Origin of the sequence: Vibrio fluminensis (assembly GCF_015278125.1) — a bacterium.
GTDB classification, from domain to species: domain Bacteria; phylum Pseudomonadota; class Gammaproteobacteria; order Enterobacterales; family Vibrionaceae; genus Vibrio; species Vibrio fluminensis.
The window spans coordinates 1-57,671 of record NZ_JADILO010000023.1 but is presented as its reverse complement, the minus strand read 5'-3'; the positions used below and the strand labels follow the sequence as shown (position 1 = coordinate 57,671).

Sequence of the window (57,671 nt, the reverse complement as noted above, 5' to 3'; positions counted from 1 at the left end):
TACGGCAGATATGGTGATGCAATTGCAACAGTGAACGATTTCCGCCAATGTTGAACCGCTATTTTATCTCTAGCGGTTCAAGCTCCAACCCTTACACTATTGATTCTTCCAGTGTTTTTTTAGGTACTGAATACACCAAGACTTCGCTTCGCCAATTTGATTTCTTTTCCATGCCAAGATTACATCAATAGTCGCAATCTCTGTTCCGGCTATTTGTTTAAGCTTACCTTGTTCGATCAATGGTTTAGCGATTGAGGTTGGCAATGTACCTATGCCTAACTCCGCGATAAGTGCATCAACCTTGGCAGCTAGGTTCGTCACGGTTAGCCTTGGTTGTCTTTGCAGTACATTCACCGACAATGCTGGTTGCTCCCTCGCAGTATCGGCAATCGCAATCACTCGGTACTTTTCTCGAGCTTCATCATTAAACTCTCCGGCTCGACGATGGACGTAGTGGTTGGTTGCAGCGACCCACATCATCGACATAGAGCCAATGGTTTCAGACTTAACATCCAACGGCAAGGTATCAAGTTTAGGGCAAACCAATAGATCGGCTCTACCCGACTCTAACGCTTCCCAGCAGCCGGCTAAAATTTCTTCTTGAAGCCGCACTCGGGTACTGCTGACGTTACCCAACGCTTCTACCATAGGGAAAAAGTTTTTCAGCTGCACAATGCCGTCAAAGGCGATGGTTATATCCAGTTCCCAACCGTTAGCTAACACGCTAGCGTCGTTAACCAATTTTTCGGTGGCAGTTAACAGTACTCGCCCCCGCTCAAGGATGAGTTTACCTGCTTCAGTGAAAACGGCTTTGTGACCAGAGCGGTCAAAGATTGTAATGTCGAGGTCTTGTTCAAGTTTTTGAATCTGATAACTCAACGATGAAGGCGCGCGGTCAAGCTCGTTAGCAGCAGCTGCAAAACTACCGCGTCGATCAATTGCATCAAGTATATGTAGAGCTTCTAGCGTGATGGGACTGTGCACAGCGACTTCCTGTATCTTATTAATATAATGCCGATGTTACATTAGCACCATCTTAGTAATGATCAAGCTACTATCCTAAGTTTCGCCGTCCCTAAAACGACAAAAGCCAGCTTAATGCCGGCTCTTCTGTCATATCATTCAGAAAAGTATTTTAAAATGGGTGAATGATTGATTATTTAGACTCTGCCATCTCTTTCTTAACCATGATTGCTGCTGCTGCGATGAAAGCGATGATTAGACCTAGTTCCATGATTTACCCCTATTGGACAAAATTTGCGGTTCAAAATTAGTAAAATTCCCGAACAGTTTATCAGCTTTTTCCGAAGAATAAATCCTTAAACTCAGTCATTATGCATTTTGTGAGTTATGCAACATTAATACAGAAATGGCAGGTTAATTTACATATTTGCAAATTAACCTGCCATTGATAATGCAAGCCTTAACGCTATTTACAGATGACTTTACCGCCAATCATTTTAAATGCAGGCGTCCCACGTACGAGCGTATCTCGGGCAAACTCTCTTTCACAATTGGGACAAAAACATGGTTTAGTGGTGAAATCTTCAACGATTCTCTCTTTGAAACATTTCACTAATGAGCCTTTTCCACCTTTACGATACTTAAACAGTTTAAATTTACAATTTACACAATAAATATCGACGGTCTTCGTCGGTTGCTTTCTATTAGGTTTCGCCATTGATCTACTTCTCGGCTACCGGCTTAATCCACACTTGGCTAAAGTCGAACCATCCTAAAGCGTTGCATTTGGCGTTTTGCAATGACCCACACTGGTCTTTACTTACTCCTAACCAACAGTGGAACATCGGCACAAGTTGTTGCTTATGAGCGAGAGCCTTTCCTATCTCATGAGCTGGAAAAATCGCCGATTCTTGACTCTGCCATCGAGTGATCCCTTCACTCCAAATTTCAAAGTCTTCACTCCGACTCATTTTTTCGATATCACTGTAATCCAATAACCAGCCAGCGATCGCGTCTTCACGGTGATTCGCAATACTCATTGGCTTAATCCAAATATCAATTTCTTCGATACTTGGCATGTCCATATCATAGGTATGAAGTTGAACGTCTAACCCGTCTTGCTTGAGGAGAAACTCCAAGGCTTTCGCAAGAGAAGGAAACATTGGGTGTTTCGCATGGTAGGCAATGTTAACAGTACGATAGCTAGGTGGGAGCGTACGGTTCGTTTGCCGCGTGTGATGATACCAACCAGGCTTTAGACCATGTGCTGGTAGTGCGCCGAGCTCAATAATTTTATCTTGAGGTAATTGATGAAATACATTGAGTGAAGATAAGCGCTGGCTGAAATAAGACGCCCAATCATCTGATTTAGCGAGGCCATCGCGACGGTTTAATAGTAGATATGTACAACCAGGATCGAGTTCTACTTCGTCGTTGACTACAGCACTTTGAGGTGCGATTGGTTTGGTTAAACTTGGAAAAACCATCGATGAATGCACATCATCAATCACCCACACTTCTACACTATCAATAAGGGGTCTAAATCCAAAATAGCCGTCAAAAGCCTGCAAAATTAGACGCTTTTCATCATTTTGTGCGACTTTATATGGGCCAGTTCCAATTGGAAATTGGTCGTATTCTTCGCCACGGCTCGTCACAGGCAATAAAATTTTGGCGCATGATTCAGCTAGCAAAATTGGTAAATGGAAATCGTCTCGCGAAAGATGTATATCTATGACGTTCTTTTGCGCTGAAGTGACTTTATCTAAGTGAGCAAATAGCTTGCGTGATCTTAGACCATTTAAACTCTCGATAATGGCATCGGTCGTTAACAGATCTCCGTTATGAAAGCGTACCGCAGGACGAATATAGAAGCGCCAATGCTGAGCTGAAATCATTTCCCATGTATGTGCTAAATCTGGCTTAAGCTCCTCATTCTCATCAAGTTTAGTTAATCCACTAAACACTTGACGTACGATGTGGCGCTCTGACCGACGAATGTTCTTTAAGGGGTTCAATGCCAACAGCGGTCGATAATATGGCAATCGAACCACCTGCCTTCCTTCTTGTTGCTGCACCCCCAAGTAGCTTTCCACCACTTGAGCCAATTTAGCAGTATCTTGGTCGAGCACTTTTAATGCATGGCCAATTTTGCCTTCTTCTAAATAACGTCTGGCAAGGTTTTCGCTCACATCAGAGCGACTGCGACGAAAATTGAGCTGGGAAAGCTTGCCTCGTCCAGGTGAAGGATGCCATTCAATCCAGCCTTCTTCTTCCATTTTGTTCAGCACAATACGCGCGTTGCGTCTTGTGCAGCAAAGAATATCGGTGATCTCTTCTAGTTGAACGCCACAATCTGAGCCATCGTAATGCTCAAATAGGGTTTCAAACTGAACTCTAAGGCGGGGGCTACTCATAAAGAGGAAAACTCACATATTTATATTGCTGTTTATTTTCCTCATTTATCGAAAAACGATCAAGTAGTTACTGTATTGCGATGCCAATTTGCTCCGCAAGTTGAACAAGTTGTTGTTCGTTATCAAGTTTCATTGACCATTTCGCTTCGCTACAGTTAACAGCGACTACATTAGCACCTCGACCAATCAGTTGTATTGCATCGGTTTGTGCTTGTAAGGTAATCATTTGATCACCAACGATCTTTACGACAATTTCGTGCGGTGTGGCAATTATCTTGCCTGCTGAAAATTCAATTACCATAAAATCTATCTATTTATTGTTCATTTTGACTGGCTGTCATTGGGTTACTTCTCGACGCTCTGTGCTTTTTAACCGCAATTGTTAATCGGCTAGTACACACTAAACGTTCACGCTCATCTGTCATGTTTATTTGCCAAACCTGCGTTGAAACCCCTAAGTGAATAGGTGTCGCCTTTCCCGTCACCACGCCTGATCGCATCGCGCGTACATGATTTGCATTAATGTCTAGTCCAACGCAATAAGAATCCTCATCAACACAAAAATTGGCCGCGATCGAGCCCAGCGTCTCGGCTAATACCACTGAAGCGCCGCCATGAAGCATCCCTAATGGCTGATGGGTGAAATGACACACTGGCATAGTGCCGCAAATGTAGTCTTCACCAAGCTCACTATACTTAATTTGTAGGTGTTCCATCATTGTGTTGCGTGAAGTTTGATTGAGAAGTTCTAAATTGATGTCTCGTTTCCAAATACTCATAAACATATCCGCTTGCGTAGGTTACTGATATTGTAACCTAATGTTATGATTAGCCAACATAATGAATTTACATGGAGAGTGTTATGTCGTGGTTTAAATTAAGCGCACTCGCAATCGCCGCTAGTTTGACGGCTTGCAGCTCATCACCGACTGGACGTAATCAGTTGTTGTTGTTTTCCGATAATGACATGAGCAATCTTGGTGCGCAGTCGTTCGATCAGATGAAGCAACAACAAAAAATCAGTAAGGATGCGAAACTCAACAGTTATGTTCAATGTGTCGCAGATGCGGTGACTGCACAGGTGCCGAAACAACCCGAGTTTAACGAGTGGGAAGTTGTCGTTTTTGACAGTGAGCAAGTTAATGCGTTTGCCCTACCTGGCGGAAAGATCGGTGTCTACACAGGATTACTTAACGTTGCTAAAAACCAAGACCAATTGGCAACCGTCATTGGTCATGAAATTGCGCACGTGTTAGCGGACCACAGTAATGAACGCCTTTCACAATCTCAACTCGCTAATACCGGCTTGCAGATCACCAGTATTGCACTTGGTGCGTCGGAATACGCTCAGTATCGTGAAGCAACTATGGCAGCGTTAGGACTTGGTGTTCAAGTAGGAGTGTTACTGCCCTACGGCAGAACTCAGGAATCTGAAGCAGATATTGTCGGCTTAGAGTTAATGGCTCGCGCTGGCTTTGATCCGCGCCAGAGCATTGCACTATGGCAAAATATGGCCAAAGCATCTAAAGGACAACAGCCACCGGAGCTACTGTCTACTCACCCATCACACGGTACCCGAATCGAAGATTTAACGGCAACCATGCGCAAATTACCAAGCTACGGCGCGGTAAAGCCCAATTGCAAAGTTTGATCGAAAAGGAGCTCAATGAGCTCCCTTATTTTTAACTGATGGCTAATCACAATTTTAAGTGCCAAGTATCTGCATTGGCAATTGCAGTAACGCGTCCCCTGACTGGGCAAAATACCAAAGAATAGCAACCAGCCCGCTAACTAATGCTACATACCACACACCGGCAACAATTTGTCCGTATCGATCGAGCGGTAATAAATGGCTGGTATGGCGGTAACGCCACTCCATTAGTATCTCTAGCATTCCCATAATCAACAAAAAGCCGAGCAAACTCAAACCAAAAGTATAGCTCAAAGCAATCCCGCCGAGTGCTGCTAGCGTACACAAAACCAATCCCATTATGCTGTTCATTGAAAAGCTGATGCTTTTAAGGATGTGCCCACCGTCTAATGGCAAAATCGGTAGTAGGTTAAACAAGTTTAACAAGGCGTTGAACGCCGCGAGTCCGGCAAAAAAGATTTCACCTGTCGCCCAATATACAACCAGTAATATCAAGGAAAGGATGAAGCCAAACATAGGGCCCATTATCGAGATAACGACATCTTGCCAACGTGTGTTGATTTTTTCGTCCGACAGCGCCAATCCGCCAAGAAATGGGACGAGGTAAATGCCCTTGGTTTTCATACCAAAATACTTCATAGCCTTTACATGACCGTACTCGTGGACCACAAGACAGGCAATGAGCGCTAAAGCAAATTGGAATGAGAACAGCCATGAATAAGCCGCAAGGCTCGCGGAGGCTAACACGACTTTAATAAGCTTGGCACTTTTGAGCATTTTCATACCCAAAGAGAACAAGCCAATCAAACTGAAACGACGCTCCGGTTTAGGAGGGTTTACCGGTGTTTGCTGTTCAATATCTTTGGTTGAGCGTTCGCCTTGAGCTAATACTTCACCATTTAACTTAGCAATGTAATTGAAAGTAAATGGTTGCCAAACTAATGCGACATCTAGCTCACAATGAAGAACTTCTTCCCCTTTTTGTAACTGGAAGCTATGAGATGTATTGTCACCACGGTCTGAATCAGCGACAACTTGTGATACTACTTGATTATCCCAATACAACTCTTGCCAGCCCGCCATACTACCTTCCAGTCTCAAAGGCCGGCCAAGAAAATCAATCGAAAGAAGCTCCACTTTTAACCTATTAATTTGCTATATAAACTAAACCGATTATGCCCTGAGGCACTAAAGAGGTAAAGAAAATGCGCCACAATGTTACATTGTCACCACTCATAAGTAATTGAGATGAAAATAAGTGTTGTTTATTTAACCTAAAATCAAGCTGCAAAATCAGTTTACACCAGTTAATCCTTTGCTTTACCGAATACCCCTTTTAATTAGTCGGATAAAGTGCATAATAGCCCCCGTTATTAATCCCGACTATATGTGAGTCCATTATGTCTATTGAAGCTACAATGCTACAACGTTGCGAATCTAAGTGTGAATTATGTGCTGCTGAAGCACCTCTTACTGCTTACGCGGTACCACCGCACAGCCACGTAACGGTGGATTACGGCATCATGGTATGTGACAAATGTCTGGGCGAAATCGAAGAACCAAAAGACATTAACCACTGGCGTTGTCTAAATGACAGCATGTGGAGTCAAGTAGTACCAGTTCAAGTGACTGCATGGCGCCAACTTACTCGCCTTAACAGCGAGAACTGGGCTCAAGATGCACTTGATATGATGTACATGGAAGAAGAAACTAAAAACTGGGCAATGATTGGTATGTCTGCTGACGACAAACCACTTGATTGCAACGGCGTTGAACTTAAAAAAGGTGACGACGTAACAGTAATCAAGGACCTTCCAATCAAAGGCTCAACTCAAGTAATCAAGCAAGGTACTGTTATCCGTGGTATCGGCCTTACAGATGATCCAACACACATCTCTGGTAAGGTTAACGGCGGTCAATCAATGTACGTTATCGCTGAATACTGCCGTAAGAAGTAATTCTTAGAGTACACAAAAGAAAAGCACCTCTGGGTGCTTTTCTTTTATCTATTATTCGACCTGCTTAACGTCGTTTGAACACACCGCACTTTCTTAACTTGCTATCTTCTCAACAATGGTTTTCAAGTCATTGGTGCTCTCTTGAACTTGCACATTCATTTGATTAGTTTGAGTCATCAAGTCATAAGAATCACTGTACTTAATATTGATGGATTGAATATTCTCATTAATCTCATCCGAAACATGCACTTGCTCTTCAATGGCGACAGCAATTTGTTGGTTGCGGTCAACTACGTCTTGCACCAACTCTTCAAGCAATTGAATACTGTCTTGAGCCTGTGTAATTGACTCCACAGTACTACTCGATTTCTCATTACCTTTTTTCAAAGCGTCTACCGCTGAATTACTGCCGAGCTGGATACTTTCTATTGCTGACTGAATTTCAGTTGTCGACTCTTGAGTTCGCTGCGCCAGTGTTCGTACTTCATCAGCCACAACGGCAAATCCTCTCCCTTGTTCGCCTGCCCTTGCCGCTTCAATGGCTGCATTAAGCGCAAGTAAATTGGTTTGCTCAGCAATGTCATTGATCACCTCAACCACAGAACCAATCTGGTTAGTTTGTTGGTTGAGATCAGTTACTGTGTGTGAGATTTCTTTTAACTCATTGACCAGTTCAATTACCGAATGGTTTACGTTGTCGATCACGCTTCGACTTTCGCTCATTGTGTTTTGCGCTTTAACCGTGGCGTCAGCGGTCGCTTGTGCATTTTGTGATATCTCGGCTGATGCAGCTTGCATCTCATTGACTGAAGTCGCTACAACGTCGATTTCAATCTTTTGTTCACTTAGATTCTGCGTGACCCGTTCACTATTGCTCGCAGCTTGATCTGCATTTTGCTGGGTTTCATCACATGAATCCATCACAGAGATCCCGACTCGACCAATGAGTGCATTGGCGTACTGCTTGCGCATTTTCATCCCAAGTTCAATTTCAGAAAGATCGTTAACTCGTCCGCAGTAGATGTGTTCCATCAATGGATTATTAAAATCTTGTCGAGCTTGTTGTGCGAGACGTTCTAATGGTCGAGTTAATGCATAGATGGACAAAATGGATAGGCCCGCCATAGCTAACGTCGCGACCAGTGGGCTTTGCCCATATATCATCAACCCGTTGGCTATACCTGCAGAGATACCAATACAGGCAGCACTTCGCATCCAAAGTCGTGTTCTTGGTAGGATGACCGAGAGTGGTTTCTTATTATTTCGGAGTTTGGCGTAAGCCTTTTCTGCGCGCTCTACATAAATTCTTTCTGGTTTAAACCGAACGGATTGGAACTCGACGATTTTGCCATTATGTGAGATAGGTGATGCAAACGCATCTACCCAATAATAGCCGCCGCCCTTACGCTGGTTTTTTACCATCCCCATCCAATGTTTACCAGACTGAAGGTGACTCCATAAATCTTTGAACGCCGCTTTGGGCATATCGCGATGGCGTACAACATTGTGCGGCTGACCTTCTAGTTCACCGTCACTGTATCCGGCCACTTCACTAAAATGACTACTAGCGTATTTGATGTAACTAGAGGGATCAGTAATTGAGATGAGATTGTAACTGGAGGGATAATCGTATTCCATTTCGCTCATATTCGGTTCCTTACCGTGCCAGCCTGACTATGTGCAATTAAGCACTTATTGCTTTAGTAGTAAGCGTAGAGCATAAAAAGGATACTATGTGCTATAAATCATACAAACATTTTATGGTTATTTATAAGCTGCCAGAATATAACGAATAATTGCCCAAAAAAACGTCAGCACTCGCCGACGTTTCTTTAAAACTTGCCATCACTTTAGTAGAGACCAATATCTTTTTGCATGTGACCTGACAACTCGTTCGCATAGTGCGTGCGTGGTTCAGCTCTGTCCGTAAACAAGATATCAAAGAAATGTGCAATTAATCCTTTAATGTTAACCGAGTAGGTTTTTCTTTCCTTAGAGATAGGTGTTAAAACAGTGTTTGCGTCCAGAACTTGTGCCATACGCGCCTCTCTTAAAAATTCGGATAACCTTCAACAGTTAAATTTTAACCACTTTTTTATCGCCCAAATAATGACAAATCTTCGAATTAAAGATTAGTTTTTCTTATGAAACAACATTGCTACATATCGCTTTTGAAATTATTCTTTATACGGGTGTCATTCCGTCTAATTTTGCATCTAATTTGCATAAATAGATAACATAAAAAAACGCCCCGAAATTTGATAACATCGTATTTACATACAGACGTTATAATCTCGAGGCGTCTATCACACTTTAATTAGCTGAGACTAAAGTGTTTATTGAGTAACTTGAGCTTGACGACGTTGTTTCATCACAGAAGCAATTACTGCAACTGTCATTGTTATCAATAGAACAAGTAGAGATACCGGTGTTGGAATAGCCCAGTCTGTACCAACCAATAACATTTTGACACCGATGAACATCATAATGAATGCCAATGCTGGTTTTAGATAGATAAACTTATCCATCATGCCTTGTAGTACAAAGTACAATGAACGCAGACCCAATAATGCAAACACGTTCGCTGCTAGTACTAAGAAAGGCTCACGAGTTACTGCAAAAATTGCCGGAATTGAATCTAGCGCAAACATTACATCCATAAAGGCAATAACACCGATTACGATCATCATCGGCGTTACACAACGCTTACCGTTTTCGATTACGGTTAATGCATTTTCGCGGTAACCATCAGTCACTGTTGCGAACTTACGAATAATCTTTTCAGGAAGTGGGTTAACTTCTTCCTCTTCGCCTTTATCACGCGCAAGCTGAATACCAGTCCAAATTAAGAACGCTGCAAAGATATACAAAATCCAGTGGTATTGTGCGAGAAGTTGCGCGCCTACACCGATCATAATCGCACGTAGAACTAACGCACCAATAACGCCCCAAAGTAGTGCGCGTGGTCGCAAATGTTCAGGTACTGAATACTGAGTAAATATGATCGCAAAAACAAATAGGTTATCGACGCTTAGCGATTTCTCAAGTAAGTAACCGGTGATGAATGATACCGTTGCTTTTTCCGCACTATAGCTGCTGCCAGGAGCATAGATATCCCAGAAGAAGTAGATAGATGCAGCGAAAACAAAAGCTAAGACAAACCAGAAAACACTCCAGACTGCCGCTTTACGGATGGTGATTTTACCGCCGCGAGTTTGCCAGATATCGAGTGCAACAAGCGTCAGTGTAAGAATGGCAAAGCCAATATAAGTAGACGGGGTCATGCGTCCTCCCAAAAATCGGAGGGATCTGGAATATAAGATAACGATCCCTACCGCAAACAAAAAGCCTCCTTCCCTAAGGAAAGAGAATTTGATTACGTTGGTCTCGTCGAAGCGCTAAGCGCTTATACTTACCGGAAAGGCTTGAAACCTAACGAGATGACGATAAGTAAACCAGAGGCGACTACTCCCCAAACGAGGCGGATTGTAAGGCGCAAACCGTAACTTTGCAACATGTAAAATTGCAGATATTGATTTAATTAATGATTGTATGTGGTATGAATAATATGAGTAAATTTATGAAAGTTAACCGTTAAATGTTATTGAAAAAGAGACCGAAATTGGTCTCTTTACATACAGAAATTTTCCATCAACTTAAAGTCGTTAAAACTGGTAAGCTGCTGATATTTTATAGTTACGTCCTGGCTCGTAGTCATCCATTACAATACCACCTCGTGGAGCTATACCAGAGCGGGAAGCATGTGACGCGTAGTATTCATCAAAGATATTATCAATACCTATTGTAATCGAAAGCCCATCAATGCTTTGAGGAACCCATTGAGCGTATACGTTGTGGACATTGTAACTTTGCTTGGCCGGTTGCCCATCAAGGACATTATCTTCTTCTTTCACCCAAATTGAATTCCATCCAAAGATACTATCTAGCGCATCAGACTGGTAGTTAAGTGTCAGTGCAATGTTATCGCCCATGTCAATACTTCTACCATTACCACCTACGACAGGACCACCTGTCTCTTTGTTTGTTGTGTCTGACTTTGAATATGAGATTTTACTGGCGAATGCGTCAAAGCCATAACTAATACTGGTTTCAAAACCTTCTATCTCCACATCAGCTAGGTTGTAGATGTCATAACGGCCAGTGGTACGGTTATAGGCTTCGGCGATGTAGTTGTCGATATCGGTTTGAAATAAAGTAAAGTTCATACCAAATGTATGACGATCAAATCGTTGTTCGTAGCGGACGCCACCTTGTGTGTTTCGTCCTGTTTCGGCTTTAAGGCCGTCTTGCAACATCGCAACATCTTGATATGCAATGAACGTCTCTAACAACTCAGGGCCTTTGAATAATGTTCTAGTACTGGCAAAAAAGACTAACCCATCAACCGGATTGAGTTCCGCCGCAAGTGACCATGTCACATCGTCATATTTGTTCGTCCCTACCTCAGCTTTGCGCTTGTAATCTTCAAAACGCAGGCCCGCAGATAGATTGAATAAATCAGAAACGATAAACTTGTTTTCAGCGAACAATGCTGTCGAGATCGCAGACTCTTCCATAAACTGAGTCGCCCCGTAGTAGCTACTGGATGTTTTATCCATGTAATCAGCGCCATAGACAATTTGATTTGCTATTCCAAATAATGACATTGCTGATTCAAATTTGATATTTAGGCCAACGTTCTGATTTTTAGCGCTATTCTCAGATACGCGATTACCTGGCCACGCCCCCGCCATTACAGTTTCATCACGCACGATTTCTGTCTCAGTATTGTATAGCGTCACATCACCTTTATGATTATCTGCTCTTAACTGATAGCTCAATGTTACTGTATCCCTCGAATAATCCGTCGGAATGAGTCGGTCTTGTGATAAACCATTATTAGCCGTTCCTGACATATCAGGACGAGGATTATAATCGCCGCTATCGCGATACAGATCGTAGCTAAACTCGAAACGGTGTATTTCACCCAATTCATAGCCTATTTTACTCAGAATATTGTAAACATCCCCTTTCGTTCCAAACGCCTTGTTGCCATTGCCATCTTCAAAGTCGTCTCGGGTGACATAGTGGCCATAAAGCATGGCATCAATATTTTCACTAAGTAAACCATACAGTGTTAGCGAACCTTGCTGGCTATCATTAGACGCATAACCGCCGTATATGCGTGCACCAAAACTCTCATCGTAGCGGAGTAAGTCTCGTGCATCTTTTGTTTCAAAATATACCGAGCCACCAAGACCATTTTGCGTTACTGAGTTGTTACCAACTTGAATGTCGGCAGATTTCAAAATATCAGGGTTAAGCGTTAAGTTTCCAATATGGTGGAACATATTGGCATGTTGCGAAGCGCCATCGAGACGTATATCTAAATCGGTCTCTCCGAGGCCGCGAATAGAAATACGTTGGTTTACTGAGTGCGTTCCACCAACATCTACACCAGGGACTTCCCTTAATAAGTCAGATATGTGGTCCGCTTGTTTCACCGACATATCTTCAGCAAAGATGGACTCCGTATTACTTGAAACTTTTGTCCCCCATACAACGACTTCTTCCACCTTCGGCACATCTTCTTGAGCGATCGCAGTATGACTAAGTGCGACACAAACAGCTAAAGCAATATTTGAGGGTGTAAAGATGTATCTCATTGGGCTTTCCATAACAACATTCCTTAATGGTAATGATAACGTTTCGCAACAATGTTAAGGTTGGTTGTTATAAATATGAATACAAACCCGTTATGGGAAATCGTTGATATATTGTGAGGAATCGGCAAGTGGTAACAAAATCAACAGAAAGAAGTAAATTTGTCAAAGTCGCACTAACTAAAAAACTAGAACAGTGTGAAAAACAAATTATTGTCGCTCCCGGACATGGAACGCAATCGACGCTTGCTGAGGGGCATTTCTTATCGCATAAATACCATGAACAAATCTTTATTCACGGTGGAAATTGCATTGAGTTAGTCGATAGAAGTATTGTGTCCACTGCTCACCCTTCGCTTTTGATTACATTATTGCTAAAAGGCGAACTCAACTTTTCCTATGATGACTTAGCGTTTAATCTTCACGCCGATAATCTTGCACAAGGTGTTGTTGTTAACTTAACACGCCCCGCTAATTTCTACCGATTAATGAAAAAGGACAATGATGTTAGTAAGATTAATATTCTTATAAAGCCAACATGGCTTCAGGAGCGAACCAGCGAGCAGCATTCAGTTGAAGACTTTCTAGCAACAAACAAAAGTCACTTTTCACTTACATTCAATTCTCACCTTACGCATCTTTTGCAAGAAGTTCTGCGCAAACATAATCCAATATCGCTACTCGAGAAAATTGAAGTAGAGAGTTTGATTCATCAAATTATTGTTGAGTGCTTGAAGCAAGTTCCTGAAACTAATATCCATGCAGGCGATTTATCAACCATAAATTGTGACCTAAAAGCTGAAGACATTGTGAGCTATATTGAGACTAACCTTAATAATGATCTGACTCTAATCAATCTATCTGAACACTTTAATATGAGTGTTTCTAAGATTCAGAGATTATTTAAACAAGCATACAACTTAACCATCAATGGCTATATTCGCTCCAGACGTTTAGACAATGCTCGTCAGCAGCTTGAAAGAGGCTTGGTAACAATCACACAAGCAGCTTACGAAGCTGGCTACCAACACCCCGCCAATTTTACCCACGCTTTTAAAAAGGAATTCGGCAGAAGCCCTAATCAGTGGGTTAATCATTCAAGTTAAGTTGAAAGAAATCTAATTAAAAAGGAGCAAACTCTATTGCTCCTTCTTACATTACATTACGCCATTGGGAATGACGTAAACCATACCTGCCCACACTAAAATCCAAGTTACGACGACCGCTACATCGACCCAATCTTTACTCCACATGATGGCTCCCTGCTTCTGGTTAGGATCTAATGACTCCATAAATCATTTAGCAAAGAGCATACCAACTGAGTAAAATTTAACCTTTACTGTCAGTTACTTGTGATTTTCGTTCAAGAACTTTCGGGTTATCAGTAAAATACGCAATCAAACAGTCTGCCATCGACTCGTTAGAGACTATGCCCTCTCCTTGCATATTGAGAATCGCTTCGTAACCCTCTTTGCCTTTCATCGTGTAAGCAGATGAGGTACCAGTGTAGTATTCGTCGTTCAACACTGGCTGCCATACGCCTTTAAGCAAAATATCGAGGTCTGAAACTCTGTTACCCATCGGCGCAGCGGCATCATATTCATAACGCAGGTTGGCAACATACGGGTACGAGCCAGATCCCGTCCCTTCGACTCCGTTGTTTGTCGCATTGTTAATCGCACCTTCGATAATGGCAGAAATGTGTTGTCCCTTAATCTTATAGACGCCAATTGGGACCAAAAACGGCAATACCTTTCCGGCGATGTCAGCAACCGAGATTTTTCCAGGGTCTATAGAGTTACGCACTCCTCCTGCATTATGAATCGCAAATTGCGCATGATGACCTTGCTTATTCATCATATGGATAAACGATTCAGCAACAAGTGGCGCTAGGTCACTGCCACCCTTTTCATCAGGAATACGGACATGACGTAATTTACGTTTCGTCGTGGCAATAAAAGTTTGCTGTAATTCACGCACACGAGTCTGGTAGCGCTCTTTCAAAATCAATTTTATCGTCGGATCTTTGCGACAAGCGGTCACGAGTGGGTGTTTATCCAGTAAGTCACGCAGCGCTTGATAATCACTTTCTTGCCACGATTGACTGCGACTGGTATCAACAAACAATCGGCGTCCCACCAGCAGTTCGTTATGACCACTGAAGTTGGTTATGACGCCTTCTTGGTCAAAGTCGATGTCGCAATGACCGAGCGCGAGCGCATGAAAGCCAGCTTGAACCACATGGATATTATTCACTCTAATGCCGTAAGGATCGTTATTGCCTAGTCCTAGTGCAGAAAAGTCGCCTTGTAACACGTGACTATGCCCACCGACAATCAACGAAATACCATCGACATGGTTGGCAAAGTCTAGATCCGCGTCATAACCCATATGACTTAATAAAATAATCTTGTTAATCCCTGCTTTGTGAATTTGATTAACGGTATTACGGGCGGTTTCAATCGCATTAACAAACGGAGTATCTGCATCTGGGTTAGAGATATCCGCCATTTTGTCCAGCGCCAAAGCGAAGATTGCGATAGGTTCTTGCTCTACGTGCTTAACAATCCACTGTGCCGATTGTGTCGAAGGTTTGTAGCTATAAACATTCGGGTTGCCGCTCAAAATAACCGGCTTATCTTTTAATTCGCGTGATAAATCCCAGTTTCCCGCTAGCAATGGAAAATCAATCCGGTTGGCAAATTCCGCAACAGGTAGATTACCCATATCCAATTCATGATTGCCTATCGCCATCGCATCAAGCCCTAACTGGTTGAGCAACGTTGAGTTCGCTTCGCCTTTAAATAGTGAATAGAACAGTGTGCCTTGGAAACAATCACCGGCATGGAAGAATAGAAAACCGTGATTTTGTTGGGATGATTCGGCGCGCAGTTCTTCGACGCGCGTTTTGATTCTTGCGAAGCCACCAGCACTAACATAAGGGCTGGTTTGGGTCTCGTCGTTGTTTACATTGAGTTGTAGAGACGTTGGTTCAAAGTATGAGTGGGTATCATTGATGTGAGCCACTCTAACGCTTATGGCTCTATTGTTTTTCATTGTCATTTCTCTTCTCACTTTTCACCGCCATGCTACTCCATTCTTTATGACATGTTGATTACTTTTTTAAGTAAAAACAGTGACACATAAGATATGTGACCTAAGCGTATGCTTATATTGAATTTTTCTTTTATGCTTAAATTAAGTTAGCAAAGTTTAAAGGTGAATTTATGTTGCTAGAGCGCATCGAGATTGCCGGATTTCGCGGCATCAAACGACTCTCAATTTCTTTTGAGCAACTCACTGCTTTGATTGGTGAAAACACCTGGGGTAAATCCTCGTTGCTCGATACTCTTTCTGTCGCCTTGCCACCTGAGGGAGAGCCTTATCAATTCAAAATTACAGATTTTCACGTCGATTACTCAGTCTCTTCTCCGCAAACGCAAGATCTTCAAATCGTAATCAGCTTTTTGGCCAGTGATATCAAAGAGGTAAACTCTCGCCGTTATCGTCGGGTTAAACCTGTCTGGGTCGTTAACCAAGATAATGAGCACAGAATCTATTATCGAATCAGTGCCAGTCGTGATGGTCATAACGTAGAAACACATTATGACTTTCTTAATGCCGAAGGCGATCCTTTAGCATTGCATCATTGTGAAAAGATCGCCCAAGAATTAATGACGCTGAACCCAGTTATTCGTTTAAAAGATTCACGCCGATTTGAGCGAAACTTTGAAAGCAATGGCAACAGCTTGAATGAACGAGTAGAAAAACGCATCAATAATACATGTCGCCGTTTAATGGCTATCCCTGGTCATGTAAATAAAGGAGAAATGCGCAGTAGCCTCAAATCGATGGGTATGTTGGTTGAGCACTATTTTTCGTTTAAATCCAACAATCGTATTGAACATGATCAACCTAGAGATGGGATCTTTTTTGCTCGTAAATCAGATTCGCTTTCTATTGGTGAATACGTAGAGAAATCAAATAACAAACAAACTCGATTACTTTTACTTGGGCTACTTAATGCTTACTTGCAAGCGAAAGGACCCAACCGCCTTAGAAAAGGCGCAAGACCGATATTGATCATCGAAGATCCTGAAGGTCGCTTACACCCAACCCAACTCTCTCGCGCCTGGGGCTTGTTGCAACTCCTACCGATGCAAAAAATCCTCACCACCAACAGTGGTGCGTTGTTAGGGCAATTGCCGGTTCACTGTATTCGCCGTTTAGTCCGCCAATCTGACAAAACAATTTGCACCAGTCTTTCAACCCAAGGACTTTCGAGGGATGAGTTACGCCGTGTTGGCTTTCATATTCGCTTTCATCGCTCGGGCGCCCTATTTGCTCGCTGCTGGTTACTTGTCGAAGGTGAAACAGAAGTTTGGTTGTTCAATGAACTGGCAAATCAATGCGGTTATAACTTAGCGGCGGAAGGCGTACAAATCATCGAATTTGCTCAATCCGGTTTAAAATCATTAATCAAAGTAGCGAAAGCCTTTGGTATAGATTGGCATGTGGTGACTGACGGTGACCCTGCGGGTAAAAAGTACGCAGCGACGGTGCGCGCAAGACTTGGGCATGATCAAGAAAGACACCGTTTAACCGAGTTGCCCGACAAAGATATCGAGCACTTTCTTTACAACAATGGTTTTGAGCCATTTTTCCGCGAGTTGGTTAAAATTCCACTTGATCACCAAATTCCAGCCAAAAAGGTGGTCAATAAGGTGTTGAAGAAGTTTGCCAAGCCCGATCTTGCTTTGGCGATAGTTTCACATTGTGAGGATAAAGGGCTTGAATGTATCCCTCTGCTCCTTCGTTGGACGTTAAAACGTGTTGTGACGATGGCGAACGGTAATACTTAACACCAAATTGCCCTATACCCATTATCAATTTTCTTAATTGCGGTTTTGTGGTTGTGCTATAGCAGACTCTGTTGTTTGATTTAGTTTAGCGTGCAACCACAGCCCTGTCGTTTTCATTGTGTATCCAAAGATCCCGCCAATAACCAGTGATGGCACAACGAGTTGCCAGTCGCCGTTTGCAGCAAACGTGGCGCATGAACCAATGAAAGTCCCGGGAATAAAGGCAAGCCAACCGTTTTTGGCTTGTAGGCACATAAAGAGCGTCACTACGCCAGTCAGTACATAGCCGAGTATTTCCATTGAGATATAATGACTACCTTGAATAATCACCATCGCCCAGAACACGCCAGTTAAATTAGTGATAAGGCTTATCACTAATCCTTTTGCTCCTTCATAAGGTGCAGCAAAGAAACTTGTGCAGCCAAGAAAACCAGCCCATGCGAGCAAACCTAAACTTACCGCGACCCATCCCCAAATGCCGGATAGGATGGCTGTAGTGATAGAAATTGCGACTAATACGCTCATTGGGTGTCTCTTGGTTTCTAAACTTTGTGCACACTATAGTGGCAAATTGCATAAATAACACAATAGCGATCACATTTTTCAATATCGAAACAACACAAGTTACACACAAACATTGACGCAATCGATGTATCAACAGAATCGGTAATAATTAAATCAAACCAACTTATCCATATTCAAACGAAAAAGCCCAAGTCACACAAACTTGGGCTTACGATATGTTTTAAGATAAATACGTATCTAGAAGACGGATTTGCCTTTCATCATCCTCAATCCTTCTCGTTTAATACACTCAACCAGAGGGTTTTCAATCATGTCAGCCCGCCAAACAAACGACAAAGTACGTTCCATATTGAGATCAGGTACATTCAAAGCAACCAAAGCCCCACTTTCGATATAGCGTTCAACGTCCAAGTACGGCAAACAAGTTAAATATTGCCCATTTGCCACCATACGACGCAGCACTGGCACGTGCTCGTATTCACGCCAAACATCCAAATCTTCAACAAGATGATGTATCGAGCTATCAAAAATCATCCGAGTACCAGAACCATGCTCCCGCAATACCCAGCGAGCTTGTTCTAGCTGTGAAAGCGAAACCCGTTCTGACTTGGCAAAGGGGTGATGAGCAGACGCTACGACTGTTAAATGATCTCGACACCACTCTTCTTGGTGTAAACGGTTGTCGTCGCAGCGGCCTTCAATAATGCCAATATCAAATTTGTAGTCAATTAACCCTTGTAAAACGTTATCGGTACTTTGCACATTGAGCTTAATTCGTAATTCTGGAAAGTCATTATCAATTCTACTGATAAGGTCGGGAATTAAGTGCTCGGCTGGCGTTTGGCTCGCGCCAATCGTGATCTCCCCGCTTAATAGGTGTTGTTCAATAAAACCTAGCTCGATTTGTTGGGCATCTTGTAGCAGGCGCTTAGCCTTCGGCCTGAGCCAGTTCCCCCAATGGGTTAATGCCATTTGCTTACCTTGCCTCTCGAACAATGGTCTGCCAAGCATCTTTTCTAATTGCGCAAGCGACATACTGGTCGCGGATTGAGTTAATGCGAGTTTATCTGCAGCTAGACTTACACTTCCGGTGTCAGCTACCGCATCAAAGACTGCCAACTGTTTCAGAGAATAACGCATAACACTCCTTTTCGTTATAACGCTAATGATTGTTGGTATTTAGTGCGTTACGCGCACAAAAATCATTCTACTCACATTTTTTTGCATATCAAATTTTCTGATGAGATTTGTAAACATTATCAATTTTACCTGTACAAAATTTCCTCCTAATCTGAAATGGCGATGCAGAGATTAGCTCGCAAATAAACATAAGGAGGTAATTATGAAAATCACAACTAGGAGCGCGTATGTCATCTAACCACGCGAACAATCAATGTTTTTCTCCTGTTGAAATGATGGCTGAAGCTGAAAAGTTTGCATTAAGTAAAGCCAAGAAAAACACCGGTATGACATTAAGTCTCGCCATTATGGCAGGCGCTTTTATCGGGCTGGCGTTTCTCTTTTATATCACAGTAACCACAGGTGCCACGGAATCTGGTTGGGGACTGAGTCGCCTAGCTGGTGGTCTCGCTTTTAGCATGGGACTGATCCTAATTGTGATATGTGGTGGCGAGCTTTTTACAAGTTCTGTTTTATCCAGCATCTCATGGGCAAATCGTCAAATTAGTTTTGGCAAGATGCTCTCGATTTGGGGAAAGGTTTACATCGGTAACTTTATTGGGGCGATGTTGTTGCTAGTGATTGTATCTGCTGCAGGTTTGTATCAGATGGATCACGGACAGTGGGGACTGAATGCACTCAACATCGCCCAACACAAGTTACACCACACTACCGTGCAGGCTCTTGCCTTGGGTGTGCTTTGTAACCTTTTGGTTTGTCTCGCTATCTGGCTCACGTTTAGTAGTGCCAATGCAATGACAAAAGCAGCAATGACAATCATGCCAGTGGCAATGTTTGTCTCAAGCGGCTTCGAACACTGCGTAGCAAACATGTTTATGGTGCCACTTGGCATCGTAATTCAAAACTTTGCACCTGAATCGTTTTGGTCAATGACTGGCGTAACAGCGGCTCAATATGCAGATCTGAATATTATGCAGTTTATTACTGCAAATCTTATCCCGGTAACACTAGGCAATATTGTTGGTGGTGCAGTGCTTGTCGGGCTGGCGAACTGGTGTATTTACCGTCGCCCGCAACTTAAAGCAGCCAACATTTCAGTAATTACTACTACCGCGAATATTGCGTCAGTTAAGGAGAACACTATGAACAGCAACATCATCGTCAAAAACATTATGAACACTCAACCTGTCACTCTTACTGCAGACATGACCACGCCAAAAGCGATCGATCATTTGCTTTCTAATCAGGAAGTAAGCGCACCAGTAACCGATGTTCAAGGTCGTTTGGTTGGATTCTTTTCTGCGCACGATGTGATGGTTGATTTATGGTGCCAAGATTACATCCCTACTCAGGGACAAAAAGTAGTTGATTTGATGTCACGCGATGTCATCGCGATTGATATTAACGACAAACTGGTTGATGTCGCTGAGTATCTTTGCATCGATAAAGAGCAACTATACCCAACAACGTCAATGGGTATTGCAACACGCTTCTCTACACTTTCACTAGAAGAACGTGCCAAGAGTATCAAAGTAAGCAAACCGCACGTACTGCCAGTACTTGAAGATGGTCAAATGGTTGGTGTGGTTAGCCGATTAGACATTCTTGATGCACTTCGCTCAGTGTATGGCAAGCCTACTGAGGTATTAGAAGCTCACCAGCAATCTGCGTAGCAAACCGCTAGATAGCAACCCCTTGATAACAAAAAGCGCCTTAAGTTAGGCGCTTTTCTTCATTGATTAAATGACTATTTCTTTATGCCTTCGACATGCAGTTCCATATCGACATAACTCGAATCCCCCATCACTGGGATATTAAAGTCAGCAAGCTCTAAACGTGTCGTACCAATAAAACCAGCTCGCTCGCCACCCCAAGGGTCTTGCCCTAGTCCAATGACTTCGGCATTGATAGTAATCGGTTTTGTTACACCATGAAGATTCAGATCGCCGATTAAATCGAAACTACCATCACCTTTACCAACCACTTTACTACTTGTAAAAGTCGCGCTCGAAAACTTACCTGCATCGATAAAATCTGAACTGCGTATGTGCTTGTCACGCTCGGCATGGTTTGAATCTAAGCTCGTGGTGTCCACGTTAACCGTAATGCTTGATGCTTCAACATTCGCTGGGTCGTAAGAGAAGTTGCCATCGAAGGTATTAAAACGACCTTTGATAAAGCTATAACCTAAGTGGCTGACTTTAAAGTTAATAGAAGCGTGAGCCCCTTTGGTATCAATTACATAATCCGCTGCGCTTGCACTCAATGGCGCTAGCATCGCCATAGCTAATCCCGTAGCAAGTAACGTTTTTTTCATTTTGAAGCTCCTATCATTTTGCGTAGCGTGTTGTCTTTATCAATAACGTGGTGTTTTATCGCCGCGGCGGCATGAACTGCAGCCATAACTATCAATGTCCAAGCCGCGTAGAAATGGATTTCCCCAGCGATATCCGCCTGTCCTTCAAACAAGGCGCCTAAGCCAGGTACCGAAAACCAATCAAATACATCAATAGCTCGACCATCTTCGGTTGAAATTAAGTAACCAGAGACAAATAGCACCAGCAAAACAACGTACATCAGACCATGCACTAGTTTTGCTGCGAATTTCTCAAAGGCGTTCCCTTCAACTTTCGGTGACAGTGTAACCCTCTTCCAAACTAGTCGAATGAACGTCAAGATAGCCAATAATAAACCAATAGATTTGTGCCAATGTGGCGCGGTTCGGTACCATTCACTGTAATAGGAAAGGTCAACCATCCATAAACCTACCGCGAACATACCGATAACAACAATTGCCGAGACCCAATGGATCGCTCTTGCGACAATATTGTAATTCTTAACTTCAGGTTTCATCGTGTTGCCCGTTCCCTATCTATTTGCTCTCTTTGATGTTGTAACACAATTATTAAATATGACCTGCAAAGTTAACATAAGTTGTGATCGATGAACTTATTCAAAAATTTTGAATAGGTTCGAATGAACTGTTACTAGATGTGACCTAAATTCAATCTTAAGCATAAATGTCAGACGATTACTGAGTAACAGCCAAAATGTGCAACGGTTTTTAGTGCACGCATGCTAATCTTTGATTTCTATTGCAAAAGGAATTGAGGAGAAGAACTTTGTTATTGGATGTACTCATACAGAGTGTTAACGAGTTCCAAGCAGATTGCATGGCTCTGTGTGAAAAACACTACCCTACTATCCATAATCGTGGCATGAGTGAACATCATTTAGCATTGGCATTTTCTCGTCGTTTAGCCCGAACGCTGACGGAATTTGGGCACGATTGCAGCTATGCGCCTTTAGAGACTCATCCCTCTAGCGAGCAAGCCAGCCATTTTCGAGTCTCTTCTGATGTAGGAACTGTCTGGATTGTCACTTCACACCTATTGAGTGCTGGGAGTACTTGTCGTAACAAGTTATTCAAGACCATTCAAAATTGGCAAGCGGAGTATGATTACGCCATTCAGCCGAATGACTTGTTATTACTATTGTCTGATCATTGGATTACGCGCAGTAAACAGAGCCGTGAATTAATACATTGGTGGACAGGCTATTTACCTGATGATGTCGAGACGTATCGTGCGCAGGGAGTGAGTTTATATACCAGTGATTCTCAACTGTCACTCTCATTGGAGGAACGGTTCGCTATTTCGCCCTATTACACTAAAGTGACTCATCCACTCAAACGCGCATCAGATCAACAATTAGTGCGTAAGTATGTTCAACTCTATTCGGTGGTCCAACTCAGTTAGCTTGTCATCTTTTTTTCACGCCCGATCTGGATACTGTTAAAAACCAGTCATCGAGTTTTAGGATTTGAAAAAGCTTAAACGATACCAATATGAACGATACGCGGTACTGTGCAGTCTTGCCTATAATCACGTCTTAAAACAGACCCGATACGGATTTGCTCCCAATGGTCAACGAGTGATTGCCAATCGATTTGGTAAGCCAATGATCAGAGTGTTATGGAGCAATGACCATGACGAAGCGATCGTCGTGATTAAAGGGTCTCATAACCTGGCAGATTGGCTGTTAAACTTAGCACTTTGGCAATATAGAGCCGTCAAAGAACTTAACTATTCCATACATGCAGGATATGGTTATCAAATTAACCAAGAGAGCCAACCCATTCATAAACAAGATAAACTTGGTAGCACAGTCTACGAACGTCTAATAGCGGTTATCTCTCCATTAATCCTTTCTGGTAAACGTATTACCTTCACTGGTCACTCATCTGGCGGCGCAATAGCAAATGTTCTTGCTGATGCTACAGAACACCACTTTCCTAACTCCGTCAAGCGTGTGGTAACGTTTGGTCAGCCGGCTATTGGCGGCAGAGCCTTAGAAAGAAACTATCGGCTTAAACAACGGACTTATAGAATATGCTGCGATCTTGACATTGTTACCTATCTTCCACCCCTGCCTGTCTATTATCGCCATGTTGGAAAGATGCTTTGGCTATACAATGGTCGTATTTATGAAAACACATCGTCCATTATACGATTAGGTCGTTCCATGGGCTCGTGGTTAATTCGACCATTTTCATACCATTTGATGAGCAAGTATATTCGCAACAAAGATTTCTTTGATGAGCGTTGATAAACGTCACCAGATAAAGCGTTAAAAACGTAGTAAAAATACCTAATAAAGCATATTAATAGGGAGACAAGCGATTATTAGGCGTTACGTCAATAAGATATTGATAATTATCGTAACTTTAGACTCAACATCAAATTTATTGAACTATGTTTTGCGTTATATCGGCTTTATTTATGTTATCCGTTGACAAAAATAGCGTCACAGACAATATGATAAATCGCGTATACACACGCTATTTAGTTCCCTGAGGCACCATAATAATGCTTTTGTCTACACAAACTCAGTTTCAAAGTCGCGTTCATTGCAACGAACACCTCGAACACACAGCTCAATACAAACAACTTCACTTGAGAAGCGTTTATCAGGCGATTTTTGATCGAGATTTACAGGTAATTGGCGTTGAAGCATTAGTCCGTATCACTAATGAAAATCAAGAATGTATACGCCCCGATATGTTCTTTGACTCACCCAAGATCGACTTGGAAGATAAAATTAACGTTGAGCGTTTAAGTCGCGTTATCCATATTCGCAACTTTGCTAACTCCATTCATCGAGACAAGCAACTGTTTCTCAATGTACTACCATCAGCGGGGGAGTTTTTTGCCTTAGAAGATATCAGAGTCGATCTACTTAGGCGTCGAATTAAAGAGTTAGAACTCTCTGCTGACCAGATTGTTATGGAAGTCGTTGAGCAAGATGCTAATGACGAACGCTGTTTGAAAAATGCCATGAAAAGATTGTCTGATGTTGGCTTTCAAATCGCTATCGATGATTTCGGCATGCAAGCGTCAAACCATCAGCGCGTCGAAGAAATTAAACCAAACATCCTTAAAATTGACCGTTCTCTGCTGCTTGCTTATATGGAGGGCAACTTAGAACCATTACTAAATGGCTTAGATCTCGCTAAACGAGTGGACGCAAAAGTCGTGGTAGAAGGCATTGAAACCGCAGAGCAATTAGAAGCAATGAAGGTATTAAATGTCGATTTTTATCAGGGTTACTATCTCGCCATGCCTCAATGCCTAGAAATGGTCAATTTGCATACAATTGCGAGTTAGAATTTAGACTGCCTCATTTAATATCATCTATATTCCTGTCGAACTACCGAGTAAATCACCCTTTAATCTAAATATTGCAATTTATTGTTTTAGATCATGAGTAGTACAAGTTTTACTCGTGCCACAAATCATTTTTCTGTAGATTTCCCAACACACTTTGACACAGTTTGTCATATTTTTAATTATCTACAGAGGTTATTTATGCTGGAGCTTCTAATTGGATTAGTTGTCACCGTTGCGGTCGGCTATTTTATTGTCAAGGGATACAAACCTGCCGGCGTTCTTCTCACTGCCGGTATTACATTACTGATTTTGACCGGTATTCTTGGTCACACTATTCTACCAAGCAAGATTGCATCAACTGGCAACATGATCACTGACTCACTTGAGTACGTGAAATTTATGCTGCAAAACCGCGGTGGCGGTTTAGGTATGCAAATCATGCTGTTGTGTGGCTTTGCTCATTACATGACTCATATTGGCGCTAACAATGTCGTTGTTAAACAGTTTTCTAAGCCACTATCTGTCATTAAATCTCCTTATGCTCTGCTTGTTGCAGCGTACATTGTTGCTTGTTTGATGTCGCTTGCGGTGAGTTCTGCAACGGGTCTAGGCGTGCTTCTAATGGCAACACTATTCCCAATGATGACCGCGATGGGTATTTCTCGTCCAGCGGCTGTTGCCGTATGTGCATCACCTGCCGCTATCATTCTTTCGCCAACATCAGGTGATGTGGTTATTGCTGCTGAAAAATCCGGCATGGCGCTTGATGTATTTGCGGTTCAAACAGTTCTGCCAGTATCAATTGCCGCTATCGCAGTTATGTCTGTTGCAGCGTATTTCTGGAATAAATACCTGGATAAGAAAGACAATACCCCTATGGAGCGTGTAGACGTTTCGCATATTGAGGTAAAAGCACCTGCGTACTACTGCATTTTGCCATTCTTGCCAATCATCGGTGTTTTCTTGTTCAACGGTCGCACTATCCCTGGTCTTTCACTGGATATCTATACCATTGTTGTGCTGTCAATTTTCGTTGGTGCTTTAGTTGATTACGCCACTAAGCGTTTTGACGGTAAAGCGACGCTGGTCGATTTAGAAGCGTGTTATGAAGGTATGGCTGACGCATTTAAAGGCGTAGTAATGCTGTTAGTTGCAGCTGGCGTGTTTGCTCAAGGTCTGATGTCGATTGGCGCTATTGATAACCTACTTCACTTAGCAGAAACAGCAGGTGCTGGCGGTATTGCATTGATGCTTATCCTGACTGGTCTAACCGTTGCAGCAGCAATCGCGACAGGTTCTGGTAACGCACCATTCTACGCGTTTGTAGAGCTTGCTCCTGCGCTAGCGGCGAAAATGGGTCTAAGCCCTGCGTTCTTGATTATCCCGATGCTACAGGCTTCAAACCTAGGTCGTACAATCTCACCAGTATCAGGCGTCGTCGTTGCAACATCTGGTATGGGTAAAATCAGTCCGTTTGAAGTGGTAAAACGTACTTCAGTACCGGTGTTGGGCGGTTTGATTACGGTCATCCTTGGTACCTTGGTTCTAGTGCCAATGTACGCATAACCCGTACACATAGACCACAATCTATCTTTAATTATGATTAAGGCGCCATTCGGCGCCTTTTTTCTATCTTGACTCCCTACTTATCCGCAGAGAGCGAATCTCATACAAATGCACGGTTAATCGATATAAATCTGTGACTTAAGCTGGTAACACCATCACAGACGCTATAAGTAAATTTACGTTAAGGTATTACGTTGCGGTATGGTGTAGTTAAAGATTAGGCTAGTGTTAGTTATGACAGTGAAAGAGATAAATTTAGTCACGACTCTAGTTTAGACACCTAGACCGACTGTTAGCGTTGATAGAAAAGCGCAGTGATAGCATAAGGAATGATGATGAGTAAGCCAACGATCACCTTGAATTGTGACATGGGCGAAAGCTATGGACATTGGACAATGGGCAATGACACCGAAGTCATGCCATTAATTGATATGGCTAACATCGCCTGTGGTTTCCATGCCTCTGATCCAAAAACCATGGCAAACACCATCAAATTGGCAATTCAATATGACGTAAAAATTGGCGCCCATCCGAGTTATCCCGATATTCTTGGGTTCGGAAGACGTACGATCCCTATGGACAGTGACGAACTCACCTACAGTTTGATCTATCAAGTCGGCGCATTAAAAGCGATGTGTGAAAGCTTCAATAGTGAGTTGAGCTATATTAAACCTCATGGCGCTTTGTATAACGATATGGTTAAGGATCTCTCTATCTTTGAATCCGTGGTTGATGCTGCGTCCTGTTTTGGCGTGCCATTAATGATGCTGGCACATACGAATACAGAACCGTTTCTCGATATCGCAGATCGATATGAAGTGCCACTTTTATTCGAAGCATTTGCAGACCGAGCTTACCAAGGCGATGGCACACTCGCCCCTCGTAATCACAAAGGCGCCGTTCACACCGAAGCAGATGTTGTCATAAATCAAGTTGAGCAATTGGTTCAGCATGGCAGAGTCGAAACCATTGATGGTCAAATTATCTCAATCGATGCCGATACGGTTTGCGTCCACGGGGACAACCCTCAAGCTTTAGCCATTCTGCAAGAATTACGTGATTTAATCGGAGATTAATATGAGCATTGATATAACGGTCAGTCCTGTCTCTGAGTGTGCACTCATTGTTGAGTTTAAAGCAGCAGATGAAAGCCTATTACCAATGATCATTGGTGAGTTTACCGAGGAGTTTTATCGCCAATACCATCCAGTGATTATGAATATCACACCGGCGGTAAACACCATCTTAATAGACTATCTACCGCACCGAGTCACTTTAGACCGTCTAAGCGAATTAATCACTCGTTGCTGCAAAGAGATTGATATCGAGCAACTCGGTTTGTCGCGAGGTGAACTTATCAAGCTTCCGGTCTATTACAACAACGAAGTCGCTCCTGATATTGAGCGATACGAACGCAATGGGATTTCGTTAGCGCAATTGATTGAACTGCATACCGGACAGGTTTATACCGTTCAATCAATTGGTTTTGCGCCCGGTTTCGCCTTTATGGGCGACGTTAACGAGCGACTCAGGTTACCAAGACTCGAAACCCCGCGACTGTCTGTAGCAAAAGGAAGCGTCGGCATTGCAGAATCACGCACTGCGGTATACCCAAACCAATCCCCCGGGGGATGGAATATCATAGGTAATTGCCCTATGGAACTCTACTCCCCTGAGAACGTGCCAATGATGCCCTATAAAGTTGGCAGTCGAATCCAATTTTATGCCATCGATCGTAATGAATATATTCAGCTAGGTGGGACCATCCAAGGAGTGTTCGAATGAGTCAAGGAGTTCTCAAGGTAATAAAAGCCGGACCACTTAGTTTAATCCAAGATCTTGGTCGCTTCGGGTTGGCTCACAATGGCATTACTCAAGGTGGGCCTGTTGATGAATATGCTTACAGTTGGGCGAACTATCTACTAGGCAACAAAGTAAATTTGCCTTGTATTGAAATAACTCTAGGGCAAGTTGAGCTTGAGGTGAGTGAGAAAAATGCCTTTGCTATCTGTGGCGCTGATTTGAAAGCAACGCTAGATGGTGTGCCACTTGCCAATTGGTCTACATTCATTGCTAACAAGGGGCAAGTGATAAAGTTTGCTCTTCCGAGTAATGGCCTACGCTGTTACCTCGCCGTGCTTGGTGGCTTTACTACTCCTTGCCAACTGGGTAGCTGCGCCACGGTTGAGCGTGACTCACTTGGCGGGCTTGGCGGTGGCGCACCACTTAAAGATGGCGATGAACTTCCTTACCAACCATTGCTGGCTAATCAGTACTTTGAAAAGAAACAGTTAAGCTTCCGTTTTGTTCCTGATTATGACCTACCGGTCACCCTGCGCGTTGTTGAAGGCTATCAAAAAGCCGCATTGCCTAAAACCGTAATCAATTGGTTCTACAACACTGAATTTGAAGTAAGCAAAAACATCAACCGAATGGGATATCGTCTGCAAATAGATTCAATTGAAAAGCACACGGTTGAAATACCAGACATCAATATGCAAAGTGAAGGTATTGCGTTTGGCGCGATTCAACTGCCCCCTGATGGACAACCAATTGTGCTGCTGAGTGATCGGCAAACCATTGGTGGCTACCCAAAGATTGGCTGCGTATCACGCATTGACCTACCGAGATTAGCTCAAGCGAAACCCGGACAAAAAGTTCGTTTCGTCAAAGGAAATTTAGAAGAGCTGCAATCCGACTGGGTAATGTGGGCTAATTATTTTGGTTACTAGTTTCCCCTAGTTACTAAGCTCAAAAAAGAAGCCAGCATTAGGCTGGCTTCTGATTGTTTATGTTGCTCTCATCATCACAACTTAAGGCTAATAAGCTTGCTGCTTGTAAGTTTGTTGTTAGTAAGACTTTTGTTAGTAGCCTTTTTATTAGTAGCCATAGATTTGTGCTAATTCTTGTGGATAGCCACGACCTAGTGCCAGTTGTTTGGCTTTCGCTTCTACGTCTGCTTCACTTAAAGCGCACGCTAGTGGGTGGAGCTCCTCAATACTTTTATTTTCAGTGTCAGCGAGGTCCCACTCAGAAACAATCTTACGCACCGCTTCCAGAGCCGACGAACCTTTAACAACCTCAATTCGAGCATAATGTTGCTGAGCAAATGAAACGTCAGCCGCTCGTAGCGTTTCATCGTCACCCGGAATTTGCTGCGCTCCGAAAAGAGGCAAACCAAACTCAGTGGCACTATCATAATCAGGTACGAATCGGCTCATGTGCTTAATCGCTTTAACACTACGATCAACACGAACCTCTTCTCGCCAGCCATTTACGATTTTGTTTTCAAGCTGCGGTGGCAGTTTTGGCTGGGAAGACTGCTGACAACTGCTGACTAAACCATCATCAAACAGCGTAATGCCTTTAGTCATCCCATGCAGTTGAAATACAGAGTTAGCGTAAGGCGTTAGCTGCGCCATGCCATTTTCAGTGCCTCTCGGACCATGAAAAATCACTTCAGGCCAAAGGACGTTGTTGTCAGCCCACTTCGTGACATAAGCAGCCTTAAATTCAACCATTCGCTGACGTGGAGCTGCTACTAAGTCATCAAGGATGCCCGTTTCAAATCCACAAGCGTTTATCACGTAGTCATAAGCTTGTTGCTGGGTCGTTAATACTTCACCGTCGTGGCTTTCCAATATCAGCAACCACTGTTTCTCATCCCATCTCATATCAACGAGTTTTGTTGCGGTTTTTAATTCACAAAGAGGTGACTTTTCCAGTACCAACATGGCCGAAGCAGCGATACGGAAAACGCTCCAACCAAATTCATTCACCGCCACGACAGGGTACTTAATGTTTTCTAAATCGGTGTTTTGCGCGAATGGAATTAACCAATCGTCATAGCTTCGAGGATCCGCAGGTTGATGTTGCGCTTTCAACACTTCAAGATCATCACGATAGTAAAGCTTAAAATACTGTTTCGGGTCACCCAGCACTTGGTTACGTCCATCTTGCTCTACTAGGGTTTGATAAACCGAGCGAATTTGCTCTAGGCGCGGTAACAATGCTAAAGGATCACCCCCATCGCTATGTGGAACAACGATCAATGTTGGTCGGCGATTTAAGGTATGCGGATAAAGACGAACAGACTCGATGGACTGAGCCAACAAGTCGATACACTGTTCTACAGAAATCTCACGATATAGATTACCACCAGCATGCAGGTGACAAATGGGTGGTCCGCTAACTAAACTCTCATTCTTTTCAATAAGATCGACTTTTACGCCGAGTTCGGCCAAATGAAGTGCAGCCGTCGCACCGGCGATACCGCCTCCAACAACCGCCACTGTAGGGCTAGAGATTTGATCAATCATTTGATTCATTAGATATTGAAATTCATTAATTCTCGGCACATTTTAATGCCTTTGCGATGTTAATAAAATCACATTTTTTTCAAGGCAATTTGAGCTGATTTTCGCCGTAAAAAAAGATAAAAAAAGCTTGACGCATTTTCGCTGAATTCGCAAAAAGCCATCTGTGTGAATAATAAATTTGCGCTAAACGCGGGTTTTACTGGCTTGCCGCGTTTGCGCAAATCTAGGCCATTTAAGTTATCCCAAACTTTATCCACAGCTTCTGTGGGTAACTGCGCATTTTATTCCATGTTGACTTAGCTAAACTCTTTATTTATCGGCACTAATAGCCTATTTATCAAGCTGTTCACAACTAAACCAAGTGTGCAAAAAGCCAGCAACGGAAGTAGGATCCACAAGCCAAAATGCAACTTACTTTCTAGCTCAAACCCCCATTTCATGATCGCCCCCACAATAATTTCTGCACCTAATACTGCAATCGACCCAGCAACGATCGCCATTACTCCATATTCCGCCCAGATAGTCCTCACTACCCGTTTGCGACTCGCGCCTAATGTTCGATAAAGTTGGATCTCACTCTGTCTTTGCCCCAGGCTGAGTCGTAACAAAGTGAAAATCAGCACGACTCCTGCAATCACACTTAAAGAAGCCAACAAAGTCACAGCCCAAACTATCTGTCTTACCAACTCTTGAATTTTCGCGCCCATCACGCGTATATCCATCAGACTAACCGTTGGATGTTGTCGTGAGAGATCATTAAGTAATTGGTCATGCTGTGCGTCAATTCTAAAACTCACAAGATACGTCGCTGGGATCTGCTCCATAACATCCGGACTAAAGATAAAATAGAAGTTTGGCTTCATATCGCGCCATTCCACATGACGGATAGAGTCTACTCTCGCTTTCACTGGTTGGCTGTTGATAACGAAGCTAAGCTCGTCACCCACTTTAATGTTGAGGTCATCCGCCACCTCTTTCTCTACCGATACGCCACCGTTTGGCTGCCAGCTACCGTCGAGCAAATCGTTATGACTCGGGATTTGCTCAGCGAAAGTAAAGTTGATTTCGCGTCTCAGCGAGTCATTATCATTCCCGCCATTCGCATACTCTTTCGCTTCTTGACCGTTTATCTTGGACAAACGCCCACGGATGATTGGATAAGCATCACTACGATCGATATTGTTGTCATCCAACACCTGTAGATAACTGTCTTTCTCGTAAGGCGCGATATTCAGTGCAAAGGCATTTGGCGCATCATCGGGTAGAGTTTGCTGCCAATCAGAAAGCAAATCCGTTCTTACCAGCCACATTACAGCCAACAGCATTAGCGAGAGTGACAGCGCGCCAAACTGAACACCCGTAGCCAAAGCAGAGCGATTAATACGGCTTAGCGCCAATTTAAACTCTGTATTGAGAGGCAGTTTCGCTAAGGTACGGGTAGCAATAAGACTGATAAAACCTAACACTGCAAACAACACGACAATGCCGCCTAACACCAACCAAACCAACAAGTTATTTTGATAGGCAAATAACATTGGTAACACGGGTACCAGTACCAGCGCATATGACCATGGCGTTGTCTTACTGACTTGCGGTTGCATCACGTTAACCGCATTAATACGTAGCAGATGAACAAATGGAATACCCAGCGCTGGTACAGCAATAAGCAAGCTAGTACCAATAGCAATAACCGCAGGCATCAGCCCATAACCTGGTAACGGACTAGGCAGTAAATCGACCAGTGGAATTCTGAGCAGGAACTCTAGCCCAATACCAAATAACACTCCGATAACCGAGGCACTAATCAACAGAATCGCTAATTGAATCGTTAGCCAGCGAATCAACCAACCACGGCGCGCTCCTAAGCTTTTTAACATCGCGATGCTTTTTTTGCGCGTCGCCACGTAGTGCTGGCAAGTCAGTACCAGAGTTGTTGCTGCCATGATAACGACGATGGCGACCGTCAAAGAAAGGTATTGCTGGGTACGCTGGAACATATCGTTAGTGCGACTGGCACTATTTTGATCGCGCCACGAATCACTCGGCGTTAATTCAACACTTTGCTTAACCGATTCGATTTGGGCTTCATCACCATTTAAAAATAAGTTATAGCGGACCCTACTGCCTAGTTGGACTGCGCCAGTCTTATCAAGATCAGAGGAGTGGATGTAAGCACTCGGCATCTGCTGGAAAGGGTTAAAACTGAGTCCGGGTTCCTCAACGATTCTGCCTGTCACCGTAAAGTCAGCATCGCCCACTGTGACAACGTCACCCTCATTAACCTCCAGCTGAGAAAACAATCGCTCATCAAGCCAGAGTTGCCCGACTTGTACTTCACTTGCCGCTTCGCCTTGCTGGCTAAGCCTAAGTTCGCCTTGCAATGGATAACTGCTTTCCACTGACTTAACTGTGATGAGTTTCATGGCGTTATCACTAAACGCCATAGTCGCGAAACGAACCATAGACGAAGATTGCAGATTTTCAGTTTTGACCGCAGTCATCAAGGTCTCCGGAATCGGATTGGACGAGCTATAAACACTGTCAGCAGTCAAAGCCTCTTTGCCTTGCTTGACAATCACCTGCTCCATTCGCTCTGTGAGCGCAGTTAAAGCAAAAATCGAGGCGATAATTAAGGTTAAAGCAATAGATACTGGCCAGAGCTGACCATGGCGTATTTCACTGATGCTCCAATTAAACAGATACCGGTTCAAACCACCTTTATTTAGACTGTTTTGATTCACATGTGACATAGCGCTACGCCTCTAATTGACCGGCTTGGATAGTTATGGTGCGATCACACTTAGCCGCTAACGCCATATCGTGGGTAACCAGTACCAAAGTGGTGCCATGTTTTTTATTGAGTTCAAACAGCAGGTCAATGACTTTCGCGGCAGTTTTTTGATCTAAATTACCGGTTGGTTCATCAGCAAAGAGAATTTTTGGTTCAATCATAAACGCACGGGCTAAAGCAACACGTTGTTGCTCACCACCAGAAAGCTGAGCAGGTGAATGACTGATGCGGTGGCCTAACCCGACCGACTCCAACAGTTCTTTAGCACGCTGTTTATCTTCCGCTTCACTTTTAAGCAAGCATGGTAAGGTCACATTATCGATTGCCGATAAACTCGGGATCAGCAGGAAACTCTGGAATACAAACCCCACCGACTCACTACGGATCTTCGCCCTCGCCTCATCATCCAAGTGTGAGAGTCTTTGTCCGAGTAATTCGACATCGCCTTCACTAGGGGTATCCAAACCTGCAAGCAACGTCATTAAGGTCGATTTTCCAGCCCCAGACGTACCAACTATCGCGACACTTTCACCGGCTTCAATCTCCAAGTTGATATCTTTTAAGATTGTTAAATTTTCTTGTTTAGTGGAAACTGTCTTGTATAAAGATGTTGCCTTAATTACGGATGTTTGCATGTTACGACTTCTTTCCTTATTGCTCGCCAGTTTTATGATCAGTCCTGTGTCAGCGACCACGCTGTTAGTACTTGGGGATAGCTTAAGTGCAGGCTATCAAATGCCTATTGAAAAAGCTTGGCCAAGTTTATTACCAAATGTTTTAGCCGATAAAGGCAAACCCGTGACGGTAATAAACGGTAGCATCTCCGGTGATACCACCGGCAACGGCCTTGCTCGATTGCCAAAACTGCTCGATGAACACAAACCCAATATCGTATTAATCGAACTGGGCGCTAACGACGGCTTACGAGGTTTTCCACCTAACTTAATCGAGAACAACCTTGTTTCAATTATTGGTCAAGTAAAAGCTATCGATGCCCAACCCATTCTGATGCAAATTCATGTTCTACCCAATTACGGCAAACGCTATACCCAAGCATTTTCTGATCTCTATCCAAAAGTTGCTAACGCACAGCAGATCCCTCTCGTACCGTTTATGCTTGAACCCATCATGCGTGACTACCCAGATTGGATGATGGCGGATGGTTTGCACCCTAAACCAGACGCTCAACCTTGGATTGCTGAATTTGTTTCTAAGCAGTTAATAAATCACCTCTAATTGCCATAGCTCAATAAAATTTACCTAGCTTTACGTTAACTTAGCTCTTTGACCTGTTGGTTTAGGAGAAAACAATGATAATTAAACCAGAAATATCGGGCGTGGTAGCACGGAGTGCGCATCCACTTGGTTGTGAAAAGGCAATCCTTCAACAGATTGATTACGTTAAAAAAGCCGTTCCGATCAAACAGGGTCCTAAACGAGTATTAATTATTGGTGCTTCATCGGGTTTTGGGTTAGCAGCACGTATTGCGTTAACTTTCGGTGGAGCAAACGCAGACACAATCGGAGTGTCATTTGAGCGTGGTCCTTCGGAAAAAGGCGTTGGTAGTGCGGGCTTTTATAACAACCTCTATTTCAAACAGCAGGCTGAGGCTGCCGGACGCATTGCAGTAAACATCCAAGCGGATGCTTTCTCACCGCAAACTAAAGAAGAAGTAATTGAAGCGATTGAGACCTATTTTGAAGGCGAAGTCGATCTGATCATCTATAGTGTTGCCAGTGGCGTTCGCCCTAACTACCAAACTGGTGATGTTTGGCGTTCTGCGATCAAACCGATTGGTGAATCCGTTAAAGGCGCATCAATTTCTCTTGAGCATGACAAATGGCTTGATGGTGAGCTAAGCCCTGCTAACGATGAAGAAATCGAAGCTACGCTAAAAGTAATGGGCGGCGATGACTGGGAAGCCTGGGTTGACGCATTAATTAATTCTGAATCGATTGCTCAAGGATGTAAGACGGTTGCCTTCTCTTATATGGGCCCTGAGCTAACACACCCTATCTATTTAGACGGGACATTAGGCCGAGCAAAAATAGACCTGCATCAAACCAGCCATTCTTTGAACCTAAAACTGGCTAACTTTGATGGTGGCGCGTACGCGTCTGTGTGTAAGGCTTTAGTCACTAAAGCCAGTGTTTTCATCCCTGGCCTAACACCATACCTGATGGCCTTATATCAAGTTATGAAGCAGAAAGGCACTCATGAAGGCTGTATTGAACAAATGCAACGTCTGTTCACGACTAAGCTTTATGGCGTGGATAAAGTGCCTGTCGACTGTGAACGGTTAGTTCGTATCGATAATCTTGAATTGGACGAAGACACACAAGCTCAAGTTAGTAAACTCATTGAAGTAATGAACCAATCCAACTTCATGGAAATTGGCGATTACACTGGTCTCAAGCGCGAATTTTTGCAATTGAATGGCTTCGAGTTAGAGGGGGTCGATTATCAAGCTGACATCGATCTTCAGCAACTCATCGACTCTTTTACTGATAAAGAGTAACGTTCCTAACTCACAAATGAAACACTTAATTCTCATTTATGAGAAAGAGTAAATATACATACAGCCTTCTACTCTACTAGAAGGCTGTTTTTGTTAGAGTCACTATTGGTTGGATTGTCAGTAACTCTAAGCGACTTAACTCACTTCTGCATTTTATTCGTGCTTCTAAAGCTTTGTCTTAGATTGCATAAGCTCGCTTCCGACAGTCAAAAATAGAACTACTATTATAAAATTAGCAAGGAGTGTTCATTCTGGCTAAAGCCACAAAGGACGAAAATTAATGTCAAAAGTTAACACCAGCGATTTAGCTATTCCTCTTCCTATGAGTGAAAATTGGCAAAATATTGTTAATTTGATTGCTCAGCTTATTGATGTGCCATCGGCACTTATAATGCGCATCGACAATAAATCAATCGAGGTGTTCTCTAGCAATAACAACGTAAATCATCCTTATAGCGCAGGGGATAAAGAGTCATTAGGAAAAGGACTCTATTGCGAGTATGTTATCGAGAAACAGCGCCAACTCGTTGTTAACGATGCTCTGGCTGACAGTGAATGGGACAAGAATCCCGATATCAAGTTAGGCATGATCTCTTATTGTGGTTTTCCAATTAATTGGCCTAATGGAGAACCATTTGGAACGATTTGTGTTTTAGACAATAAACCTCGCCAGATATCGACTACTGGTACTCAGTTATTGGAGAGTTACAAAAACTCCCTCGAAGCACAACTTGAAACCATTTATCAAAATGAACAACTAAAGCAGTTAAATCACGAATTACAGTCGCGCGTTAAAACTCGAACTCGAGATCTAGTCAAACTCAATTTTTCCCTAAATCAAGAAATCGATAAACGCCGCGAAGCTGAGAAAAAAGTTCTCTACCACCAAAAACACGACTTGGGCACTGGTTTTCTCAACCGCAACTCGTTGGAGTACGAAGCAACCCGCGCCGTTGATATTTCAATCGAGCATCCACAGTTTTCAGTTGCTGCGATTCATATTGGCTTCAGTAATGGCAAACTCATTCAAAGTAAATATGGTTTCGCCATCTGGGAAAGTATTCTTGTGCAGCTACGAGAAAAACTCGGATACTTATCCCGTTACCATCTTCAAACATCAAGACCGACCTCTACAGAGTTAGTCTTTCTCATCGAGTCGAGTCAACTGGAAGAAGACATCAAGCAATTCTGTCAGCGACTGATTGATGTCAGTCATTCTGAGTTCGAAATTGAAGGCGAATCTCTCCACTTACACAGTTATGTTGGAGTAAGCACCACGAATGATGCTCAATCAGGCATTGCATTGTTACAAAACGCGTGTGAAGCCATGCGTTCTTGTAAAGATTCGGGACATAAAGTGACCCACTACTCTGAAGCGATAGCCTTAGCCCAAAAAAATCTTAATCATCTTGAGAGCTATTTGCTTCAGGCCGTAAGAAGCGAAGATCTATTGCTCTACTTTCAGCCTAAAGTTTCTCCTAAAACGCACCGCTGGACAGGAGCCGAAGCACTTTTACGCTGGAGACATCCTCTGTTGGGGGATATTTCCAACGAGTCACTCATCAAAATTGCAGAGAAAAATGGCCTAATTTTTGAAGTGGGTAATTTTGTGCTCCGCTCAGCGATAGCGAAAGCTTCAGAGTGGTCACAAAAAATTCGTGATTTTAAAATCGCGGTTAACATTTCGGCCGTTCAACTGCGAGACAAACACTTTGCAGAGCAAATCGAAGACTTGCTGACTGCTTATCAACTTCCACCTGAGTATCTTGAATTGGAAGTGACAGAAAGTACGCTGATTGCTGATGAACAGGTCGCCCAGAAAACCTTGCTGGCGCTGCATCAACTTGGCGTGACGTTGTCACTGGATGATTTCGGTACGGGTTACTCATCGTTTGACTATTTGAAGAAATATCCTTTTGACGCAATAAAGGTTGATAAAAGCTTTATCAAACAAATTGATAGTAGTGAGCACGATAAAACGATTGTGCAATCAATCATAAAAATTGCCAAGAAACTCGAGCTTGCAATTACTGTAGAAGGTATAGAAACCTCGGAACACGAGGCCTTTATCATTAATGAAGGATGTGAGTTCGGTCAGGGTTTCTTTTACGGTAGACCGATGCCTTGTGACGAATTTGAAGTTTGTCTGCTTAACAAACACTACGCTGACACAGTAAATCTTCGCTTTCAGTAGCTTAAACCTTTACTACAAGGCGCGTGATTTCTATAATCCCCGCCTTATTTCATCTCCCAAATATGTGAGTTCACTATGGATCAATTGATCGCAACTCTAAAAAAAGTCGAAAAACAGAATTACCGAGCATATCAACAAATCAAAGGCAGTTATGATTTTACGGACTTCACACTGTTTATCGATTACGTACAAGCTGACCCTTATGCTTCAGCGTCAAGATTGCGTGCCATTCGTCCATGGTCTTTAACCGGACTTGACTGGTTAAAAACAACATCACCTTCCTATCAAGTTGCGGCACGCGACTATATTGCTCGCAGATTTGCTGAGTTTGCTAAGCAAGAGTCACATATTGATATCGCGCTTACTGGTCAAACTGTTCTAGATTCAACCGCCGTATTATTTACTGATGAAGGTATTGAATTACGTTTTCGTGCTAATTTGCCAGCAGAGGGTCGTTCAGCACTTGGAAAGAAAGCAATCAATATTCTGACTTTCTATCTTCCGAAGTTTATCCGTCGTTGTACTATTGAGCGCGAACTAGATAAAAACGACCTTATTCAACACTGTCAAACTATCGAAGACCAACACGCACTGCGTGAACAACTGGATGCCCACAACCTAGTGGCTTTTGTTGGTGATGGTTCTGTGTTACCACGTCTAGCTGGTAACAGCGATTTACCGATGAAAGAGGCAGTAGCGTTTGTTGCTCCGGACTCTCTGGCAGTGACACTAAATACACCAAACCATGGTCAAGTGCGAGGCATGGGTATCCCGAAAGGTATTACCTTGATTGTCGGTGGCGGTTTCCATGGTAAGTCAACACTACTGACTGCAATCGAACGCTCTATTTATGATCATATTCCTGGCGATGGCCGTGAACGTATTGTAAGTAATCAAGCCAGCATGAAAATTCGTGCGGAGGATGGTCGCTGCGTACACAATTTGAACCTGTCGAATTACATTAACCACTTGCCGATGGGTAAAGACACAGCTAACTTCTCAACTCAAGATGCTTCTGGTTCAACTTCACAAGCTGCGTGGCTGCAAGAATCTATTGAGAGTGGCGTACAAAATCTTTTGATTGATGAAGATACGTCTGCAACTAACTTTATGATCCGTGATGAACGTATGCAGGCCCTAGTGAGTAAAGGTGATGAACCAATTACGCCACTTGTTGACCGCATTGGCCAATTGCGTGATGAGCTTGATATCTCAACCATTATCGTAATGGGTGGTTCAGGCGACTATCTAGACGTTGCCAACACTGTGATTCAAATGCATGACTACCAAGCTGTCGATGTCACAGAAAAAGCTCAACAAGTTATTGCACAACACCCTACTCTGCGCGCGAATGAAAGTGAATCTGCTCTTGCAACCTACCTTCCGCGTAGCTTAAACCGAGCGGCATTACAGGGCATTTTGTCAGACGGTAAATTCCGCGTATCAGCAAAAGGGACTGATTCACTAAGATTTGGTAAAGAATTTGCTGATCTTAGTGCTCTTGAACAACTTGAGTCAGCGTCTGAAGTTAATGCGATTGGCTGGCTGTGGTTCCAACTCGCACAGTTACCGGGTTGGTCGAAAAACCCAGCGAAAGAGATTGAACAAATGCTTAGCAGCAATTGGTTTGCGACGATGCCTAATCAAGGTGATCTAGCCAAACCTCGAGTGCTTGATGTTATGGCTGCATTAAACCGTATGAGAAAATCACAATTTAAAGCCAACCATTAAAAAAAGCGCCTTCGGGCGCTTTTTTCTATTTTCACTTTCGAGTCTCACCTCGATTCTAAACTCTCAATTCTCTAAGCCTCTTTTCTCGACGCTCTATTAAGCCCTCAGCACATGCCAAGCCTCGCATACGAGACGAAATTGTTCGCTATTGCCATGTTGTCGATCTGGGTGCCATTTCAATGCAAGTTTACGCCATCGTTTTCTGATCTCGGAGTCTGTCGCATCAAATTTTAACTCAAATACTTTTAGTGCTTGCTCCCGAGATACATTAGTGAACTTTGAGTTGTTACTGCCGACAAAGTCTCGATAGCGACTCCAAAACTCATCCAGTAATCGTCTAATTTCGCCCTGCTTGGCTTCGTAATTCGACCAATCGGTATAGTACTCACGCAAAGGATCTTGCCCTTCAATATCCATCGTTTGGTGTAAAGTTCCAGTACTGAGCAATGCAATACTCATTGACTCTATTTGTAAGTATTGTTCTGGATACAGCGTTTCTTGCAGTTGATATAACGCATTCATGATCAGAAAATTTCTTTTAAACAGGTCTTTGTCCGGCATCGTATCGAGTACTGGCATTAAGCCATGATCAATAAGTTCGCTGGCCAACGTATGCACCTTCCAACCGGTAGATTGTTTACGTAATACTTCGAGAATCGGCCAAAGCAAAGGGTTTTCCATATGCTGATTATTGGTTGGGCAAGAGTTGTGCTGCATAACGTCCTGTTGATGTTAAATATATTACTTCAAGTGTAGCTTACTAAGATTGTTTTTTGATTTTCAACTAAACGAGTATACAAGCCGTGAGGTTTTGAACTAATCCCTCATTTAGACGTTTCACTTACAAAACCACCCAATAAAACAGCGTTCAAAATGTAATTGAACACTGTTTTATTTTGGTTTACTATATTGCTACTGATTAGGAAATAAAAATATGGAACGGATATGACACCCAATTCAAACTTGAAAACTCTCACACTGCTTACTCTCGTTTATTCTGTGATTTTTGTTTTTTCTGCAATAGAGCCCGTTTCACGCGCCGTTTGGATTGCCGAGATTATTCCCGTCGTTGGTGCCTTGGGTATAATCTGGTGGCTATCTATCGACTTTCAGTTCTCAAAGACTGCCTATTTTTTGATGTTCGTCTGGATGGTACTTCATACAATAGGTTCGAAATACACGTTCGCTGAAGTCCCTTTTGATTGGTTTAACTCATTAATCGGCTCAGACGATCGTAACCATTTTGACCGTGTAGCTCATTACTCAATCGGATTTTACGCTTACCCTATTGCGGAATACCTAATCCGAAAACACGCTGTAAAACCAATGCTAGCATTGTTGTTTGCACTGTTTTCTATTATGTCTCTGGCCGCAGGGTATGAAATCATTGAATGGTGGTATGCGGAACTTGCTGGTGGGGATGAGGGCATCGCTTTCTTAGGTTCGCAAGGCGATATCTGGGATGCCCAAAAAGACATGCTAATGGATACTTTAGGCGCAATTAGTTCACTGATTTTGTTGGTTATTCAAAGGCGCGTATTTTGCTCCAGCCATGCTAAGTAAGGATTGAAGCCTTCTATAAAGGGCAATTTAACCACTTGTGGAACTTCATAACTATGATGTTCCACAATCAGTTTTTCCACTTCAGCATAGCGCTCTTGGGTCGATTTAATAACCAGCAAACTCTCGTTGTCACTACAAACTTTGCCTTCCCATATATAGTGGCTTTCAATTGGCATACTCTGAATGCAGGCCGCAACTCGATTTGCCAGTAAAGTTTCTACTATCAATTTCTTATTATCATCGTTATTAGTTGTCGTAAGGACAATGCAAAATTTGGTTTTCATTTGATCAATCTAAGCCTTTATTTTCTATTCAATATATAAAAAGTTAGCATTTACCTTTTAAAAATCACACAGCGTTAACTTTGCGGTAGCTAGATAGTGCTAATATTGTTATCACGTTTCGTAATTCTTGAGTTGACTCTCATAGTTTAACGAAAAGCATAGAAATTACATATACCATTAAAGAGCTTGAACTAGACTAAATCTGTATTCATGAAATACAGAAATTATTATTAAAACAAAAAAACAAATGCTAACTAAAAACAAATTGTTGCTTGCTCCAGGAGATCGTATGAAAGACAAACTATCAATAGAGGATATTGAGTGCTGCCCGCTGTGTAAGTGTGATGAGTTCTTGATTTCCAATTCAGGTTCTATGCTTTGCGCGCAATGTGGCTCATTTTTTGAGTCCGTTCATCTGGTTGTTGCCGTTGAGCACTATCAAACGAATGTGGAATCACTGATTCCCAACCTGCAACCATCGTTAATCCATTAATGAAAAAGACCCTTTACGGGTCTTTAAACCATCTCTTCTAACTCGCGGAGATTTTTTATAACCCTGCTTATCCCAGGGTAAGTTGTCTTGTTCACCCCTTCTAACTGAAAGGTCGTGATTCCTGCTCGCACTCCAGCTTCAAGCCCTTTTACAGAATCATCAATATAGACACATTCTTCTGGCCGATAACCCATACTCATTGCGCTATATAAAATAGAATCCGGCTCTGGTTTCCAACTATTGGTATCAAACGCAGAAAAAACCTTTCCTAAAAAGTAATCAGACAGCCCAGTGAGCTCAAGAGCGTGTAAGATTTTGTCTCTAGGGCCATTTGATACCACACAATATTCGATGTTCCGCCCATTCAAATAGTCGAGCAAAGCTTTGGCACCATTCATCGGTTTAAGTTCTGATTCATAGAGATTTCTCAAGGTGATCCGATAAAGTGGTTCCAGCACATCTATCGAAACTTTTAGACCGAGTCGCTCTCTTGTGTCTATAAGAATGTCGGCAAGCTTTCCTCCGACAAAGTGTTCCATCGCTTGTTCGACTGTTAACTCTGCACCAAAACTCTCAAATACAGAAGATAGCGCACGACAACATAGCACCTCACTATCGACCAAGGTGCCCTCACAATCAAAAATAACACATCGAGTTTTCTTCATAGACATAACATTTAGCATTTATTTTCAGTCTCTAAATATTAAGTTGATTTTAAATTCCTGAAAGGTTGTAGTTAACAAAATGCATTTTTTGATCCAATTAATTTTTTAAATGTTGCTGCCCATCACCTTTCATTACGAGTTAAACTTTAGTGTCATTCTATCTTTGAATACGATTAACTTTTTTATTTGTAATGACTATTGTCAGTAACGGAGGATTGGTTTAGCCGATTATCTAGGTAAAATTGAAAGAGGATGATTCTGAGGGATGTTTTATACCCAAGTAACTTCAAGGTGCTTGGGTATATCTAAGTAAACAGTAACGTTTAAATTTCTAGGAACGCCTTATTTGCGCTTTGTAACGAATCAGACAATTCGTCCTTAGACAAAAGAGACTTTAAGAATGCTCTTTGCTCAGTGTCCTCTAACACGAACACATCTGAAATCAAAACCTGTTCATCAGCTACCGTCACAATCGCGGATGCGGTTGGCTCTCCGTTTTTAAACCCTAAATAAAGCTGGCAAGGTTCTGAATATATAATCTGAGTTAAAAACTCAACGATTAGCTCTTGCTCGACTTCATCCTGCCACCTTTGAGCTTGAAGCAAGGCAAACATCACGGTCAAACGATGAAAATCAACTAAGTAAATTTCATGTCCATCAAGGCTCTGTTCTAACTGACTATCGTCTGCAAGGTACTCGCTCAAATCTACGTAATTTTTTTCGTTGACCCAATTTTGGTAGATTTCTCGCCCTTTCAGGCTCTCTTGTGTCGGAAACTCTACATCAACTTGCTGGGACAGCCACTGATTTTTGATAGTCGCAATTTGAGGAATTTGAAGAGACATATACATATTGCCATATAAGAATACTCCGTGAAGCTTAATCACGCTTGGCTTCGAACACAAGTGTTATATGCCTATATACGCTATTGCAACTCAGTAAAACTCGATCACGATGACTTTGCCCTACCAAAATCACGGTGAGTACAAGCGAGAACAGCGATTGCCATTATTATTAAATCCAATTGTTATACCGTAACAGTACTCGATTTCCACACCAACCACGGTGATCTGTGATAGGCCAAAGCGATTATTCTTATTGATAATACTAAGGAATTGTTACTTTATGTTATAATTTATCAAACTCAGTTCTTTAGGTAAGAATTCATGAAAAAGACTTTACTCGCATTATTGTTCGCAGGCCTTGTATCAGGATGTTCTGATAATGAAGTTGGAGATGTTAGTTTAGGGATGTTTACTCTGAAAGACATCAAAATTGGCCACTTACAAGATGAAGTAGTGACAGGGGTTACATGCCACATAGCTTCAATCGAGGCGGATTTAAGCCTATCTGACCCTAGTGATAGTTCCATTTCTTGCCGTCAAACGGGTGATATCACACCAGAAATGATCAATGAAATCGATAAAAGTAAGTCTGGTGAGGTGGTATTCAAACAGTCTAAAAGTATTTTCTTTAAAACGATGAAAGTTAGACGAATTTACGACGCAGATAGCCAAACACTACTCTATCTGTCTTACACCACGAAAGAGACCGATGGAAGCTTTAAGCATAGCCTTTCTACAGTCCCGCTATGGGGAACCAAAGCGTACAAAGCGCCATCGACAGATAACCAGTAAACGCTTTAATGTGAGAGTGACTAGCAGGCTCATTATAAAGGGCTGATAGTCACTCCAGCGACTTTCACTCTACGACTTAATCTCAAGCCTCCCTTTCCCTCAGTTGTGAATAGCTCAAAATTGCCGCAAACAAGCAATCAAAGCACATTTTAGTGAAATTTTGATGAAAGGAATCTATCATCAATGTGATATGATGCAGAAAATTTTTTAGCCCCCTTTAAAAGATGAAATTTCCAGGTCAGCGCAAATCTAAGCACTATTTTCCAACTCACGCACGTGATCCATTGGCTAAAGCAAAACAGCCATCTAAGCTGTATCGCCCAATTGTTGTTGGTGTGGGTCAAACCATCGTAGACATTGAAGCTCGCGTTGATGATGAATTTCTCGCTAAATATGATCTAAGTAAAGGTCATTCGCTAGTTTTAGAAGAAAGCAAAGCAGACGCGCTCTACGTTGAGCTTGTTGAGCGCGGACTCATTACTCACCAATATCCTGGTGATACTATTGGTAACACACTACACAACTACTCTGTTTTAGCAGACAGCAAATCAGTATTGCTAGGCGTTATGTCTCGTAATATCGAAGTGGGTTCTTTCGCGTACCGTTACCTTTGCCGCACTTCTGCTCGCATGAACCTAAACCATTTGCAAATGGTAGAGGGTCCTATTGGTCGCTGCTATACGTTGATTACCGAAGACGGTGAACGCACGTTTGCGATCAACGAAGGTCATATGAATCAACTAAACCCAGAAAGCATCCCAGAAAGTGTTTTCGAAAAAGCATCTGCTTTAGTTGTTTCATCGTACTTGATGCGCGGTAAACCTGAAGATCCAATGCCTAAAGCTGTCGCTCGAGCTATTGAAATTGCTAAATCGAAAAATGTACCGGTTGTTCTTACGCTTGGAACAAAATGGGTCATCGAAGGCAACGCTAAATGGTGGCAAGAATACCTGAAAGAAAACATCACTATCGTTGCGATGAACGAAGAGGAAGGTGAGGCTCTAACCGGTATTAGTGATCCTCTTCAAGCAGCAGACCGAGCGCTTGAATGGGTCGATCTCGTACTATGTACCGCTGGGCCAAACGGTTTATATATGGCGGGTTTCAGTGATGTAGAAGCACTACGAGAAACTGATCATATGTTACAGCACGGCGTGATTTCTGAATTCAACCGATACGAATTTAGCCGAGCAATGCGTAAAGCTGACTGTGACACTCCGCAAAAAGTGTATTCTCATATCGGTCCATACCTTGGTGGTCCAATCGAAATTAAGAATACGAATGGTGCTGGCGACGCGGCTTTATCTGCTCTGCTACACGATATCGCAGCAAATAGCTTCCATGAAGTAACGGTACCTGGCTCGACTAAGCATGATCGCACGTACTTAACTTACTCATCACTTTCGCAAATTTGTAAATACGCAAACCGCGTAAGCTATGAGGTCCTTACTCAGCACTCTCCTCGCCTATCAAGTTCTTTACCTGAAAGAGAAGATAGTCTTGAAGAAGCCTATTGGGATCGTTAACTCGTTTCATGAAAAGCCGCGGTAGCGGCTTTTTTTATTCACACGGGTAGTAAATTAATTGCTCGTCTTTAACAAGTGCGCAGTCCATGCCAGCAGCATGCGCTGCCTGCAACCCAAGCTCGGTATCTTCAAACACCAGACACTTTTCTGCCGGTATGTCTAACTTCTCAGCCGCGAGAAGAAATGTATCAGGGTTGGGCTTGTGGTTAACAACATCATTTGCGCTTATGAGTACATCTATTTTATCTACTAACCCACAACTCTGAACTAATTTTTCAGCACTCGCTCTCTGACTCCCCGTACCTATTGCTATTCGCTTCTCTTTGTAGAAGCGATTTAAGAGATCTACGGTTACCGGGATCGTTTTTATATCAGTAGAAAACTCCCCAAAACGTTTCATTTTATATTTCGACGCTTTGTTGATATCGATATCCAACTTATAAACACGGTTAATCTCTTCTAGTATTTTCCGGCTTGGCATTCCCCCTAAACTATTGATCCACTCACTAGAATACGGGAACTCAAATTGATGAGCAGTATCACGCCATGCTTCGAGATGAATCGGCATGGTGTCTAGTAAAGTCCCGTCCATATCGAAGATAAAACCTAGGTATTGATCGAATTTTATTAACATAAAGATACACTTAATTCCTATATTCTATAGATTGCATAGGTTTAGTTTGTTTCACGAATGTTACATAATGAGCATTCTTACACAGCAAAATAATAACAACGTCAATTTTCAGTCATCATTAGTTCGGAAGTCTCATATGAAAATTAAAACGAAACTATATTTACTCGGTACTATTGCCGTCATCGGTATTGGAGCTTTGCTGAGTACCTCTCTCCACTATGCCAATACAACTGAGAATCTAAATCTTGCGACTACACTAACTAAAGACTTAGAGATTCGTCTACTTAATCTAAGACGAAATGAAAAAGACTTCTTACTCCGTCACGATTTAAAATATTTAGATAAGTTCGAAGATAATCTTAGCCAATTTATTGCCATAGAAAAGCAATTGGATGTATTACTCGAAGAGAATGCCTTACCCAATAGTGGCACCCTCCACCAAGATATACTTGCTTATCAGACCGCGTTTGAGGAACTTGTTACCGCATACAAGCAATTAGGTTTGGGGCCTGACCAAGGATTTCTGGGTAATTACAATAACGCACTAGTAGCCGAAAAAAACAATTCCGATAGCGCGGACATGGTCAACTTGATTGAATTCGACATTCAGTTAAAAGACGGTGAATTTAGACCTGAACTATTGGCCTACAATGGCAATGAGATCATGGATGCTGCACAAGATGTGTTCGACCAGAAATTAACGATTGGTATAAACTATAAAGACGGCCTGCAAGGTGAAGCGCGTTCTGCTTCTCACAAAGTCGAGAAACAATTCAAAGCGTTTGAAAAAAAACTAACTGAACAAGCAGATAAAGACATTAGTCAACTTAGCATGATCAAAAATGGTTTAAGTGCCGTTGTTTCTATTCTAATTATTCTTTTCATTGCTCAAATTTCGCGCTCAATCGTCACTAAAATCGAATCATTGTTAGACGTGATTCGAAATATTTCTAGCAATGATGATATTTCTTTGCGTGTCCGACTGAAGGGAGACGATGAGTTAGATTCATTAGGTAGTTATTTTGACCAACTTCTCGACAAGCTTGAGGGGCTACTTTCAAACACTAAGCATAAGGCGCATGAACTCTACGATAGTACGTCCAACATGCACAATGAGCTTGAATCTGTAATACAGCAATTCCAAGTACAGGCCGATCATACCAACAACATGGCGACCTCAGTTCAAGAAATGGTAGCAACAATTCGCGAGATTTCGGAAAGTACATCAGTTGCGGCCGAAGGCGTACAACAAGCTAGTATTAACGCTGAAAACGGCAGAAATGTGGTAGTAGAAACCGTTGATAATATCACCCAGTTATCAGATCGCCTCTCAGGTAGCCAGACGTCTATCAGCTCACTGAATCATCATGTCGATAAAATTGGAGATGCTGTTAATATTATCCAAGAAATCGCCGAACAAACGAATTTGTTGGCGCTAAACGCAGCGATAGAGGCAGCACGAGCGGGTGAACAAGGTCGAGGTTTTGCCGTCGTTGCCGATGAAGTTCGTGCACTTGCAAGCAGAACCCATCAATCTACGACTGAAATCACCAACGTCGTAAACGCCATCCAATCTCAAATGGCAACAGTGATAACTGACATAGACCAATGTAATCAGCAAGGTAAGCAGACGCTAGATGGCTCTGAACGATTAGATAACAGTCTTAGCCAAATCCTTGATGATATGCACGCAATCCAAGCAAACTCAGAACGAATCGCTTCTGCTATTGAGGAGCAAGGTGTTGTGATGAGCCAAGTCAGTGATTCTATTACTAAACTAAACACCATCTCTGACAACAACACGAGTTCTGCGAAACATTGCCTAATTGAAGTGGATAAGGTTGCCCTGCAGGCCTCTGACATGGATAAAGAGGTCGCTCAATATAAGACGTCAGCCTAATTGAATAGCCCCCTTGATGGGGGCTAACATTTTACGGGTTGGGGTCACATATTATCATGCATAGCTGGTCGTCGATTGAGCCTCCTAACTGGTCGGCAATGTTTGTAAGCTGAATAGATTGTGACTGGCCGCCTTTGGTAATGGTGAGAGTCAGATCATTATCATTCATTTGGGCATCGAGATTGCCTAGTAGGTCGTCTATCGTTTCTCCTGGCTCAAGTAGATCTGATACATCAATGAGATCTTCGCCGATAGTGAAGTCATTTATAACATCTAGTCCACCATCAAAGTCGACCAATTGCCAAGTAAATGTATCTCCGCCGCCAAAGCCAAACAAAATATCATCACCTAAGTTAGCATCGATATGGTCTGCATCATCAGTCCCTTGCTGAATTGAGGAGCCCTCTGGTAACACAGTGATATCAACTGGACTTGATTTTAACTCTAGGTCATCTTCACTCAGTACCAACACATCGAAGCTGTAGTTTCCCGGCTCTGTCACTAAGACTGACAACCCAGAAAGATCACCTTGATAAGCACTAACATCAATATGACCATCGCTGTCTGCAAACAGCTCATCATCACCAATTTTATATTGACTGCCCTGTGGTAGATTACCTACATCGAGTTTGACCTGAAAGTCGTCTAAACTCAGCGCATCACTACCTAAACTAACCATAATGTTGTGCAATGGGAAATAACCATCTTCATAGCCAACATTATTTAGCGTTTCTAGTTTTATATTATCAAGTAGTGCACCGTAACTATCAGCATCTGTTGACTCAAACACCACTTTATAATCGCCGCTTTCCGGTGTTTGGAAATGGATGATTTCCGATGTCCAACCTTTGCTTTGATCGTAGGTATAAAGTAATTCTTTAGACACGCCATCCGCAGCAACTAAAAAGACTGCCATTGGCGAAAAACAGTGATTCCGTTTAGCGACATCAAATGCCAATGTAAAAAACTGTCCATGACGTGCATTGGTAATCTCTGTGTACAACTGATCGTCACCGCGACGTGCCTCTAACTCAAAGACCTTATTATTTCGATCATCAGGGCAATCTCGATAAACCTTCTCTTTACCTACTTCAACGATGTCGTTGCGATTAGAGGTTCCCCATACACCTTCCGCACCATCGTCTATCCCTTGTTCGGTATTAGCAAGATTCAAGTTCTCTACATCTAAGTAACTCCAACGTTTACCGACGTCAATTTGCTCAAAATCATGGTAGGAAATGATGGTGTCTTCTTCCTGATCAATATACACATCGACTATGGTGCCAGATGACGATACCCCCCCCACTGATAAAGTAAACTGTTCAAGATTATCATCAAGATCATCTATTACCGTTGGCAATATCACTGAGAACTCACTAACACCTACAGGAACGGTGATAAGACCACTATTGTCATCATAAGTGACGCCATGAGTGAATTGAATATTGTTTATATCGACATCATCCAAACTCGCGCCGTCCCCTACAGCACCAAGATCGAGTGCAAATTCAGTTGGCTGTAATGCACCTATATCCAAAGTCACTTTGTAGATTAAATTTTGCCCTTCTACGACTATATCATCGCATAGCGACACATCGTGCACGCACGCATCAGCGAGTGCTGGGTTGACAATGAGATTAACGGTTGCTTCCGCGTATCCGCCTCTGTCATCCGTTATTTGATAATCAAACGTCGTTGGACCGCTAAAATCATCATCTAAATCAATGTAAACAATGCCGTTCTCTACCCATATTTGCGCATTATTCGCTTCAGATACGTGCGTGAAGCGAATATGGTCTGAGTCAGGATCGTAATCGTTACCTAACAGCTCACTGATGGGAATTTGTAATACCTCACCTTGGTTTGCTGCGTAAGCACCAGAGCCAGAAGCCTCAAATCCAGTCAAGAAATAGTCGGAAGAATCACTGCCACGTGCAGGTTCAATAACAAAATCGACGGCTTCGAACACAACCCGGTCAAAGGCGACATCTCCAGAAAAGGTATAGCTGCCTTGATTATTACCTTGGTTAGCAATAAATAAATCGCTAGCAACTACCGTATCACCAAGATAAGCAACCCACTTACCTTGTTCATGATTTCCCTCGCCACCTTCATTCAAAAATAGGTTTGAGAAAGTGAAGCTAAATTCTGTCGCTGGCTTTTCTAAATTGAATACGAACTGTTCTGAAATTCCGTCTTCGCGATTAAACTGAATTTGGTTAGCTGGTCCACCATTTTCATTACCGGTGACACCTCGCTTTAGACCGTCACCTGAAATGTCACGCATTTCTCCATCGTAAAATGCCGTAATCTCAGAACCTTCGTATTGCCAAACATCATCATTAAATGTGCCGTATGCGACGCTGAACCCCTCAGGGTCGTCGATCGCCACTGGCGGCGTATTATAACCAGGGGCAATAGTAACGGTGCTCACTTCACTTACATTGTTGTCACTGTCTACCGCTCGATAATCAAAACAATCATCAGGCGTATTGGTTTCAAGATAACGTAACTCCCAATTACCCGGGCCGTCGGTCGACACTTCTACATTGATTATCTTTACACCGTTAGCCCCTTCAGGAACGTCGAAACTAATCTCTCTAAATAGCTCCGTGTTGCCAGATGTCGTTTTAGTGACCATCTCTTCCAGAACAGTACCGTCGTCTAACGTTACTTTAATTAGCACTTTGGTTTCTTTAGGGTGACCTTCTTCGAACCATCCCCCCATACCATCAAGGCCAAGAGTGATTGAATCAGCTGGTCGCTGCGATAAATCTATCGTAATGGTTTCATCTTGTTGAATACCATCACCGCCGCCGACACCTAGGCCATATCCTATATGGTTCTTATCAGCATAATATTGGGTTGGAACACCGCCACTCGTCGTAATAAATATTTGATCGACGATGTTATCTTGGTCATCTCTAAAGTTAAGCACGCGGACATTCGGGTCATCAGTAGGCTCGCCCCAATTCAAGAAAGCCGTGCTGCTCTCATCACCATCTCGTCCTTCAGGCGCCTCTTTTACACCGAGTATAAAGCCTGTCGATTGATCGTCATTTTGATAGCTAAACAGGCTTGAATCCAAGACTTTCAACTCACCAATCACCTCATCATTGTCATCGAATAGGGTTAGCATATCTTCAGTGACTGGCTCGCCATCATAGAGCAAGGTACCAGATTGGGGTAATTTTGTGATCACGACGCCTAATGGTTCGCCGGAGCTATCATCTTCTAAATCTGATATATGGTCACTCTCTTCATCATTGCTATCAAACACGATTGCAGATTGACCGTCATTATCGAGTACAACTCTAAAGTCTTCAGATTCCGGCGGTGTGTTGGATGAACCACCAGGCGGCTCATTACCATCAAATGATGAAAGGAATAAGGTACGAAATTGCTCTAGCAGGGTAAGGCTTTGTGTGGTTGACAATCCAAGGCTACTAAAACCTTGAGTTTCAAACACAGTAGCTGCAATGGTCTCATCACCGACTCTCGACACTGTATCTAGTACTGTGCCACTTGAGCTATCTTCACTGCCTGCTTCTGGGTCTAACTCTTCACTTAGTTGAGTAGGGTCCTCACCTTGCTGCACAGCCTCAATGACTTGGTTGACATCATCAGTAATGTCAATGGGTGTACCATCAGCGCTGACTAAACTAGCTTCAGGTGTTTGTTGCGGTCCTTGTGAAATGATCACCTCTCCTGTATTAGGTGATTCGCCCGGCTGTATAATTCGCGCGTTACCAAGAGCATCAATAGCGATAGCTTGCCCAACAGCCAACTTACCGATAGTCGTCAATCCATCTAATTTCATAGCTACCACCATGCAAAATCTAATTCAGGTCATCAGCTATAATTATTGACTATTTTATTTTTAATCTAGTGTCGCTTTTTAACTCTGCTACTATTTTCACTTAAAGCTTTGTTTGCCCTGTCGGTGTTAACTAATAAATATCAATCATTTGACCGCTTCAAATTATTAATTCTCAATTTTGAGAATGAACGATTGCTTCTCTGTAATAAACAAAAAAAGGACCTTTCGGTCCTTTTTTTTATCAATGGTTATTGTCAGGAAGATTTAGCAAATTTTGCAGAATTGCACTGGAATCAACCGCGTCACCACTAATATGTTCACTGAACTGCGATGCACCACCCTCGATAACAATAGACTGACTCGATTCCCCATCTTCAATGGTGAGCTTAAGATCGTCATCTTCGTCTAAAGTCACTTTTAGTAAATCATCTAGATTTACGCCCTCATCAAGATCGAGTAATTCACTCACATCGATATGGTCTTCACCGCGAGTAAAGTCTTTTATCGTATCGACCTCACCGTCTCGAATACCGTCACCTTGGTCGATGAACTTAAAGATATCTTCGCCTTGACCGCCTACAAATACATCATTACCTGCACCGCCGATTAAAACATCATTACCCGTGCCACCATCAATGTAATCATTGCCTGTACCGCCCCGAATCACATCAAGCCCTTGACCACCGAACAGTTTATCGTTACCCGAACCGCCAAAGATAGCATCTGAACCATCCTCTCCAAAAACCGTGTCATCACCGCCGCCTGCATGAGCAATATCGATATTAGCGGTACTGTTTAATATCAGATCTGAATTTTCTTCAAATTCAGTCAAAGAATTATTAGCGATATCGTTATCAGTAAATTTAGCGTGTCCATCCACCAGATGCACACCATCGGCTCCTTGTGCATAGTCATCGATTAGATCGCGGATAACCTGCCCAATACTTTCATCTTGGTTTTGATGTTCATCCAAACTAGTATGACTAGCGCCTAAATAAATCGTGTCGCTACCACCACCGACAAAGACTGTATCGCCACCTTCGCCAACATCAATAAATAGACCTTCTTTATGCCCTTCTAGTTCTTGATTGCTTATTGGTTGAGCAATACCGGACACGCTCCATAGCACCTGTTCATGTGTTTGATCACCGCGGTAATTCATCCTCACGTGATCTATTCCGTTAGGGGTGCTTGATATAACAAGATTGCTACTATCAATATTTACCGTCGCGACATCACTAAGTGCAAGATCAGAATCACGCGCAACATAGTTAAATGAGTCTTGTATATCATTCAATGCTGACGCTGAATTAATGGTTCCAGGGTTCACGATATACTCGAGAGCGGTATCTTCAGTAATCTCATCTCCTACGACTAGTTTGACGCGAATACCTGCATCATTCACATAAAAGATATCACCAAAAATCGGTACAGATTGGATGAGAATGGTGACTTCTTTACTACTGTCCAAATCATCTTCTGCATCACTAACTAACGCCTTAAAGGAAAACTCTTTTCGACCAGCAACACTATCTAAATCATCGCTTTGCGCGTTAGGCGGCGTATTATGTATACCTTCCTGTTTATCGATAACGGTAATGTTAATTGGTTTTTCAACCACCTTGAAATCACCGTTACTCTCTTCGATTGAGGTAACCTTTACATTAACCGCATACGGCTCATCACGTGCATCCGACAATTTGATCTGCAAATCATCTAAATTGTCTTTCCACTTAGTCAAATCTGCACTGCCATTGATTATATCTATCGATTGACCATTGATGCGTAACTCAGCACCATCAGGAATATCGGTAAGCTCTACCTTTAAACTCTCAGAGCCGTAGTCATGTTCAGCTTCATTTCTATCGTCAGTTGAAGCGAAGACATTAATATCACTCAAGTTTATGAACTCGCCCTCATAACCATAGTTATCAGTTTTTACTAATGAAATGTTGTCTAACAACACTCCATAAGAGTTACTGTCTACGCCGTTTTCATCACTTGATTCAAATACTAGCTGGTAATTGCCATCGGATGGAATTTGGAATTTTTGCTCAACCGTTGTCCAATCACTCGCCTCTGTGTACTCAAAAATGGTTTGTCTATTGCCGTCCGCGTCTTCTAAAAATACGGTCAATGGTGAATCACCAACGCGACGAGCTGCCGCATCGAATGATAGTGTATAAAAAGTGCCTGCCACACCATTAAAGCTAACGTGCAGTGAGTCATCACCGCGGTGACCTTCTAGCTCTAAGATTTGGTTGTCACTCGAACCCTTTCGATATGTTGATTCAAGGCCAACTTCAACCGTGCTTGGTTTGTTGTCTGTCCCCCACTGAGCGCTACTGCCCTCCTCGGTTAGTCCATCTGCTTGTATATTCCCTTTCCAACGAGAACCACCCAAATCAACACTTTCAAAATCTAATGTCGTCAATACTTGTTCACCGAGTATCTCAAGTTTCGGTGTATCAGCGACGGCTTCTATGTTCACTGTTAACTCTTGCTTATTACCGACAGGGCGATCGTCTGCATCAATTGGTTGAACAACGAGCTCGAAGCTTTCACTGCTATCCTTAGGAGGTACGATTTCAATTTTGGTGTCTGCCGCTATATCAATCGAAACAGGGCTTTCACTCAAATCAATTGAGACTCCATTCACTACAAGTTGGGCACCCTCTGGAAGATTGGATATCGCGATGCCTGTGATGGCCGAGGTATCTATGTTGGTGATGTCCAATTCAATTAGCTGATCTTCGCTTCCAAGTGCGTCATCCATAACATTGGTAATTTCACCGGTCGCACCAATTCCGCCAACCGTAATTGCATATTCTTCAGTCACTTCAAAGAGGTTATCAACGACCGTTGGAATAACAATTGAGAACGAATCTACCCCTACGGGTACGACCAATTTTCCATCGACATATTTAACACCATTGCTAAATTGCGCACTTGAAAGATCAATATCCGAGTTATTTTCTGGCCCAAACTGAGCATCGAGCTCAGTTTCTTTTAGAGCGCTTTCATTGAGGGTCACCTTATAAACCAGTGACTCCCCCTCGGATACTTGATTAGTCAGTGCTTCAACAGACTCCACTGTCACACCATTAGATGGCTGAGGGTTCACAAACACATTGACAGTCGCGCTATCAAAACCACCGTTGTCATCCGTTATTTGATACTTGAAGCTGACTTCTCCCTCCACGTCTTCGCCCACTTCAAAGTAAACCTTGCCATCCTTAATGTAAGCCTCACCTTCAGTTTCACCATAAACATAAGTGATACGAATATTATTTTGCTCTGGGTCGATATCGTTGCTGAGCAGTTCCGACAGTGGTATTTCGAGCACTTCTCCTTGATTCATCGCATAGGTACCATCACCGGAAGAGGCTTCAAAACCGGTGATAAAGTAATCTGATGAATCATCGCCTCGTGCTGGCTGATCTGAAAATTCAGTCGCTTCAAACACTATCTTATCAAACGCAAACGACGGTGATTCTCCATCCGCTGGCACGTGAAATGTTCCCTGATGGTTGCCATCATTAGCTGTAAAAGTATCACTAGCAACAACTTGCCCGTTAAGATAAGCAACCCAACGTCCTTGCTCGTGATTTCCGCTTCCACCTTCATCCTTAAACAGATTGGAAACGCTAAAACTAAACTCAGTGACTGGCTTGTCCAAATTGATGATGAACTGCTCAGATTCACCAGACTCAGGGTTATATTGCAGTTGATCATCCGGCCCGCCATTGTTGTCGCCTTGAACACCTTGTTTTAGGCTATCTTCATGGATCTTTTGACCTTCTTTACTTGTCGAAACTGTCGCGCCTTCATCAGACCACTTAAGACCATTTTCTGTATTAAATGAACCCAAACTAACACTGAAGCTCTTTGGATCGTCGTTAGCATCCGGAGCACTGTTTGATTCGTTAATCGTTACTGTAGATTCATCACTTACGTTACCGTCGCTATCGATCGCCTTGTAATCAAAGCTGTCAGATAACTCTGTTTCCATATAGCGCAGTTCCCAGTTACCCGGACCTTCGGTGCCTAATTCAACACTGTTAATCAGCGCACCTTCGGGCAATGAACCTTGTGTAACCGTAAGCACACCATCTTCTGTGATCAAAGTGTCGGTTGGAATGGTGATTTCATTGAACAAATCTTTGTTACCAGAGTTGCTCTTTTGATACTCATATTCCACTACGCCATTTACTATAGAACCATCTTGGTTTTGATAAGAGTAATTAACCTTTATCGTTACTGACGTTTCCTTATTGCTATTAAGATCTTTGTTAAACCATCCTCCTAGACCATCAAGACCCAGTGTGATCGAATCAGCCGGTCGACTCGCAAAATCAATTGTGATGGTTTCATCCTGCTGGATTCCTCCGTCGTTATCGACGCCAATCCCATGGCCAATTTGCTTCTTGCCTGGATCGCCCAAGTATTGAGTAAGTGAACCTTTATTCGATGAGATAGTGATAACGTCATCACCAAGCTTCAACTCTCTCGTACTAGGGTCACCGTCGACTGGCTCGCCCCAGTTCAAGAAATGCTCTTGAGTCGCCCTATCTTCACTATTTAAATCGGCACCTTTGACGCCAAGAATAAACCCGTCAGCATTTGAATCAGGTTCATAATAGATTGAATCAGGGTCGTATTGTTCAAATTCATCTCCTTCAATACCGGTGTATAGGTCTTCCGGTTTGATCTCAACAAACGTATCACCCTCTTTCACATAAAGCGTTCCATGGTCTGGTAGTTCAGTGATCACAACCTTTAATTCACCGTCGCTGTTGTCATCCTCTAAATCAGAGATATGGTCACTGTCTGGATTGTTCTCAGATCCAAGTGGTGTGTTAGCAGTATCGAACACAACTTGCGTCTTACCACTTTGACTAACCGTCGTATCGAAATCTTCAGATTGTGGTGAATTGGCAGCAATCTCTGCAGAGTCAGAACCTTGCGCCGATTCATTACCCGCTTTATCGGTTTGGGTTGCAGTGACGGTAATGGTGCCACCTTCTGCAGGTGCCGTCTCAGTCCAAGAGATGGTGCCATTGTCGTATTGGTAGTCCGTCGCTTCGTCAGTCAGCGTCACCAGTTTGCCATCAACCAGTTTAAGATCTACGGTTTCACCGTCATTGACGGTAAGCGTGACGTAACCACCGTTGGTCAATT

47 protein-coding genes (1 of these 47 running past the window's edge) are annotated in these 57,671 nt (G+C 42.8%); 22 read left to right on the top strand and 25 right to left on the bottom strand.

What is annotated here, in order from left to right:
• Positions 1-34 carry the 3' end of a bifunctional acetate--CoA ligase family protein/GNAT family N-acetyltransferase gene (locus IRQ95_RS15065; RefSeq protein WP_194437691.1) on the top strand. It extends 2,651 nt beyond the left edge of the window, so only the last 34 of its 2,685 coding nucleotides appear in the window; its start codon lies off the left edge, out of view; the stop codon is at positions 32-34.
• A 62-nt stretch (positions 35-96) separates the two neighbouring features.
• Here the strand turns inward: IRQ95_RS15065 and IRQ95_RS15060 are convergent, their stop codons facing one another.
• From IRQ95_RS15060 to IRQ95_RS15040, 5 genes are all read right to left on the bottom strand, one after another.
• Positions 97-984, bottom strand: a complete 888-nt coding sequence (locus tag IRQ95_RS15060; protein ID WP_194437690.1) for a LysR family transcriptional regulator — start codon at positions 982-984, stop codon at positions 97-99.
• A gap of 445 nt (positions 985-1,429) precedes the next feature.
• Positions 1,430-1,681 (bottom strand): hypothetical protein, encoded by a 252-nt coding sequence (locus IRQ95_RS15055; protein ID WP_194437689.1) that lies wholly within the window; start codon positions 1,679-1,681, stop codon positions 1,430-1,432.
• A gap of 4 nt (positions 1,682-1,685) precedes the next feature.
• Positions 1,686-3,380, bottom strand: a complete 1,695-nt coding sequence (locus IRQ95_RS15050; protein ID WP_194437688.1) for an SgrR family transcriptional regulator — start codon at positions 3,378-3,380, stop codon at positions 1,686-1,688.
• Positions 3,381-3,447: 67 nt separating this feature from the next.
• Entirely contained in the window at positions 3,448-3,681 is a 234-nt protein-coding gene (locus tag IRQ95_RS15045) for a DUF3389 domain-containing protein (RefSeq protein ID WP_194437687.1), read from the bottom strand.
• A gap of 13 nt (positions 3,682-3,694) precedes the next feature.
• The gene (locus IRQ95_RS15040; protein ID WP_194437686.1) at positions 3,695-4,159 is read right to left on the bottom strand and encodes a hotdog fold thioesterase; all 465 of its coding nucleotides are present in this window, start codon (positions 4,157-4,159) and stop codon (positions 3,695-3,697) included.
• Positions 4,160-4,242: 83 nt separating this feature from the next.
• Between IRQ95_RS15040 and IRQ95_RS15035 the strand changes: the two genes are divergently transcribed.
• The gene (locus tag IRQ95_RS15035) at positions 4,243-5,031 is read left to right on the top strand and encodes a M48 family metallopeptidase (RefSeq protein ID WP_431358057.1); all 789 of its coding nucleotides are present in this window, start codon (positions 4,243-4,245) and stop codon (positions 5,029-5,031) included.
• Between the two features lie 54 nt (positions 5,032-5,085).
• Here the strand turns inward: IRQ95_RS15035 and IRQ95_RS15030 are convergent, their stop codons facing one another.
• Positions 5,086-6,168: a site-2 protease family protein gene (locus IRQ95_RS15030; protein WP_194437684.1), complete on the bottom strand. Its 1,083-nt coding sequence runs from the start codon at positions 6,166-6,168 to the stop codon at positions 5,086-5,088.
• A gap of 263 nt (positions 6,169-6,431) precedes the next feature.
• Here IRQ95_RS15030 and IRQ95_RS15025 point away from each other — a divergent pair, with 263 nt between their 5' ends.
• Complete coding sequence (locus IRQ95_RS15025) at positions 6,432-6,989, top strand: PhnA domain-containing protein (protein WP_194437683.1); 558 nt, start codon at positions 6,432-6,434, stop codon at positions 6,987-6,989.
• Positions 6,990-7,082: 93 nt separating this feature from the next.
• Here IRQ95_RS15025 and IRQ95_RS15020 read toward each other — a convergent pair whose 3' ends face one another.
• From IRQ95_RS15020 to IRQ95_RS15005, 4 genes are all read right to left on the bottom strand, one after another.
• Positions 7,083-8,636, bottom strand: coding sequence for a methyl-accepting chemotaxis protein (locus tag IRQ95_RS15020; RefSeq protein ID WP_194437682.1), 1,554 nt, complete (start codon positions 8,634-8,636; stop codon positions 7,083-7,085).
• Positions 8,637-8,839: 203 nt separating this feature from the next.
• On the bottom strand, positions 8,840-9,028 hold the full coding sequence (locus tag IRQ95_RS15015; protein ID WP_194437681.1) for a hypothetical protein: 189 nt from the start codon (positions 9,026-9,028) through the stop codon (positions 8,840-8,842).
• Positions 9,029-9,325: 297 nt separating this feature from the next.
• A complete protein-coding gene (locus IRQ95_RS15010) occupies positions 9,326-10,273 on the bottom strand; it encodes a TerC/Alx family metal homeostasis membrane protein (RefSeq protein WP_194437680.1) in 948 nt (315 codons plus the stop codon).
• A gap of 381 nt (positions 10,274-10,654) precedes the next feature.
• Positions 10,655-12,667, bottom strand: a complete 2,013-nt coding sequence (locus IRQ95_RS15005; RefSeq protein ID WP_194437679.1) for a TonB-dependent siderophore receptor — start codon at positions 12,665-12,667, stop codon at positions 10,655-10,657.
• 116 nt (positions 12,668-12,783) lie between these two features.
• Between IRQ95_RS15005 and IRQ95_RS15000 the strand changes: the two genes are divergently transcribed.
• Positions 12,784-13,758: a helix-turn-helix domain-containing protein gene (locus IRQ95_RS15000; RefSeq protein ID WP_194437678.1), complete on the top strand. Its 975-nt coding sequence runs from the start codon at positions 12,784-12,786 to the stop codon at positions 13,756-13,758.
• Positions 13,759-13,981: 223 nt separating this feature from the next.
• Here the strand turns inward: IRQ95_RS15000 and IRQ95_RS14995 are convergent, their stop codons facing one another.
• Positions 13,982-15,715 carry a bifunctional metallophosphatase/5'-nucleotidase gene (locus IRQ95_RS14995; protein ID WP_194437677.1) on the bottom strand — a complete coding sequence of 578 codons (1,734 nt, stop codon included), beginning with the start codon at positions 15,713-15,715 and terminating at the stop codon, positions 13,982-13,984.
• A 164-nt stretch (positions 15,716-15,879) separates the two neighbouring features.
• On the opposite strand from IRQ95_RS14995, the gene IRQ95_RS14990 reads away from it, so the two are divergent.
• Positions 15,880-17,514 carry an ATP-dependent endonuclease gene (locus IRQ95_RS14990; protein ID WP_194437676.1) on the top strand — a complete coding sequence of 545 codons (1,635 nt, stop codon included), beginning with the start codon at positions 15,880-15,882 and terminating at the stop codon, positions 17,512-17,514.
• A 33-nt stretch (positions 17,515-17,547) separates the two neighbouring features.
• On the opposite strand, the gene IRQ95_RS14985 is transcribed toward IRQ95_RS14990, so the two are convergent.
• Entirely contained in the window at positions 17,548-18,039 is a 492-nt protein-coding gene (locus tag IRQ95_RS14985) for a DUF1097 domain-containing protein (protein WP_194437675.1), read from the bottom strand.
• 237 nt (positions 18,040-18,276) lie between these two features.
• The gene (locus IRQ95_RS14980) at positions 18,277-19,179 is read right to left on the bottom strand and encodes a LysR substrate-binding domain-containing protein (protein ID WP_075652636.1); all 903 of its coding nucleotides are present in this window, start codon (positions 19,177-19,179) and stop codon (positions 18,277-18,279) included.
• A 227-nt stretch (positions 19,180-19,406) separates the two neighbouring features.
• On the opposite strand from IRQ95_RS14980, the gene focA reads away from it, so the two are divergent.
• Positions 19,407-20,852 carry a formate transporter FocA gene (gene focA / locus IRQ95_RS14975; RefSeq protein ID WP_194437674.1) on the top strand — a complete coding sequence of 482 codons (1,446 nt, stop codon included), beginning with the start codon at positions 19,407-19,409 and terminating at the stop codon, positions 20,850-20,852.
• Positions 20,853-20,926: 74 nt separating this feature from the next.
• Here focA and IRQ95_RS14970 read toward each other — a convergent pair whose 3' ends face one another.
• Both IRQ95_RS14970 and IRQ95_RS14965 read right to left on the bottom strand, forming a co-directional pair.
• A complete protein-coding gene (locus IRQ95_RS14970) occupies positions 20,927-21,496 on the bottom strand; it encodes a YceI family protein (protein ID WP_194437673.1) in 570 nt (189 codons plus the stop codon).
• Positions 21,493-22,032 (bottom strand): cytochrome b, encoded by a 540-nt coding sequence (locus tag IRQ95_RS14965; protein WP_194437672.1) that lies wholly within the window; start codon positions 22,030-22,032, stop codon positions 21,493-21,495. Before IRQ95_RS14965 ends, IRQ95_RS14970 begins: the two co-directional genes overlap by 4 nt.
• A gap of 269 nt (positions 22,033-22,301) precedes the next feature.
• On the opposite strand from IRQ95_RS14965, the gene IRQ95_RS14960 reads away from it, so the two are divergent.
• The 7 genes from IRQ95_RS14960 (at position 22,302) to IRQ95_RS14930 (ending at position 29,146) form a co-directional block, all read left to right on the top strand.
• Positions 22,302-22,937: a hypothetical protein gene (locus IRQ95_RS14960; protein WP_194437671.1), complete on the top strand. Its 636-nt coding sequence runs from the start codon at positions 22,302-22,304 to the stop codon at positions 22,935-22,937.
• Positions 22,938-23,001: 64 nt separating this feature from the next.
• Positions 23,002-23,787: a lipase family protein gene (locus tag IRQ95_RS14955; RefSeq protein WP_194437670.1), complete on the top strand. Its 786-nt coding sequence runs from the start codon at positions 23,002-23,004 to the stop codon at positions 23,785-23,787.
• Positions 23,788-24,047: 260 nt separating this feature from the next.
• On the top strand, positions 24,048-24,845 hold the full coding sequence (locus IRQ95_RS14950) for an EAL domain-containing protein (protein ID WP_194437669.1): 798 nt from the start codon (positions 24,048-24,050) through the stop codon (positions 24,843-24,845).
• Between the two features lie 201 nt (positions 24,846-25,046).
• Complete coding sequence (dcuC, locus tag IRQ95_RS14945; protein ID WP_123783268.1) at positions 25,047-26,414, top strand: anaerobic C4-dicarboxylate transporter DcuC; 1,368 nt, start codon at positions 25,047-25,049, stop codon at positions 26,412-26,414.
• Positions 26,415-26,749: 335 nt separating this feature from the next.
• Positions 26,750-27,490 carry a 5-oxoprolinase subunit PxpA gene (locus IRQ95_RS14940; protein WP_194437668.1) on the top strand — a complete coding sequence of 247 codons (741 nt, stop codon included), beginning with the start codon at positions 26,750-26,752 and terminating at the stop codon, positions 27,488-27,490.
• Between the two features lies 1 nt (position 27,491).
• A complete protein-coding gene (locus IRQ95_RS14935; protein ID WP_194437667.1) occupies positions 27,492-28,199 on the top strand; it encodes a 5-oxoprolinase subunit B family protein in 708 nt (235 codons plus the stop codon).
• Positions 28,196-29,146 carry a 5-oxoprolinase subunit C family protein gene (locus tag IRQ95_RS14930; protein ID WP_194437666.1) on the top strand — a complete coding sequence of 317 codons (951 nt, stop codon included), beginning with the start codon at positions 28,196-28,198 and terminating at the stop codon, positions 29,144-29,146. Before IRQ95_RS14935 ends, IRQ95_RS14930 begins: the two co-directional genes overlap by 4 nt.
• A 147-nt stretch (positions 29,147-29,293) precedes the next feature.
• On the opposite strand, the gene IRQ95_RS14925 is transcribed toward IRQ95_RS14930, so the two are convergent.
• The 3 genes from IRQ95_RS14925 to IRQ95_RS14915 form a co-directional block, all read right to left on the bottom strand.
• On the bottom strand, positions 29,294-30,742 hold the full coding sequence (locus IRQ95_RS14925; protein ID WP_194437703.1) for an FAD-dependent oxidoreductase: 1,449 nt from the start codon (positions 30,740-30,742) through the stop codon (positions 29,294-29,296).
• A 287-nt stretch (positions 30,743-31,029) separates the two neighbouring features.
• The gene (locus IRQ95_RS14920; protein WP_194437665.1) at positions 31,030-33,483 is read right to left on the bottom strand and encodes an ABC transporter permease; all 2,454 of its coding nucleotides are present in this window, start codon (positions 33,481-33,483) and stop codon (positions 31,030-31,032) included.
• Positions 33,484-33,487: 4 nt separating this feature from the next.
• Positions 33,488-34,159 carry an ABC transporter ATP-binding protein gene (locus IRQ95_RS14915; RefSeq protein ID WP_194437664.1) on the bottom strand — a complete coding sequence of 224 codons (672 nt, stop codon included), beginning with the start codon at positions 34,157-34,159 and terminating at the stop codon, positions 33,488-33,490.
• On the opposite strand from IRQ95_RS14915, the gene IRQ95_RS14910 reads away from it, so the two are divergent.
• The 4 genes from IRQ95_RS14910 to IRQ95_RS14895 all read left to right on the top strand — a co-directional run bounded on the left by IRQ95_RS14910 (position 34,158) and on the right by IRQ95_RS14895 (position 39,968).
• A complete protein-coding gene (locus tag IRQ95_RS14910) occupies positions 34,158-34,760 on the top strand; it encodes an arylesterase (RefSeq protein WP_194437663.1) in 603 nt (200 codons plus the stop codon). The two genes, IRQ95_RS14915 and IRQ95_RS14910, sit on opposite strands and share 2 nt — an antisense overlap.
• Positions 34,761-34,834: 74 nt before the next feature.
• Positions 34,835-36,043, top strand: coding sequence for an enoyl-ACP reductase FabV (fabV, locus tag IRQ95_RS14905; protein WP_194437662.1), 1,209 nt, complete (start codon positions 34,835-34,837; stop codon positions 36,041-36,043).
• A gap of 280 nt (positions 36,044-36,323) precedes the next feature.
• Positions 36,324-38,237, top strand: a complete 1,914-nt coding sequence (locus IRQ95_RS14900) for a bifunctional diguanylate cyclase/phosphodiesterase (protein WP_194437661.1) — start codon at positions 36,324-36,326, stop codon at positions 38,235-38,237.
• Between the two features lie 75 nt (positions 38,238-38,312).
• Positions 38,313-39,968: an ABC-ATPase domain-containing protein gene (locus IRQ95_RS14895; RefSeq protein WP_194437660.1), complete on the top strand. Its 1,656-nt coding sequence runs from the start codon at positions 38,313-38,315 to the stop codon at positions 39,966-39,968.
• A gap of 96 nt (positions 39,969-40,064) precedes the next feature.
• Here the strand turns inward: IRQ95_RS14895 and IRQ95_RS14890 are convergent, their stop codons facing one another.
• A complete protein-coding gene (locus IRQ95_RS14890; RefSeq protein WP_194437659.1) occupies positions 40,065-40,685 on the bottom strand; it encodes a DNA-J related domain-containing protein in 621 nt (206 codons plus the stop codon).
• Positions 40,686-40,913: 228 nt separating this feature from the next.
• On the opposite strand from IRQ95_RS14890, the gene IRQ95_RS14885 reads away from it, so the two are divergent.
• Entirely contained in the window at positions 40,914-41,531 is a 618-nt protein-coding gene (locus IRQ95_RS14885) for a DUF2238 domain-containing protein (RefSeq protein ID WP_194437658.1), read from the top strand.
• On the opposite strand, the gene cutA is transcribed toward IRQ95_RS14885, so the two are convergent.
• Positions 41,495-41,815, bottom strand: coding sequence for a divalent-cation tolerance protein CutA (gene cutA, locus IRQ95_RS14880; RefSeq protein WP_194437657.1), 321 nt, complete (start codon positions 41,813-41,815; stop codon positions 41,495-41,497). The two genes, IRQ95_RS14885 and cutA, sit on opposite strands and share 37 nt — an antisense overlap.
• A 289-nt stretch (positions 41,816-42,104) precedes the next feature.
• Between cutA and IRQ95_RS14875 the strand changes: the two genes are divergently transcribed.
• Complete coding sequence (locus IRQ95_RS14875) at positions 42,105-42,308, top strand: hypothetical protein (RefSeq protein ID WP_194437656.1); 204 nt, start codon at positions 42,105-42,107, stop codon at positions 42,306-42,308.
• Positions 42,309-42,331: 23 nt separating this feature from the next.
• On the opposite strand, the gene IRQ95_RS14870 is transcribed toward IRQ95_RS14875, so the two are convergent.
• Both IRQ95_RS14870 and IRQ95_RS14865 read right to left on the bottom strand, forming a co-directional pair.
• On the bottom strand, positions 42,332-42,979 hold the full coding sequence (locus IRQ95_RS14870) for an HAD-IA family hydrolase (protein WP_194437655.1): 648 nt from the start codon (positions 42,977-42,979) through the stop codon (positions 42,332-42,334).
• A gap of 317 nt (positions 42,980-43,296) precedes the next feature.
• Positions 43,297-43,818, bottom strand: a complete 522-nt coding sequence (locus IRQ95_RS14865; RefSeq protein ID WP_194437654.1) for a flavodoxin — start codon at positions 43,816-43,818, stop codon at positions 43,297-43,299.
• A gap of 321 nt (positions 43,819-44,139) precedes the next feature.
• Here IRQ95_RS14865 and IRQ95_RS14860 point away from each other — a divergent pair, with 321 nt between their 5' ends.
• The gene (locus tag IRQ95_RS14860) at positions 44,140-44,610 is read left to right on the top strand and encodes a CreA family protein (RefSeq protein WP_194437653.1); all 471 of its coding nucleotides are present in this window, start codon (positions 44,140-44,142) and stop codon (positions 44,608-44,610) included.
• A gap of 224 nt (positions 44,611-44,834) precedes the next feature.
• Positions 44,835-46,136, top strand: coding sequence for an inosine/guanosine kinase (locus IRQ95_RS14855; protein WP_194437652.1), 1,302 nt, complete (start codon positions 44,835-44,837; stop codon positions 46,134-46,136).
• 34 nt (positions 46,137-46,170) lie between these two features.
• On the opposite strand, the gene IRQ95_RS14850 is transcribed toward IRQ95_RS14855, so the two are convergent.
• On the bottom strand, positions 46,171-46,770 hold the full coding sequence (locus IRQ95_RS14850; protein WP_194437651.1) for a beta-phosphoglucomutase family hydrolase: 600 nt from the start codon (positions 46,768-46,770) through the stop codon (positions 46,171-46,173).
• A gap of 136 nt (positions 46,771-46,906) precedes the next feature.
• On the opposite strand from IRQ95_RS14850, the gene IRQ95_RS14845 reads away from it, so the two are divergent.
• Positions 46,907-48,670, top strand: coding sequence for a methyl-accepting chemotaxis protein (locus IRQ95_RS14845; protein WP_194437650.1), 1,764 nt, complete (start codon positions 46,907-46,909; stop codon positions 48,668-48,670).
• A 31-nt stretch (positions 48,671-48,701) separates the two neighbouring features.
• Here the strand turns inward: IRQ95_RS14845 and IRQ95_RS14840 are convergent, their stop codons facing one another.
• Positions 48,702-52,490, bottom strand: coding sequence for an Ig-like domain-containing protein (locus tag IRQ95_RS14840; RefSeq protein ID WP_194437649.1), 3,789 nt, complete (start codon positions 52,488-52,490; stop codon positions 48,702-48,704).
• A 241-nt stretch (positions 52,491-52,731) separates the two neighbouring features.
• Positions 52,732-57,671: Ig-like domain-containing protein (locus IRQ95_RS14835; RefSeq protein WP_194437648.1), on the bottom strand; the 4,940-nt coding region annotated here is incomplete at its 5' end.

What these genes read in the sequence shown, in the direction of transcription:
- fabV (WP_194437662.1), top strand. Translation starts at nt 34,835, where the DNA reads ATGATAATTAAACCAGAAATATCGGGCGTGGTAGCACGGAGTGCGCAT.
- IRQ95_RS14935 (WP_194437667.1), top strand. Translation starts at nt 27,492, where the DNA reads ATGAGCATTGATATAACGGTCAGTCCTGTCTCTGAGTGTGCACTCATT.
- IRQ95_RS14985 (WP_194437675.1), bottom strand. Translation starts at nt 18,039, where the DNA reads ATGAGCGTATTAGTCGCAATTTCTATCACTACAGCCATCCTATCCGGC.
- IRQ95_RS14855 (WP_194437652.1), top strand. Translation starts at nt 44,835, where the DNA reads ATGAAATTTCCAGGTCAGCGCAAATCTAAGCACTATTTTCCAACTCAC.
- IRQ95_RS14930 (WP_194437666.1), top strand. Translation starts at nt 28,196, where the DNA reads ATGAGTCAAGGAGTTCTCAAGGTAATAAAAGCCGGACCACTTAGTTTA.
- IRQ95_RS14875 (WP_194437656.1), top strand. Translation starts at nt 42,105, where the DNA reads ATGAAAGACAAACTATCAATAGAGGATATTGAGTGCTGCCCGCTGTGT.
- dcuC (WP_123783268.1), top strand. Translation starts at nt 25,047, where the DNA reads ATGCTGGAGCTTCTAATTGGATTAGTTGTCACCGTTGCGGTCGGCTAT.
- IRQ95_RS14925 (WP_194437703.1), bottom strand. Translation starts at nt 30,742, where the DNA reads ATGAATCAAATGATTGATCAAATCTCTAGCCCTACAGTGGCGGTTGTT.
- IRQ95_RS14965 (WP_194437672.1), bottom strand. Translation starts at nt 22,032, where the DNA reads ATGAAACCTGAAGTTAAGAATTACAATATTGTCGCAAGAGCGATCCAT.
- IRQ95_RS15045 (WP_194437687.1), bottom strand. Translation starts at nt 3,681, where the DNA reads ATGGTAATTGAATTTTCAGCAGGCAAGATAATTGCCACACCGCACGAA.
- IRQ95_RS15020 (WP_194437682.1), bottom strand. Translation starts at nt 8,636, where the DNA reads ATGAGCGAAATGGAATACGATTATCCCTCCAGTTACAATCTCATCTCA.
- IRQ95_RS14915 (WP_194437664.1), bottom strand. Translation starts at nt 34,159, where the DNA reads ATGCAAACATCCGTAATTAAGGCAACATCTTTATACAAGACAGTTTCC.
- IRQ95_RS15025 (WP_194437683.1), top strand. Translation starts at nt 6,432, where the DNA reads ATGTCTATTGAAGCTACAATGCTACAACGTTGCGAATCTAAGTGTGAA.
- IRQ95_RS14845 (WP_194437650.1), top strand. Translation starts at nt 46,907, where the DNA reads ATGAAAATTAAAACGAAACTATATTTACTCGGTACTATTGCCGTCATC.
- IRQ95_RS14950 (WP_194437669.1), top strand. Translation starts at nt 24,048, where the DNA reads ATGCTTTTGTCTACACAAACTCAGTTTCAAAGTCGCGTTCATTGCAAC.
- IRQ95_RS14860 (WP_194437653.1), top strand. Translation starts at nt 44,140, where the DNA reads ATGAAAAAGACTTTACTCGCATTATTGTTCGCAGGCCTTGTATCAGGA.
- IRQ95_RS14850 (WP_194437651.1), bottom strand. Translation starts at nt 46,770, where the DNA reads ATGTTAATAAAATTCGATCAATACCTAGGTTTTATCTTCGATATGGAC.
- IRQ95_RS15040 (WP_194437686.1), bottom strand. Translation starts at nt 4,159, where the DNA reads ATGAGTATTTGGAAACGAGACATCAATTTAGAACTTCTCAATCAAACT.
- IRQ95_RS14895 (WP_194437660.1), top strand. Translation starts at nt 38,313, where the DNA reads ATGGATCAATTGATCGCAACTCTAAAAAAAGTCGAAAAACAGAATTAC.
- IRQ95_RS14890 (WP_194437659.1), bottom strand. Translation starts at nt 40,685, where the DNA reads ATGCAGCACAACTCTTGCCCAACCAATAATCAGCATATGGAAAACCCT.
- IRQ95_RS14870 (WP_194437655.1), bottom strand. Translation starts at nt 42,979, where the DNA reads ATGTCTATGAAGAAAACTCGATGTGTTATTTTTGATTGTGAGGGCACC.
- focA (WP_194437674.1), top strand. Translation starts at nt 19,407, where the DNA reads ATGTCATCTAACCACGCGAACAATCAATGTTTTTCTCCTGTTGAAATG.
- IRQ95_RS14900 (WP_194437661.1), top strand. Translation starts at nt 36,324, where the DNA reads ATGTCAAAAGTTAACACCAGCGATTTAGCTATTCCTCTTCCTATGAGT.
- IRQ95_RS14910 (WP_194437663.1), top strand. Translation starts at nt 34,158, where the DNA reads ATGTTACGACTTCTTTCCTTATTGCTCGCCAGTTTTATGATCAGTCCT.
- IRQ95_RS14940 (WP_194437668.1), top strand. Translation starts at nt 26,750, where the DNA reads ATGAGTAAGCCAACGATCACCTTGAATTGTGACATGGGCGAAAGCTAT.
- IRQ95_RS15015 (WP_194437681.1), bottom strand. Translation starts at nt 9,028, where the DNA reads ATGGCACAAGTTCTGGACGCAAACACTGTTTTAACACCTATCTCTAAG.
- IRQ95_RS14990 (WP_194437676.1), top strand. Translation starts at nt 15,880, where the DNA reads ATGTTGCTAGAGCGCATCGAGATTGCCGGATTTCGCGGCATCAAACGA.
- IRQ95_RS15055 (WP_194437689.1), bottom strand. Translation starts at nt 1,681, where the DNA reads ATGGCGAAACCTAATAGAAAGCAACCGACGAAGACCGTCGATATTTAT.
- IRQ95_RS15005 (WP_194437679.1), bottom strand. Translation starts at nt 12,667, where the DNA reads ATGGAAAGCCCAATGAGATACATCTTTACACCCTCAAATATTGCTTTA.
- IRQ95_RS14980 (WP_075652636.1), bottom strand. Translation starts at nt 19,179, where the DNA reads ATGCGTTATTCTCTGAAACAGTTGGCAGTCTTTGATGCGGTAGCTGAC.
- IRQ95_RS14865 (WP_194437654.1), bottom strand. Translation starts at nt 43,818, where the DNA reads ATGTCTCTTCAAATTCCTCAAATTGCGACTATCAAAAATCAGTGGCTG.
- IRQ95_RS15010 (WP_194437680.1), bottom strand. Translation starts at nt 10,273, where the DNA reads ATGACCCCGTCTACTTATATTGGCTTTGCCATTCTTACACTGACGCTT.
- IRQ95_RS14885 (WP_194437658.1), top strand. Translation starts at nt 40,914, where the DNA reads ATGACACCCAATTCAAACTTGAAAACTCTCACACTGCTTACTCTCGTT.
- cutA (WP_194437657.1), bottom strand. Translation starts at nt 41,815, where the DNA reads ATGAAAACCAAATTTTGCATTGTCCTTACGACAACTAATAACGATGAT.
- IRQ95_RS14840 (WP_194437649.1), bottom strand. Translation starts at nt 52,490, where the DNA reads ATGAAATTAGATGGATTGACGACTATCGGTAAGTTGGCTGTTGGGCAA.
- IRQ95_RS15035 (WP_431358057.1), top strand. Translation starts at nt 4,243, where the DNA reads ATGTCGTGGTTTAAATTAAGCGCACTCGCAATCGCCGCTAGTTTGACG.
- IRQ95_RS15050 (WP_194437688.1), bottom strand. Translation starts at nt 3,380, where the DNA reads ATGAGTAGCCCCCGCCTTAGAGTTCAGTTTGAAACCCTATTTGAGCAT.
- IRQ95_RS14970 (WP_194437673.1), bottom strand. Translation starts at nt 21,496, where the DNA reads ATGAAAAAAACGTTACTTGCTACGGGATTAGCTATGGCGATGCTAGCG.
- IRQ95_RS14920 (WP_194437665.1), bottom strand. Translation starts at nt 33,483, where the DNA reads ATGTCACATGTGAATCAAAACAGTCTAAATAAAGGTGGTTTGAACCGG.
- IRQ95_RS14995 (WP_194437677.1), bottom strand. Translation starts at nt 15,715, where the DNA reads ATGACAATGAAAAACAATAGAGCCATAAGCGTTAGAGTGGCTCACATC.